The following is a 50,990-nucleotide window of genomic DNA, read 5'->3' as shown; positions in this document are numbered from 1 at the left end:
CCTCATGGCCTGGATCGGCCTTCTTGTAAGTGTCCGTGAAAACGGGGGTGAACCCAAGAGCGAGCCAGCTCTCTTAAGCTGACGACACTCCAGCTTCGCGCTCAAAGAGAGCTAATCTCGTACAGAGCACCCGCGAGTGGTGACGCCAACTTGGGCTCGAGCTATGACTTGGTCGAGCTTCTTACCGTTTTAGTTGAGCTCGCACAATTCAATTCCGAGCTTCTGGAGAGGTCTGTCTCAAAAAACGCCAACATTGAGTCTTTCTCTGTGTCTCAAGAGCACATAGACCAGCTTTCTAACCCAACGATTGAAGGATTCTCGTTCCATGATCGAGAAGATTCGCACCGTCTCGACTACATCCGACGCAAAATGCCAAGACCATACAACCTTGCGCATTTCATGACAGAAGGACAGACCGAGGATTTCATTGGTGCGTGGGATGGTGACGAAGATAGTGGAGAGTCATTCCACAATGGTGGCCCGCCAGACTGGCAAACAATATTTGACATCCCTTAGCTTCCCGTTGCGAAAATCCAACAATTCGTTCAAGCCTACGTTGCTTCGTGGCCGCACTTGCGGTGTAAACTGACGCTACACCGCAACTCGGCCACTGCGCAATGCGGCTTAACTCAGACGCTCTCTTCCGATGAGTGGTCAGGCCTCCATCGAGGCACTGGCAGTCAGCTCATCGCGGCGCCGCGCATTGACGATCGTCAGCAGCTTGCGCATGCAGGCCACCAGCGCGACTTTGGCCAACCTCCCGCGTTCGCGCAGCTGCTGATAATGCGCTTTCATCACCGGACCCCAGCGCACGGCCGATAGCGTGGCCGTGTACAGCGCCACGCGTATGGGCGCGCGACCTGCGCTTGCCATGTGTCTTGCCGCTGTCGCGATTCATCGAGGCCACACCGACCAGTTTGGCGTTCTGCTGCCGGGTCCGCGTGCCAAGCTCGGATGACAGCGCCAGGCTCGTCGCCTGGAAGGTTGGACCCATGCCTTTCGATGACCGCAGCGACGGCATCAGATGCGGGCAGACATGACCACGGCAGAAGGATCGCAACCTGCCACGCCCCTGCTGGCACCGACACGCTTCATCGTCCCGTTCCTCACCCATGCGATGGGTACGCTCGCCGGCGTGCTGGCTGCTTACTGCATCGCCAGCAGCCGCAAAGCGCCGTTCGCGCGGGCAATCGGCGCGCTGTTCCTGTGCAGCGACACCGTGGCTGCCGTCATGATTCCGGCCTCACGTGGTTGGAGGCCTGCGATCTGCTGTTCGCCTACCTGCCGGTGGCATGGCTGGCGGCGTGGATCGGAACGCGGAGGCGGCGCGCGCGTGCGGGCAATGGCGAACGGAGGCGCGTGTGAATGCGCCGCCGGATTCAGACAGCATCGTGCGCCAGTTCGCGCAGCTTGCCCTCATGCAGTTCCAGCACACGGTCCAGTCTCCGCGCCAACCGTCGGTCGTGGGTCACGAGCACCAGACTGGTCTTCTGCGCACGATTGAGATCCAGCATCAGATCGAAAACGGTCGCCGCGGTCTTCTCGTCGAGGTTGCCGGTAGGCTCGTCACCCAGAACGCAGGCCGGCCGGTTGACCAGTGCGCGCGCCACGGCGGCACGCTGGCGCTCGCCGCCGGACAGTTCGCCCGGCTTGTGCGCCAGGCGATGACCGAGTCCCACGGCTTCCAGCAGTGCCCTCGCCTTGCCCGACGCGTCGTTGGCGGCAGCACCGCCCAGCATCACCGGCATCATGACGTTCTCGAGCGCCGTGAACTCCGGCAATAGATGATGGAACTGGTAGACGAAGCCGAGCGCCTTGTTCCGCAACTGGCCGCGCGCGGCATCGGACAACGACGACATCTTCTGCCCTGCCACGTACACCTCGCCCGCCGTCGGCGTATCGAGGCCACCGAGCAGATGCAGCAGCGTGCTCTTGCCCGCGCCGGATGCGCCAACGATGGCGACCGTCTCACCAGGCTGTACGTTGAGTTCAAGCCCGTCGAACACCGGCGTGCGCAGCGAACCCTCGGCGTAGGTCTTGCCAAGCGATTCGGCATGGACGACCGCGGAACGGATGGAATCATTCATAGCGCAGCGCCTCCGCGGGCTGGGTGCGGGCGGCGCGCCAGGCCGGATACAGCGTGGCCAGGAAGCTCATCGTCAGCGCGACGGCGGCGATCATGACCACTTCGCTGCCACTCAGTTCGTAGGGTAGACCGGTGATGTAGTACACATCGGGTGGCAGCAGCGTCACCTTGAAGACTGCTTCGATGGCAGCGAGGATGTATTCCAGGTTGATCGTCAGCAGGATGCCGCCGATCACGCCCAGCACGGTGCCCATCACGCCGATCAGCACGCCCTGCACCATGAACACCTGCATCACGCCGCGCGGAGTCAGGCCCAGCGTACGCAGGATGGCGATGTCGGCCTGCTTGTCGGTGACCAGCATCACCTGCGAGTTCACCAGCGAGAACGCGCCCATCAGGATGATGAAGGACAGCAGGATGCCCATCACCGTCTTCTCCATCTTCAGCGAGTGGTAGAGGTTGGCGTTCTCGCTGGTCCAGTCGCTGATGCGGTACGGCCCCTGCAGACGAAGCGCCAGGTCGCGCGCGACCTCCCAGGACTGGTACATGTCGTGCAGTTTCAGCCGCACGCCGGTCACGCCCTCGCCCATGCGCAGCACGCGTTGCAGGTCGCCCATGTGCACCAGCGCCAGGTTGCGGTCCACGTCGTTGTGGCCGACCGAGAAGATGCCGCTGACGGTGAAGCGCTTGATCTTCGGCATCGCGCCCATCGGCGTGCCCTGGAAGTCGCCAGCGGTCACGACGACGCTGTCGCCGACACCGACACGCAGCCACGCCGCCAGCTCCTGCCCGAGCAGGATGTGGAATTCGCCCGGCTTCAACGAATCCAGCGTGCCGGTCTTCATCTTGTCTCCGATCACCGAGACCTTGGGTTCCTCGCCCGGCAGGATGCCCGTCACCAGCGCGCCCTGCGGGTCGGCGTTGCCGGTCAGCATGGCCTGCACGTGGATGAAGGGCGCCGCGCCTGCGACGCGCGGGTCATCCATGGCGATCCTGGTCGCGTGCGGCCAGTCGTGCATGGCCTCGCCCGCGCCCATCACCGTGGCGTGCGCGGTGGCCTGCAGCAGGCGGTCGCGGATCTCGCGCTGGAACCCGCTCATCACCGACAGCGTGGTGATGAGGATCATCACGCCCAGCGCGATGCCGACGACCGAGGCCAGCGAGATGAAGGAAATGAAACCGTTGCGGCGCTTGGCGCGGAGATAGCGCAGGCCGATGGCGACAGGGATGGGTTTGAACATGGGCCTATGGTGCCCGATCCCTCCGATGCCGCCCAGCTTCCCCGTCGCCCGCAGCAAGCCGGAGTTCACGCCGCTGCGCGGCCGGCAGCGTATCGGGCCACCAGGCCGCGTGGCGCCAGCGGCCACCGGCTCGGTCGCGCCAGCGCAGGAACGCCAGCGATCCCCGCCAGTGCAGGCGCGCGTCCACCATGGGCGCGCCGTCGACCGTCGGCGGGCGCCCATTGCCGGGAAACCAGAAGACCGGGCGGCACCTGCGCCCTTCGCTTCGCGCCTGCCACAGGCCATAGCCGAATGACGCGATGGCGACCGGCCAGGCGAACAGGCGCGGCATTTCGCTGGCCAGCACCGACACGGCGGCCAGCACACCCAACACGATCAGCACAGTCTGCAGCAGGCGCGACGGGCGCCACTCAAGCCGGCAGTTGACGGATCCGTTCGACCAGCGCGGCGAGTTCCGCATCGGGACAGTGCTCGTAGCCCATGAACCAGCGCCAGAGCTTATCGTCCTCGCAATCCAGCAGGCGTAGGAAAACCACGCGTTGTGGCTCGGATTCGGTCGCCCAGCAACGATCGAGATAGCGGCCGAACAGCTGGTCCAGTTCGCGCATGCCGCGCCGGCAGCGCCAGCGGATGCGCTTGAGTTCGGGATCGTCGCTCACGCCGCGGCCAATGCCAGTGCGAGGCGCACCCAGAACGCGATCAACACCAGCGTCGCCAGCGCATAGGCGACGAACCGGGTCATGACGTGGTTCCAGGTGCAATGGACCAGGCTGTGCACGGCGCGCAGACCCACGAAGGCCCAGGCCAGCGCGAGCGATGCGAGATCCGAGACACCGAGCTGTGCCGCCAGCAGCACGCCGGCGTAGAACAGCACCGGCAGCTCGAACAGGTTGCGGAAGTTGTCCGATGCGCGCGTGTCGACCAGCAAACGCACCGAATCGGACACGCTGGCGAGGTCCTGCGCATCGATGCGCTTGCGCGCCATTTCGCCGAGGCGCAGCTGGTACAGCCTGATCCACACGAGGAAGGTCAGGCCAGCCATCGCCACCGCAGGCCAGAGGATCGCCGTGGCGGATGCGTCGCCCATGCGGTCAGGCGCGGCGCGCCATCATCAGCTTCTTGATCTCGGCGATCGCCAGCGCCGGGTTCAGGCCCTTCGGGCAGGTCCGGGCGCAGTTCATGATGGTGTGGCAGCGGTACAGCTTGAACGGATCTTCCAGATCGTCCAGGCGCGCACCGGTGTCCTCGTCGCGCGAGTCGATGATCCAGCGGTAGGCCTGCAACAGGATCGCCGGACCCAGGTAGCGCTCGCCGTTCCACCAGTAGCTCGGGCAGCTGGTCGAACAGCACGCGCACAGGATGCACTCGTACAGGCCGTCCAGCTTCTTGCGGTCTTCCGGCGACTGCAGGCGCTCGCGGTCCGGCGGTGCCGGGGTCTGCGTGCGGATCCACGGCTTGATCGACGCGTACTGCGCGTAGAAGTGGGTCAGGTCCGGTACCAGGTCCTTCACCACGTCCATGTGCGGCAGCGGATAGATCGGCACTTCCGCCTTGGTGCAATCGCCGATGGCCTTGGTGCAGGCCAGCGTATTCGTGCCGTCGATGTTCATCGCGCACGAACCGCAGATGCCCTCGCGGCAGGAACGACGGAACGTCAGCGTGGGATCGATCTCGTTCTTGATCTTGATCAGCGCGTCCAGGACCATCGGACCGCACTTGTCGAGATCGACCTCGTAGGTATCGGTGCGCGGATTGGCGCCGTCGTCCGGGCTCCAGCGGTACACCTTGAAGGTGCGCACGTTCTGGGCGCCCTTCGCGGGGAAGTGCTTGCCCTTGGTGACGCGCGAGTTCTTCGGGAGGGAAAATTCGGCCATGGCTTTAGATCCGTGATTCGTGATGGGTGACTAGTGATTCGACGAAGCTGATCGCGGCACGTGGAGCGCCTGGCGAATCACCCATCACGAATCACCATTCACGGCTTCAATAAACGCGCGGCTTGGGCGGCACCACGTCCACGTCCTTGCTGAGCGTGTACATGTGCACAGGGCGGAAATCGAAGCTGCACGTGCCGTCGTCGGCGACGTTGACCAGCGTGTGCTTCTGCCAGTTGACGTCGTCGCGCTCCGGGAAGTCCTCGTGCGCGTGCGCGCCGCGGCTTTCGTGGCGCTGTTCGGCCGAGTTGATCGTGGCGACCGCGCTGAGCAGCAGGTTGTGCAGTTCGTAGGTCTCGATCAGGTCCGAGTTCCAGATCAGCGAGCGGTCGCTGACCTTGACGTCCTGGAAGCTGGAGAAGATGTCGGCCATCTTGTCGCAGCCTTCCTTCAGCGTCTTGCTGGTACGGAAGACGGCAGCATCGGCCTGCATCGTGCGCTGCATGTTGTCGCGGATCACCGACGTCGGCGTGTCGCCGTTGGCGTTGCGCAGCTTGTCCAGGTGCGACAGCGCCTTGTCGCAGGCATCGCCCGCGAGCGGCTTGTGCGATGCACCGCTCTTGATCGTCTCGGCGCAGCGGTTGGCGACCGCGCGACCGAACACCACCAGGTCGAGCAGCGAGTTGGAACCCAGGCGGTTGGCACCATGCACCGACACGCAGGCGGCTTCGCCGATCGCGTACAGACCCGGCACCACGGCGTCCGGGTTGTCGCCAACCTTGCGCACGACTTCGCCGTGGTAGTTGGTCGGGATGCCGCCCATGTTGTAGTGCACGGTCGGGATGACCGGGATCGGCTGCTTGGTCACGTCCACGCCGGCGAAGATGTGGGCGCTCTCGGCGATGCCGGGCAGCTTCTCGTTGATGACTTCCGGACCCAGGTGGGTCAGGTCGAGCAGGATGTGGTCCTTGTGCTCGCCGACGCCGCGGCCTTCGCGGATCTCGATGGTCATAGAACGGCTGACCACGTCGCGCGAGGCCAGGTCCTTGTAGTGCGGTGCGTAGCGCTCCATGAAGCGCTCGCCGTTGCTGTTGCGCAGGATGCCGCCTTCGCCGCGCACGCCCTCGGTGATCAGGCAGCCCGCGCCGTAGATGCCGGTCGGGTGGAACTGCACGAACTCCATGTCCTGCATCGGCAGGCCGGCCCGCATCACCATGCCGCCGCCGTCGCCGGTACAGGTATGGGCGGAGGTCGCCGAGAAGTACGCGCGGCCGTAGCCACCCGTGGCCAGCACCACGCCGTGGGCGCGGAACAGGTGCAACGTACCGGTGGCCATGTCCAGCGCCAGCACGCCGCGGCAGGCGCCTTCCTCGTCGAAGATCAGGTCCAGCGCGAAATACTCGACCATGAAGCGCGCATCGTGCGCCAGCGACTGCTGGTACAGCGTGTGCAGCATGGCGTGGCCGGTGCGGTCGGCGGCGGCGCAGGTGCGCTGTGCCGGCGGGCCTTCGCCGTACTTGGTCGTCATGCCGCCGAACGGGCGCTGGTAGATCTTGCCCTCCTCGGTGCGGGAGAACGGCACGCCGTAGTGCTCCAGCTCGATGATGGCCGGGATGGCCTCGCGGCACATGTACTCGATGGCGTCCTGGTCGCCCAGCCAGTCCGAACCCTTGATGGTGTCGTAGAAGTGGTAGCGCCAGTCGTCCTCGCCCATGTTGCCGAGCGCGGCGGAAATACCGCCCTGCGCCGCCACGGTGTGCGATCGGGTCGGGAAGACCTTGGTCAGGCAGACGGTCTGCAGGCCCTTGGCCGCAAGACCGAAGGTCGCGCGCAGGCCGGCACCGCCGGCGCCCACCACGACCATGTCGTACTTGTGTTCGGTGATCTTGTAAGCGGACATGGTGCTCAGTTCCCCAATGCGATGCGGGCCACGGCGAAGACGCTGACGAGCGCGCCCAGCACAGCAATGAATTTGACGGTGGTCTGCACCGCAAGGGCGAGCAGCGAGTTGTGCACGTAGTCCTCCAGCACGACCTGCAGGCCGAGCTGGGCGTGCCAGAACATGGCGACCAGGAAGCCGACCAGCAGTATCGCGTTCCACGGCTTGGCGACCGCCGCGGTGGCGGTGACGTAGTCGGCGCCGATCAGGCTGAGCACGAAGACCAGGAACCAGATCGTCAGCGCGACCAGCGCGGTGGCGGTCAGGCGCTGGTGGACGAAGTGTTCGGTGCCCGTCTTCGCCGAACCCAGGCCGCGCGCATTCTTGATGGGAGTACGGAAGTCACTCATGCGCCACCTCCCAGCAGGACGTAGACCCACACCAGCGCCGTGATGACCAGGCTGGCGATCACCGACAGCCAGCTGCTGCGCACGAACGTGGCGATGCGGTAGCCGATGGCGAAATCCTGCACGATGTGGCGGATGCCGTTGCACAGGTGGTAGGCGAAGGCCCAGGTCCAGCCGAACAGGAACAGCTGGCCATACCAGGCGCCCGCGTACGCGGTGAAGCAGTTCCAGGCTTCGGGTCCGATCACCAGCGTCAGCAGGCCCGCAGTGATCAGCAGGGCGCCGGCGGCGAGGACGATGCCGGTGGCACGATGCAGGATGGAGGTCACCATCTGGATCTGCCAACGGTAGACCTGCAGATGGGGGGAAAGCGGACGTTGTGGAGTCGCCATTCGTTGCGCTCGTTGTCTCGGCTGGGCGGTCAGGACCGCGTTGGCTGTTCGCGCACTGCTCAGAAATCGATGCAGCGCCCGTTCTTTTCCCAATCCCCGTACCGCGTGGGCTCAGGCCCGTTGCGGCCACCGATCTCCTTCTGCACGGCCGCATCTCCCGTACCTTCGCCCGGCGTGGGCGGCGAGGTATCGGATGGCTGTGTTCCGGGATCGTGGTCGGGAATCGGGGGAGTTTGACCTATCATGGCGGTCTCGCAACGCACAAAATTTTAATCCCCGCCCCCTTGGCTGACAACCTTTCCCGTACCAGTCCACCGGTTTTCGCCCTGCCAGACCACGCATTGGTCGCGCTGGAAGGCCCGGATGCCGAGGCATTCGCCCACGCCCAGTTCGCCAACGACGTGGCTGCGCTGGCCCCTGGGCAGTGGCAGTGGAATGCGTGGCTGACGCCCAAGGGACGGGTGATTGCGGTGTTCGCGCTCGCCAGGCGAACCACGGATGACCTGTGGCTGGTGCTGCCCGATTATCCCGCCGATGCGTTCGTCGAGAGTCTGCGGCGGTTCGTGTTCAGACGAAAGTTGAAGATCGGAATCCCGGCCGGCATCGCCGTCAATGGTGCGTTTGCGCACCCCGCGCGTGCCCGCGGTGCGCTGCTCGACGACACCGACGGCGTGCTCGAACTGGACGTCGGTGGCGAAGGCGGACCAAGGGCATGGCGCATCGGTCCGTCGGCTGAAGGAGATGCGGCATCGCAGTCGGCATGGCGAGCCGCCGACCTGCGCCATGGCCTCCCCCGGCTGTCCGCTTCGCAGCGCGAACAGTGGACACCGCAGCAACTGGCGCTGGATCGCCTGTCCGCCTACAGCGTCAAGAAAGGCTGCTACCCCGGGCAGGAAATCGTCGCCCGCACGCACTTCCTCGGCAAGGCCAAGCGCTCCCTGCAGTGCTTCCTGGCGGAAGGCATGATTGCCGACGGCATCCCGGTCCGTGAGGGCGAGCGCGATGTCGGCGAAGTCGCCTGCATCGCACCCGCTGGCGCTGGCAGCGTGCTGCTGGCCGTGATGCCGTTGGAGCACGCCGGCACCGGTCTTGTCGCCGATGGCCATCCACTTGAGCGGCAAGCCCTGCTGGATGGCCTGCGTCGCTGAGTCGTTTCCGCGCGGCGATTGATCCACGTCAATGACGCCGTTCCACGGCGACCTAGACTGCCCGCGTACCCGAGCAGGAAGCATGCCCATGCATCATGACGTCATCATCATCGGCGCCGGACCCGCCGGCCTCTGCCTCGCGAAGGCGCTATGCGACCTCGGCCTGAAGGTGGCGCTGGTGGAACGCCAGCCACGCGCGGCGATCGCCGAACCCGCCTTCGATGGGCGCGAGATCGCGCTGACGCATGCGTCGATGCGGCTGCTTGGCGACCTCGGCATCTGGCGGCACCTGCCCGCGGAGGCCTGCTCGCCGTTACGCGCCGCGCGCGTGATGGAGGGCGATTGCCTGCGCGACATGCGCATCGATGCCGAACTGGCCGGCAAGCCGGCGCTGGGCATGCTGGTGCCGAACCACCACATCCGCGAAGCGGCATGGAAAGCCGTGTGTGACCTGCCCGGCCTGGACCTGTTCGACAGCGCGCGGGTCCACACGGTCCGCACGACCGACGACCAGGCCTGCGTCACGCTGGGCGACGGCCTGCGCCTGGAAGCACCGCTCCTGGTCGCGGCCGACAGCCGTTTCTCGGAGACGCGCCGCGCGATGGGCATCGGCGCCGACCAGTACGACTTCGGCAAGAGCATGCTGGTCTGCCGCATGCACCATGAGCAGCCGCACCAGGGGGTTGCCTGGGAATGGTTCGGCCACGGCCAGACACTGGCGCTGTTGCCGCTGCAGGAACACCAGGCTTCCGTGGTCGTCACCCTGCCCGACAGCGCGGCGAAACGTCTCGCGGCACTGGACGTGGATGCATTCGCACGCGAGATGGAGCAGCGTTACGGCCACCGTCTGGGCCACATGCGGCTGGAAAGCAGTCGGCACGTCTATCCGCTGGTGGGCGTGTACGCACGCCGCTTCGTCGGCCGCCGCTTCGCACTGGTGGGCGACGCGGCGGTCGGCATTCATCCGGTCACGGCGCACGGCTTCAACCTGGGACTGGCCAGCGTGGAACGGCTGGCCAACATGGCGCGCGAAGCGCTGCGCACGGGCGGCGACCTGGGATGCGTGGAAGGGCTGGCGCGCTACGAGCGGCGTCATCGTCGCGGTTCACGGCCGCTTTATCTGGCCACGCGCGCGATCGTGGAGTTGTATACGAACGACCGCGCGCCCGCGCGCGTCGTGCGCGAAACCGTGCTGCGCGCAGGCCGCCGGCTCACTCCGTTCCGGCGCGTGCTGGCGCGTACGCTGGCCGACGAACGGCCCCTGGATCGGCATCCGCTGCAGCGCCTGCGCGATGGCCTGGCACTGCTCCGACCGTAGCGTGCGCCACGCGCACGACCACGCCAACCATCGCCCGACCGAATTCGCGCGCGCGGCGCACGCTACGCGCCGAGCCAGGCCTCGAAGCGGTCGAGGAACGACTGCAGCCGCCTGCGCAGGCGCTCGTCGGCGATGGCGCCATCGGCGTCGATCTGGCCTTCGCGGTACTGGATGGCGATCTCGGGCTGCGGCAACACCGCGACATCGACCGCGGCCAGCACGTTGCGCAGGTGCTGCTGGGCCGACACCGTGCCGTGCGCGCCCGGCGATGTGCCGATCACGCCGGCCCGCTTGCCGCCGAACGAATTGCTTCCGCCCGGCCGCGAGCCGACATCGATGGCGTTCTTCAGCACGCCCGGGATGGACCGGTTGTATTCCGGCGTGATGAACAACAGCGCGTCGCAGGCTTCCACCTGTTGCTTGAAACGCAGGCCCGCCGCAGGGAAATCAACGTCGTCGTCCTGGTCGTACAGCGGCAGGTCGGCGATGCCGATCTCTTCGAACACGAAGCGGTCGCCCGCCAACGCCTGCGTGGCGCGTGCGAGCTGCCGGTTGTAGGAGCCGGCACGCAGGCTGCCGACGATGAGGCCGATGCGGGGCGTGGACATGTCCATTCCTCAGCGTGTGGGGACGGCCATCATGCCAGCCGGCCAGCCGCTGCGACGATATCCTCATCGCCCGGCAGCACCAGGAAGGCGGCGCCGGCCAACGGAGTGTAGGTGTCCGCACCGACCACGCGCTGGAACGGTCGCGCACGGTAGCCCGCCTCCGCGATGGCGGTGATGACGCCCTCGCCCACGCCTGCCGCATGGCGGCCTTCGTCGACGACCAGGATGCGCTTGGCCGATGCCGCCTGCCTGGCGATGAACGCCTCGTTGAGCGGCACCAGCCAGCGCAGGTCGACCACGCGCACCTTCCAGCCATGCTGCTTCTCGATGCTGCGCGCCGCACGCAGGCTCATCGGCACGCCGTTGCCGTAGCTGAAAATGACCAGGTCGTCCGCATCCTCGCCGTACACCCGGCCTTCGCCCAGTGGCATCGCCTCGTCCTGCGCGGGATACGGGAACAGCCACTGGCCGTCGCCGGCTTCATGCAGATCCTTGGTCATGTACAGCGCGATGGGTTCCAGGAACACCGTCACGCGCCCGTCCACCTTCGCCAGCGCGGCCAGCGTACGCAGCATGGTGGCCGCATCGTCGCCACGCGACGGGCAGCCCACGACCAGGCCCGGGATGTCGCGCAGCGCAGTGATCGAGTTGTCGTTGTGGAAGTGGCCGCCGAAGCCGCGCTGGTAGCCGAGGCCCGCCATGCGCACCACCATCGGGTTGCGGTACTGGTTGTTGCTGAAGAACTGCAGGCTGGCCGCTTCGCCGCGGATCTGGTCGCAGGCGTTGTGGAAGTACGCCAGGTACTGGATTTCCGGGATCGGCAGCATGCCCAGGTTCGCGTAGCCCTGTGCCAGGCCGAGGATCATGGTCTCGTCGAGCAGCGTATTGAACACGCGCGTGCCCTTGAACGCCTTCTGCAGGCCCTTGGTCACCGTGTACACGCCCCCCTTCTGCGCCACGTCCTCGCCGAACAGCAACGTCTCCGGATACTTGCAGAACAGGTCGTGCAGCGCGTTGTTGATCTGGATCGCCAGATGGCGCGGCGGCAACTTCTCCGGCAGTTTCTCCTCGCTGCCGAACGCCGCGACGCGCTTTTCGTGTGGCGCGGTGCGCACCGCTTCCTTCGCCACGGCGTCGGGCGTGTACGGCGCCAGCGGCGCCATGACATGCTCCAGCGTGGTGATGCGCGGCCGACGGTCGGCATCTTCGGCGGCGGCGAAACAGCGCTTGCGCGTGGTTTCGTACAGGCCCAGCAGTGCGTCCTTCGACATCAGGCCGGACTCGAGCGCGATCGCCGCCGAGCGCAGCAGCGGATCGGTCGCCTCCACCGCACACAGTTCTTCCAGCGGGCGCCATTCGATCTCGAAGTCGGTACCCGCATGACCCATGATGCGCGTGGTGCGCAGGTGCAGGAAGGTCGGGCGGCGCGTGCGCCGGCAGTGCTCGACCGCCGCCTGCACCTGGCCGTAGCCGGTCGCCAGGTCCAGGCCATCGGCATGGAAGTAGTCCAGGTCCTTGCGGTCGCGGAAATTGCGGCCGATCCAGCCTTCCGGCGTCTTCACCGAAATGCCGATGCCGTTGTCTTCGCAGACGAACAGCACCGGCGCCGGCAGCTTCTGGTAAGCCGTCCAGGCCGCGGCATTGAAGGCGGTCTGCGCGGTCGCATGGTTGCTCGACGCGTCCCCGAACGAACAGATCGCGATGCTGTCCTCGGGGATCGGCGACACATGGCCGATGCGGCGTGCCTGCTCGATGGCCACCGCCGTGCCCAGCGCCTTCGGCAGGTGCGAGGCGATCGTCGAGGTCTGCGGCAGCACCCACAGCGGCTTGCTGCCCCACACCTTGTGGCGGCCGCCGCTGGCCGGGTCCTCGGCGCTGGCCGCGAACGACAGCGCGGAGTCCATGATCGGGTCCATGCCGGGCAGCTTGCGGAAGCGCTCGGCCATGAAGCCGCCGGAGCGGTAGTGCAGGAACGCCGGGTCGGTGTGGCGGGTGAGCCGCGCGACCATCGCGTTGCCCTCGTGGCCCGACGAACCGATGGTGTAGAAGACCTTGTTCTGCACGCGCAGCACGCGCGCCATCAGGTCGAGGTGGCGCGAGATCAACTGCGATTCCAGCAGTTCGATGAAGCTGGTCGCGTCCAGCGCGCTGCCGGGCAGGACGGCGTCGCCGGCCGCGGGTTTCGCACCCGCGTGCCCGTTCCACTCCTTCACGAACTCGATGAAGTTCTGGTCACAGATCTCGGCACGGTTGAGGCCCTTCATGCGGGCCGGAATCGGGTTGGCAGTCATGTGTTCGCTCTGGATCGGGAAAACGCCAGGCGTGTCGCGACTTCGTCGCTGACGCCAGGCATGGGGACAAATCCTGGCGTGGCGCGCACGCGCGCCAGCCAGTCGGTGATGCGGGGGTACGTGGACAGGTCGAAGCCGCCGTCTTCCGCGCAATGGGTGTAGGCGAACAGTGCGATGTCGGCCACGCCGTAGGCATCGCCGGTAAACCACGCCGCGTTTCGCAGATGGTTTTCCATCACCGCCAATGCTTGCCCTCCGCGCTCGATCAGCCGCGGCAGGTCGGCGCGGCGCGGGGAATCCACCGGCGTCCAGCCGCGGATGAAGCGCGCCACCGCGATGTACGGCTCGTGGCTGTACTGTTCGAAGAACAGCCAGCTCAACACCTGCGCACGCCGCCAAGGATCGGTGGGCAGGCATTCGCTCCCCTCGGCCAGCCAGCACAGGATGGCATTCGATTCGACGAGGATGCCGCCGTCGGCGCGCTCCAGCATCGGCACCTTGCCGTTGGGATTCTTCGCCAGGTACGCCGGCGTGCGCGTCGCGCCGTTGGCGCTGTCGACTTCGATCCATGTGTAAGGACAACCCAGCTGCTCCAGCAGCAGGCGCACCTTGTGGCAGTTGCCCGATGTGGACATGCCATGGACGGTGACGGCTTCAAACGACATGGCGATCCTCTTGGAACACGGCGATGCGGGCGGCCTTGGCGAGGTCTTTCGGGCGACCGAACAGAGTGAAGATGCGTCGCTGTTCCGCAAAGGTCGGCACGCGGATGGCAAGGCCACCGAACCCGATGCTGGTGTCGTCCAGCACCTGCAGCGGACGCCAGCCCTCCACCGTCATCACCTCCAGGCCGCCCATCACTTCCAGCGGCATCGGCAGGTGCGTGAAGCGCGCGAACGCGGAGCGGAAACGCGCCTCATCCTGCGGGCGGTAAGCGAGATCGGCGTGCGGCGTCCATGCCGCCTGCAACCGGTGCGCGTCGTCGCGACTGCACAGCACATCGATATCCTGCGGCGCGATGTCGGGTGTGCCGGCCAGCGCCATCGCCGCGCTGCCGATGATCCACCAGGGATCGCGGAAGGTCCGCACCAACTCAGGCAAGGCATGTTGCAGGCCTGCATGCAGTGCGGAGGTCTGGCTCACGGATGCGATGCCCTGTCCGCTTGCCACTGCGCGCGCGTCTGGCCCCAGACCTCGACGGGCTTCTCGTGATGCGGTTCGGGCAGCCGGCCCATCCGTTGGTAGGTCGAACCCAGTTTGGCGGCGACGGTTTTCGAGTTGGCGTTGGCCGGGTCGATGGTGTGGATGACCTCGTCCCAGCCCAGACGATCGAACGCCCAGTCGATGCTCGCCGCGGCGGCCTCCGGCGCATAGCCCCGCCCCCAGGCCTCGCGTGCGATGCTCCAGCCCACTTCCGTTCCCGGCCAACCCTCGGGCTGCCAGGGGCCTACGCGCCCTACCCAGCGACCGCTCGCCTTCTCGATCACAGAGAACATGCCGAACCCCTGCAGATGCCAGCTGCCCAGCGTTGCCGCCAGACTGCGCCATGCGGGCGAACGCGCGGAAACGCCGCCGATGTAGCGCGTGGCTTCCTCATCGGCGCCAAACGCCGCCCAGGCTTCGTAATCGTCCCGCCGCGGCAGGCGCAGCAGCAGGCGCGGGGTTTCAAGCTGGAGATCGGAAAGGTCCATCGATACCGCACCATCCCATCGGAATGACCAGACATGAGCGACGACGCTCGACTTCCGCTGCATCCGCTCCCAATTCCGGGAGCGGTCGATGTCAGAACGCGTTGATGCCCGTCAGTTCACGGCCGATCACCAACTGGTGCACGGTTTCCGTGCCTTCGTAGGTGATCACCGACTCCAGGTTCAGCGCGTGGCGGATGGCGGCGTGCTCGGTGGTGATGCCGGCGCCGCCGAGCAGGTCGCGGCACTCGCGCGCGATGTCGATCGCCATGCGACAGTTGTTCCACTTCGCCAGCGAGACCTGCGACGGGGCCATGGTGCCTGCATCCTTCAAACGGCCGAGCTGCAGCGACAGCAACTGCGCCAGGGTGATGCGGCGGGCCATTTCGGCCATCTTGATCTGCGCACTCTGCGTGGCCGCCACGGGCCGGTCGAACAGGATGCGCTCCTTGGTATAGGCCAGCACTTCGTCCAGGCAGGCGATGGCTGCGCCGATCGGTCCCCAGGTGATGCCGTAGCGGGCCTGCGTCAGGCAGCCCAGCGGACCCTTGAGTCCCTTGACGTTCGGCAGGCGGCTGCTGTCTGGCAGGCGCACGTTGTCGAAGAAGAGCGCGCTGGTCACCGACGCACGCAGGCTCATCTTGTGCTTTATCTCCTGCGCGGTGAACCCTGGCGTACCCTTCTCGATGAGGAAACCCTGGATGCCGTCGTCGGTCTGCGCCCACACGATGGCGATGTCGGCGAGGTTGCCGTTGGTGATCCACATCTTGGAGCCGTTGATCACCCAGTCGTCGCCATCGCGACGGGCGTTCGTCTTCATGTTGGCGGGGTCGGAGCCACCGTGCGGCTCGGTCAGGCCGAAACAGCCAATGACCTTGCCCGCGGCCATGTTGGGCAACCAGCGCTCGCGCTGCTCTTCGCTGCCATAGGCATAGATGGGATACATGCACAGCGAGGACTGCACGCTGACGAAGCTGCGGATGCCGCTGTCGCCACGCTCCAGCTCCTGGCAGATCAGGCCGTAGCTGACCGCATTGAGGCCAGCGCAGCCGTACTTCTCGGGCAGCGAGGAACCGAGCAGGCCCAGTTCGGCGATCTCCTGCACCAGTTCCTTCGGGAACCGGCCCTGGTCGAAGGCGTCGCCGATGATGGGACGCACGCGCTCATCGGTAAAGCGGGCCACCGCATCCTGCACGGCGCGCTCCTCCTCGCTCAGCAGGGAACGGACATCGAACAGGTCGTACGGATTCAGGGCCATTGCACTTCAACCGGAGTCGGATATTCACCGCATTGTATGCGGCGGCCCTCGGCATCGGTAAGCGCCAGTCCGCAAAGCAAAGGCCGGCGAAACGCCGGCCTTTGCGGGGTGCCACGTTGAAATGCAGGCCCTTGCAGGGCCGGCGCGTCAGCCCTTGCCGGGGGCGTCGACGCTGGCGGTCTGCGTCACCACCTGGCCGTCGATGACCGGCAGACGGTCACCCGGCTTCTGGTCCAGGCGGATGGTCTTGTCCTGGCCATCGAAACGGTAGGTCACGTCGTAGCCGATCACCTTGTCGGTGGTACCCATCGCGATCCGCGAACCCGGCTTGCTGTCCATCCGCATGGTGCCCGTGGTGCCGTCCGGATTGCGGTAGGTGACGTTGTAGCCGGTCACACGCGAGGACTCGGACGTCGCGTTCTCGGTGTGGCACTGGCGCTCGGTGCGGTTGACGACCCTGCCACCCACATGGCGCTTGTCGACCTGGTTGCCGATGGCGCCGCCTGCCACGGCGCCCGCAACCGTCGCCGCCTTCTTGCCGTTGCCGCCGCCGACCTGGTTGCCGATCAGGCCGCCGATCACCGCACCTGCCACCGTGCCGCCGACGTTCCCGTCGCGCTCGGGCAGGCGCTCCTGCACCACCACGTCCTGGCAGACCTCGCGCGGCGTGCTGGTGTGGGTGGTTTCACGGACGGCCTCCGTGCCGATCACCGTGGCGTACAACTTCTCCGAACTGGTGATCGGATCGGCCTTCACCACCGTGGCGTACTGCAGCGTGCCCGTCGGGATTTCGTTGCCGTTGGCTGCCACGTCATCCGCGACCAGCGTGCCGTCGGCTGCCGTCACCAGGCCGCCCTGCTCCGAAGGACTCTTGTCGCCCCCCTTGAGGAACGCGGCGGTGGCGACGCCACCCACCAGCAGCGCGCCGACGGCGACCAGGATCGTAGTGGTATTGCTCTTCATCGCTGCCTCCAAGTCGGGCTGTCCCCGATTCATCTTGGTCATCATTGCACCATTGCCAAGCTGAACAAAGCACCCGCGAATGCGCATGAAAGCGAACGGAAAATGAACGCTTCCGCGACGCGACGATCATGCTAGCGTGGCGGCGGTTCAAGTCTTCAGAGAGTATCGCCGCCATGGCCAACCCCCTGCTCCTGCCACTGCTCGATTGGGCACGGAAACTGCGCTATCCGACCTTGTTCAAGATCACGGCCTGCCTGTTTCTGGTCACCCTGGTCATCCCCGATCCGTTTCCGTTCGTGGACGAGATCCTGTTCGGCCTCGGCACACTGCTGCTGGCCAACTGGAAGCGGCGCAAGGAACCGGCGCCGTCGATCGAGCCATCCAAGCACTGATGCATGCTGGTCGACAGCCATAGTCATTTCGACGCACCCGAGTTCGACGCCGACCGCGGTGCGGTGCTGGCGCGCGCGCGCGCGGCAGGCGTGACCCGTCAGGTCGTGCCCGCGATCACCGCGTCGTCCTGGCCCAAACTGCGCGAGGTGTGTGCGAGCGGTGCGGGGCTGTTCCCTGCGTATGGCCTGCACCCGATGTATCTCGCCGACCATCGTCCCGCGCATCTTGACGATCTGCACGACTGGATCGATCGCGAGCGGCCCGTGGCGGTCGGCGAATGCGGACTGGACTTCTTCATCGAAGGCCTGGAGCCCGCCGAACAGCAGCGCTATTTCGACGGCCAGCTGAGACTCGCGCGCGCGTTCGACTTGCCATTGATCGTGCACGCCCGACATGCGGTGGACGCGGTGATCGCCTCGGTCAAACGCGTCGGCCAGCTGCGTGGCGTGGTCCACAGCTTTTCCGGCAGCCCGGAGCAGGCACGTCAATTGTGGCAGCTCGGCTTCCTGATCGGACTGGGCGGACCGGTGACCTACGAGCGCGCCAATCGCCTTCGCACACTGGCCCGCACGATGCCGCTCGACTTCCTGCTGCTGGAAACCGACGCACCCGACCAGCCAGATGCCGGCATCCGCGGCCAGCGCAACGAGCCATCACGGCTTCCTGCCGTCCGCGACGTGATCGCCGAACTCCGCGGCGCCTCGCCGGCCGAGATCGCCGTGGCGACGACGCGCAATGCCGAGCGGCTGTTCAAGCTGCCGGCGAACTGACTGCCGTTTTCGCCGGCTTAGCCAGCGCTTCCAGTGCCTTGCCCACCATCGCGAACGCGAATGCGCCGGTGATGTGGGTGGCCGCCCCCAGGCCGACGCCGCAATCCAGCTTCAGCGCAGCATCTGCGCCCAGTTGCGGACGCAGGCCGCAGACGCTGCCATCGGCCTGCGGATACTTGACGTTCTCGAGCGAATAGACCGCCTGCACGCCGAAGTAGCGGTCCTTGTTCTTGGGGAAATTGAACTCGGCACGCAGCTTCTTGCGCACCAGTGCCAGCAATGCGTCGTGCTCGGTGCGCGACAGGTCGCGCAGGCGGATCTGGGTGGGATCGGTGCGGCCGCCAGCCGATCCCGACACCACGATCGGCAGCTTGCGCCGACGACACCAGGCGATCATTTCAACCTTGACGCGGAAGCTGTCGCAGGCATCGAGCACCAGGTCGAAACCGCGGTCCAGCAGTTCAGTGAGGTTGCCCGACGTGAGGAAGTGCGGCACGGCGTCGACATCGATCAGCGGATTGATCGCACGGCAGCGTTCGGCCATGGCCTCGGCCTTGTTGCGTCCGTAGTGGCCGTCCAGCGCGGGCAGCTGGCGATTCGTGTTGGAGACACAGATATCGTCGGCATCGATCAGCGTCAGGTGACCGATGCCGGACCGCGCAAGCGCTTCCACCACCCACGAGCCCACCCCTCCCATCCCCACCACGGCCACGCGCGCGGCTGCGTGGCGCTCCACCGTACCCACGCCGTACAGCCGGTCGATGCCGGCGAACCGGTCCCTGAGTTCTTTCTTCATGTCACCAGTGTAAGCCGTGGCGCAAACCGTGACGGGCGTCGTACCATCACGGCGTCATCCACAAGGAGCCCGCCGCATGGCCAGCCAACCCGAGACCAAGAAACCGTCAGCCGCCTCGCGTTACCTGTTCCTGTTCCTGATCGGCCTGGTGGTGGGCGCGATCTGCACGGTCATGGCGCTGCGTGCCATCCAGGCGCGGCAGGATCGCTTCCCCGACAGCGTCATGCAGGTGATGGCAAAACACGCCGGGCTGCTGGCCGACAAGGTCAAGCAGAACCGCTGCGCCGCCACCGACACCATTCCCCACGTGCGTACGCTGCGCGCGATGGCGAACGACCTCGACATGGCCTTCCCGGGCATCGCGGACGACCAGCGCTTCAGGACCCACACCAGCCAGTTCCGCGCCGATCTCGACGCCGCCCTCAGTGCGCCGCCGACCGACTGCGCCGCCGCCGGCGCGCTGGTCGAAAAGGTGGGTGCGGACTGCAAGGCCTGTCATCAGGATTTCCGCGGATGAGCCATGCTGCGCGACTGAATCGCTGCTGACATCCGGGCCGCGCAAGCGGCCCGATTGTCATCATGTTCACGCGGGGATGTGGAGCATGCGCCGCGAAGGGACCGCACTGCACGACGGACCCACCATCCCCAGGAGACACCCATGAACATGCGTCTGCTCGCCATCGGCCTGACCGCAACCGTCGCTCTCGCCGGCTGCGCCAGCACGTCACCGGGCTACGGTGGCGGCGGATACAACAGTGGCGGCTACAGCAGCGCACCTGCCAGCCGCTACTGCGCCGACTGCGGCATCGTCGAGCGTATCGATGTCGTACCGTCCGGCCGCAGCGCTCCGTCGGCGACCGGCGCCGTGCTGGGTGGTATCGTCGGCGCGGTCGCGGGCCGCCAGATATCCGACCGCACCGGCGGCAGCGAAGGCAACAAGAATGTCTCCACCGTCGCTGGCGCAGTCGCAGGTGCGGCCGCCGGCAACGCGATCCAGAACCGCACCACCGGCGATACCTACAACGTCACCGTCCGCATGGACGACGGGCGCCGCGTGACGATCAGCCAGCATGACCTGGCAGGCGTTCGCGAGAACACCTACGTTCGCATCCAGAACGGACGCGTGGTGATCCGCTGATTGATCGCAGGTTTTCGTCAGCGCAAAGAAAAAGCCCGGCGTCAGCCGGGTTTTTTCGTGGAGCGCGCGCCTGGGCGCGATTCGGCGATTCAACTCAGACCGGCTGCACGGCGTCCGCCTGCAGGCCTTTCTGGCCCTGCACGACGGTGAAGCTGACCTTCTGGCCTTCCTTCAGGCTCTTGAAGCCCTGGGTCTGGATGGCGCGGAAATGCACGAACACGTCTTCACCATTCTCGCGGCTGATGAAGCCGAAGCCCTTGGCATCGTTGAACCATTTCACTGTTCCGGTTTCACGATCAGACATCTACTTGCTCCTTGAAACGGGTGGTGGATACGCCTGCTGGGCGGCTGGTTGCAAGGAGGAAGCGAGGTGCAAGGATGCAGCGGATCATGGATCTACCCCATCAGGCCACGATTCACGGTGACCTTGGCAACGGCAGCGAGCGCACGGTAACCCGGCATTTGGCAAAATGCAAACGCCCGAACGAAAAAGTCAAGCCCCAACAACCCTTTGATTCCTCAGGAGATTTGATTGGACATCCAGATGCTTTATTACGCTTTGGCCGTGGTGCTGATCCTGGTGGGCGTTGCCGGCGTGGTCCTGCCCGCCCTGCCCGGCCTGCCGCTGGTGTTCGCGGGCATGCTGCTGGCGGCGTGGGCGGGCGATTTCCAGCAGATCGGCTGGGTGACGCTGGTGGTGCTGGGCCTGCTGACCGCACTGTCCTTCGCGGCCGACATCTTTTCCACCGCCATCGGTGCGCAGCGCGTGGGTGCCAGCCGCAAGGCGCTCGTCGGCACAGTGATCGGCACGTTCGCCGGCCTGTTCTTCATGCCCATCGGCCTGCTGGCCGGCCCTTTCGTCGGCGCATTGCTGGGCGAACTGTGGCATGGGCGCGAGTTGGGACAGGCCGCCAAGGTCGGCCTCGGCACCTGGCTGGGCATCGTGCTGGGCGTGGTACTGAAGCTTGGCCTGACCTTTGCGATGCTGGGTCTGTTCGTCTTCGCCTGGTTATTCTGACGCGTCGTGCCACTCGGCTGGCAGAATGTCCCTTCCCCCTGCTCGAGCCTCCGCATGATGCATCGCACCCGCCTGTTGCCGTTGGCCATCGGCATCACCCTCCCCTTCGCCAGCCAGGCGCAGGAGGCTCCATCGGCCACGGCCACGGCGCCGGCCGAGGCCTGCTTCCTGCTGGAGAACGATGCAGCCCGGCTGGCGTGCTATGACGACGCCCTTGGCCGCACGGCTGCCGACACCCGCCGCGCCGACGAGAAGGCGCTGGCGGCGAAGGAGGCCGAAGCCCAGGCGCGCGCGAAGGCTCGGGCCGAGGTCCGCGCCGCCGCCGAAGACGCGAAGGCCGAAGACCTGACGCTGAGCGAGCGCACGCGACGCCGCCTGGGTGCCTGGTTCCGCGTCGACGAGGCCGCCGAGGCCGACCTGATCGCCAACGCCGGTCGCGGCTCACTGCTCGACAGCCGCTGGGAACTGGCCAAGGACTCCAAGCTCGGCGTGTTCCAGTTGCGTGCCTATAAACCCATGTACCTGCTGCCGGCGTTCTGGACCAGCCAGGTCAACGAAAGGCCGTCGTCCCCCAACCCCGACAACACCGTCACCGAGGCGCAGGAGCTGCAGGACATCGAGGCGAAGTTCCAGCTCAGCTTCAAGACGAAATTCGCGGAGAACGTGTTCGGGGACAACGGCGACGTCTGGGGCGCCTACACCCAGAGCTCGCGCTGGCAGGTCTACAACGGCGAGGAATCGCGCCCGTTCCGCGAGACCAACTACGAGCCGGAAGTGATGCTGGTGTTCCGCAACAACTACAGCATCGCGGGCTGGAAGGGCCGCATGACCGGCATCGCGCTCAACCACCAGTCCAACGGCCGCAGCGATCCGCTGTCGCGCAGTTGGAACCGCGTCATCGCCACCATCGGCCTGGACCGCGAGAACTGGGCGCTGGTGGTGCGTCCCTGGTATCGCATCCCGGATGGCAACGACGACGACAACCCCGACATCGAGAACTACATCGGCCGCGGCGATGCGATGCTGACCTACGCGCGCAACGGCCATGTCTTCACGGTGCTCGGGCGTCACTCGCTGCGTGGCGGCGACGAATCCCATGGTGCCCTGCAGGTGGACTACGGTTTCCCGATCAACCGCGCCTTCCGCGGCCACGTGCAGGTCTTCCACGGCTATGGCGAAAGCTTGATCGACTACAACCACAAGGCCACCTACGTGGGCGTGGGCATTTCGCTGCTGGACTGGTACTGATGGACGACGTGACGATCTACCACAACCCCGCCTGCGGCACCTCGCGCAACACGCTGGGCCTGATCCGCAACGCGGGCATCGAACCGCACGTGATCGAATACCTGCAGACGCCGCCCGACCGCGCCACGCTGCTGGCGCTGATCCAGGCGATGGCCGTTCCCGTCCGGGACGTCGTCCGCGCGAAGGAATCCATCTACCGCGAACTCGGCCTCGCCGATGCGGACGACGAGGCCCTGATCGACGCCATGCTCGCGCATCCGGTGCTGATCAACCGGCCGATCGTGGTCACCGCGCAGGGGACGAAACTGTGCCGGCCGTCGGAACTCGTGCTGGACATCCTGCCGCGGCCGCAGCGTGGCGCCTTCAACAAGGAAGACGGTGAGCCGGTCGTCGACGCGGCCGGTAATCGCATCGGCTGACGTAAGATTCCGCGCAGGAACCCGTACCCGCCTGCCACGGAAAGCTTCATGTCACGCCAACGCCGCTCGTTCTTCGCCTACTCCTCCGCCCTGCTCGGCGCGCTCAGCCTGATGGCGGTGGCCTGCTTCCATTTCCCGGAGCTGCTGACCAGCAAGGAATTCCGCGCCGCCTACAACGAACAGTTCGCCCGCCATCTGCTGCTGGTGGGACTGGCGGCAGCGTTCGCGATGGGCACCTGGGCCATCCTGCGCGACCGCAACAAGCGGATCGCCATGATCGGCGTGGTCAGTGCCACGCTCGCCGTGCTGCTGGGCGGCACCAACGTGCAGTTCGATGCGATCGGCAAGACGCCGTACTCGCTGGGGCTGGACTGGTTCGTCATCTCGCTGTTCTTCTCGGCACTGGTGTTCGTGCCGCTGGAGCATTACCTGGGCAAGCGCAGGATCTCGCCACTGCGCCCGGGCTGGCGCACCGACGTGTCCTACTTCTTCATGAGCCATATGCTGGTGCAGTTCATCCTGATCCTGGTGACGGCCTCGACCTCGACGATCGCCGGGTTGGCTGCTTTCCCCGCGCTCAAGACCGCCATCCAATCGCTACCGGTGTGGGCGCAGTTCCTGATCGCAGTGTTCGTCGCCGACCTGGCGCAGGCGTTGCTGCACCGCGCGTACCACAACACCCCGTGGCTCTGGCGCTTCCATGCCGTGCACCATTCCAGCCGCGAGATGGACTGGCTGGCCGGTTCGCGCATCCATATCGTCGAGATCGTGCTGACCCGCAGCGCGGTACTGCTGCCGCTGCTGGTGCTGGGCTTCTCGACGCCGACGGTGAATGCGTACGTGATCCTGGTCGGCCTGCAGGCCGTGCTGGCGCATGCCAACCTCGGCATCCGCTTCGGCTGGCTGGAATACCTGCTGGTGCTGCCTCGCTACCACCATTGGCACCACGCGCGGCACAAGGATTATCTGGACGTGAACTACGCCATCCACCTGCCGCTGGTGGACATGCTGATGGGGACGTTCAAACTGCCGCCGAAGCAGGAAGACTGGCCCGAGGAATACGGCGTGATGAAGCTGGAAACGGTGCCGCGCGGCATCGTGCGCCAGCACCTGATGCCGTTCCAGGGCGGGAAGAAGTTCGAGGAGTACGTGGACTGAGCCAACGCGGTGGCCTCTTGTAGGAGCGACGTAAGTCGCGACCGCACGCCAGGACGGTCGGTAGCGTTGGCCCAAGCGATGCCTATCGGCGCACCCCGCTCATGGCAACGGCTTCATGCCATGTCCCGATTCACGGTCGCGACTTACGTCGCTCCTACAAAATGCAGCGCGATCTGCCGCCGAAGCAGGAAGACTGGCCCGATGAATACGGCGTGATGAAGCTGGAAACGGTGCCACGCGGCATCGTGCGCCAGCACCTGATGCCGTTCCAGGGCGGGAAGAAGTTCGAGGAGTACGTGGACTGAGCCAACGCGGTGGCCTCTTGTAGGAGCGACGTAAGTCGCGACCGCACGCCAGGACGGTCAGTAGCGTTGGTCCAAGCGATGTCTATCGGGCACATCCTGCTCGTGGCGGTGGCTTCATGCCATGTCCCGATTCACGGTCGCGACTTACGTCACTCCTACAAAATGCAGCGCGATCACGTCCAGTCCGTCAGCCCCTCGCGGGCATAGACTTCCCTGAAGCTCGGCAGTGCCTTCATGTGCTGTGCGTAGGCCTGCAGCACCGGCCAGGTGTCGGTCGGCGTCGGCATGTTGCGCGACCAGCGCATCAGCATGGTCAGCAGGAAATCGGCCGCGCTGCGCTGTGCGCCGAGCAGGTACGGGCCGTGCGCTTCCAGATGGTCGGCAACTTGGCTCCAGGCCTTTTCCAGCTTCGCGCGTGCGTGATCCTGCGCCGCCTGGCTATTGGCTTCGCCGGCGATCTCGTCCGCATAGAACCATGCCCGGTATGCCGGCATCAGCGTGTTGGCACAGAACAGCATCCAGCGGTAGTACTGCGCGCGTTGGGTGGTCGCCACCGCCGGCGCGAGGTCAGCGCGCGGATGCGTATCGGCGAGATGCATCAGGATCGCCGCCGTCTCGGTGATCACCTGCCCATCCATCACCAGCGTGGGCACCACGCCAGCCGGATTGAGCTTCAGGTAGTCGTCCGACTTCTGGTCGCGCTTGTCGAAGTCCAGCTCATGCAGCTCGTGCGGGACGCCCAGCTCGATCAGCAGCCAGTGGACGACCAGGCTGGCGGTGCTGCGGGAGTAATAGAGGGTTGTCGACATGCCGTGATTCCTGGAATTGAAAGCCCCTCTCCCGCCGGGAGAGAGGTTGGGGGCGCCACCGTAGCGTATCCAACGCGATCTTCAGGAACGAGCCGCAGCGAGTCGTGAGGGCGAATCATCGGCCGATCAACGCAATCTGCTCGCTGTGGCTTGTTCTTCAGCCCGGCTCGGAAACGCCATCGTGGCCCCCCCCTCATCCACCCTACGGGCACCCCGTATCAAGTACGGGGCAGGCTCTTCTCCCGAGGGGAGAAGGGAAAGACGGTTACGCCACCACCACCGGAATCTTGCCGATCCGCGCCTGCCATTCCTTCGGGCCGGTCTGGTGCACCGAGGTGCCCTGCGAATCCACGGCCACGGTCACCGGCATGTCCTGCACGGTGAACTCGTAGATCGCTTCCATCCCCAGGTCGGCGAAGCCGACGACCTTCGCTGCCTTGATCGCCTTCGACACCAGGTAGGCCGCGCCGCCGACCGCCATCAGGTAGGCCGACTGGTGCTTCCTGATCGCCTCGATGGCGGCGGGGCCGCGTTCGGCCTTGCCGACCATGCCCAGCAGACCGGTCTGCGCCAGCACCTGCTCGGTGAACTTGTCCATGCGCGTGGCCGTGGTCGGACCGGCGGGGCCGACGACTTCGTCGCGGACCGGGTCGACCGGGCCGACGTAGTAGATGAAACGACCCTTCAGATCGACCGGCAGCGGCTCGCCCTTGTTGAGCATGTCGACCATGCGCTTGTGCGCGGCGTCGCGACCGGTCAGCAGCTTGCCGTTGAGCAGCAGCACTTCACCGGGCTTCCAACTGGCGACATCGGCCGGCGTCAGCGTGTCGAGGTCGACACGGCGGCCCTTCGACGCGTCGTAGGTCAGCTCCGGCCAGTCTTCCAGCGACGGCGGATCCAGCATCACCGGGCCGCTGCCATCGAGGGTGAAGTGCGCGTGGCGGGTGGCGGCGCAGTTCGGGATCATCGCCACCGGCAAGTTGGCCGCGTGGGTCGGGTAATCCTTGACCTTGATGTCGAGCACCGTGGTCAGGCCGCCCAGGCCCTGCGCACCGATGCCGAGCGCGTTGACCTTCTCGTACAGCTCCAGCCGCAGTTCCTCGGCGCGGTTGCTGGCGCCACGGGCCTGCAGCTCGGTGATGTCGATTGGCTCCATCAGCGATTCCTTCGCCAGCAGCATCGCCTTTTCGGCGGTGCCGCCGATGCCGATGCCGAGCATGCCCGGCGGGCACCAGCCGGCGCCCATCGTCGGCACGGTCTTCAGCACCCAATCGACGATGGAATCGGAGGGATTGAGCATGGCGAACTTCGACTTCGCTTCCGAACCACCGCCCTTGGCGGCGACGATCACGTCGACGGTGCTGCCCGGCACGACCTTGACGTTGACCACGCCCGGCGTGTTGTCCTTCGTGTTGCTGCGCTTGCCGGCCGGATCGGCCAGCACGCTGGCGCGCAGCTTGTTGTCCGGGTGGTTGTAGGCGCGGCGAACGCCCTCGTGGACCATGTCTTCCACGCCCATCGTGGCGTCGTCCCAGCGCACGTCCATGCCGATCTCGAGGAACACGGTGACGATGCCGGTGTCCTGGCAGATCGGGCGATGGCCCTCCGCGCACATGCGCGAATTGATCAGGATCTGCGCGATGGCGTCCTTCGCGGCCGGCGACTCCTCCCGGTCGTACGCGGACGCGAGGCTCTTGATGTAGTCGACGGGATGGTAGTAGCTGATGTACTGCAGACCGTCGGCGATGGACTGGATGAGGTCTTCTTGCTTGATCGAGGTCATGGGACGTAAAGCCGGGGGCTGCCGGTGGGTAGCGGGCGGAAGCGCCCATTTTAGGCCAAAGTGACTCCCTGCCCGGTTGTCACGCCATGTCCCCCTGCCCCGTCTTTGGTCGCATGAACGCCGAAACCGCCTTCGAAACCCACCGTCCTCGCCTGTTCGGCCTGTCCTATCGCCTGCTCGGCAGCCGCAGCGATGCCGAAGACGTCGTGCAGGACACCTGGCTGCGCTGGCAACAGACCGACCGCAGCGGCATCCGCGATGCCGAAGCCTGGCTGGTCACCGCTGCCACGCGGCTGGGTATCGACCGTCTGCGCGCCGCGCGCGTCCAGCGCGAGCGCTACATCGGCCCCTGGCTGCCCGAGCCGAGCGGGATCGACGAATCCCCGTCCCCCGAGCATTCCGCCGAGCTCGCCGAACAGGTATCGCTGGCCTTCCTGGCCGTGCTGGAGCGCCTCGGGCCGGAGGAACGCGCCGCCTTCCTGCTGAAGGAAGCCTTCGACTACGACTATGCGCAGATCGCGCCGCTGCTCGGCCAGAGCGAAGCCAACTGCCGGCAGATGGTCCACCGCGCCCGCGAACGCGTGCAGGCGGGACGGCCGCGCTTCGACGTGGCACCTGAAAACCACCGCCGCCTGCTGGAGCGCTTCATGCAGGCCGCGAGCCGTGGCGACCGGTCCGCCATCGCCGCCCTGCTGCGCGAGGACGCGCAGTTGGTATCCGATGGCGGCGGCAAGGCGGCGGCGGTCATCCGTCCGCTGCTCGGTGCGGCACGCATCGCACGGTTGTTCTGGGCCGCCTACCGTCGGCAGGATCCGGCGATCGCCTGGCGCATGGGAATCGTCAACGGCGAACCGGCGATCCTGCGTTATCGCGATGGCCGGTTGACGGCGGTGATGGTCGCGATCAGCGACGGCGAACAGATCAGCGAGCTGTTCGCCATCGTCAATCCGGACAAGCTGGGTACGGGTGTCACGGCGCAGGACGGGGGTGCGTCCTGGTAGTGAAGGTGGCCATCGCGGCCGCCATGGAGGCACTGCCATGAGCATGAGATTCCATCGCGTCGACTACCCCAAGCACATCCCCGACGCCTTCCGCGGCCTGTACGCCACCAGCACTGCGGTGCACGACGGTGCACTTGGCAAGGAATTCCTGGAGCTGGTTTTCCTGCGCGTTTCGCAGATCAACGGTTGCGCCTACTGCATGGACATGCACGCCGGGGCCTTGCGCAAGGCCGGTGTGGAACCACGCAAGCTGGACACGCTGGCCGGCTGGCGCGACAGCCGCTTCTTCGACGCGCGCGAAGGTGCGGCACTGGCATGGGCGGAGCAACTGACCACCCTGCCCTCCGGTGCACCGGCCGATGCGACATACGAGGCGCTGAAGGAGCACTTCGACGAACGCGGCATCGCCGAACTGACCATGGCGGTGGCCATCATCAACGCGTGGAACCGCCTGGGCGTAGGCATGCAGCCGGTCCTGGCCTGAGCGGACGCTCGCGGGCCCGTCGTGCCGGCGGCACAATGCCGGCATGGATACCCTCGTTCTCATCCTCGACCTGGTCGGCACCTTCGTGTTCGCGCTCAGCGGCGCCACCCTGGGGGTACGCCGCCGCCTCGACCTCTTCGGCGTGCTGGTGCTGTCGTTCGCCGCCGCGACGGCCGGCGGCATCACCCGCGACCTGCTGATCGGCGCCACGCCGCCGGCGGCGCTCAGCGACTGGCGCTATCCGGTGACCTCGCTGGCGGCCGGCATCGTGACGTTCTTCCGCGCGCCGCTGATCGAAAAGCTCCACCACCCCGTGCGCATGTTCGATGCGATGGGCCTGGCGCTGTTCGCCGTGGCCGGCACGCAGAAGGCGCTCGAATTCGGCATCTCGCCGACGATGGCGGCCGCGATGGGCATGCTCACCGGCATCGGCGGCGGCATCGCACGCGACCTGCTGCTCGCCCAGGTGCCGCTGGTGCTGCGCGCGGAACTGTATGCGGTCGCGGCGCTGGCCGGGGCGCTGGTGGTGGCACTGGGCCACTGGCTGTCGCTGCCCGCCCTGCCGTGTGCGCTGGTCGGCGCGGGGCTGTGCTTCGGCCTGCGCATGATGGCCGTCACCTACGGCTGGCACCTGCCGGTCGCCCTGCAGTCCGGTGGCGACGGTGAGCCGCCCGGGCCATTGAAATGAACCGCAGGCGCTGACCTGGCCCGCCGCGCCGGCGATGCGCCGAAGCGTGGCTCGGTGCCGTCGAGTCGAGCCGCTTCCGTGGACCGACGGCGGTAGCATGGCGCCACCTGCGTCCCGACCGACACCATGGCCATCGCCACCTCCCATCCGCTGGCCCTGCCCCGCCAGCATGTTTTCTGGCTGCTGCACCTGACGGGCTGGAGCGCGTACTTCGCGCAGGGCTGCCTGTACGCCGTCGCCCATGGCAAGCCATCCGGCTACTGGGTGGTGCCGGCCACCGCCGCCACCATGGGCGCGCTGGTCACGCTGGGGCTGCGCTTCGTGCTGCGGCGCTACTGGAACCTGCCGCCACGCCGGCTGCTGGCGCTGATGCTCCCGCTGGTGCTGACCAGTTCGGGCGTCATCGATTTCGTCACCCGCGAAGTGCTGGTCGATTTCTGCGAAACCTGCAAACCGACCACGCAACTGGAATTCATCGCCTACTCGCTTGGCTACATCTACGTGCTGCTGGCGTGGGTGGGGGCGTACATGGGCATCAAGTACTACCAGCAGCTGCAGGACGAAACCGCGCGCGCGCTGGCCGCCCGCAGCATGGCCCACCAGGCACAGCTGAAGATGCTGCGCTACCAGTTGAACCCGCACTTCCTGTTCAACACCCTCAACGCCATCTCCACGCTCATCCTGGACCGCGACAACGCCACCGCCAATCGCATGGTGCAGGGTCTGTCGTCGTTCCTGCGCCACTCGCTGGACAACGACCCGATGCAGCGCGTCACGCTGCGGCAGGAGCTGGATGCGCTGACGCTGTACTTGGACATCGAGAAGATCCGCTTCGCCGAGCGCCTGCGCATCGAGACCGGCATCGACGAGGACTGCTGGCGCGCCCTGCTGCCGAGCCTGTTGCTGCAACCGCTGGTGGAGAACGCCATCAAGTACGCGGTCGCCAAACAGGTGGCCGGCGGCCTGCTGAGGATCGAGGCCGAGCGCGACGGCAACCAGTTGGTGCTGCGGGTAACCGACGACGGCCCAGGCTGCAGTGCCCTCGAAGGCGACCAGCTGCCGCCCGGCAAGGGCGTCGGCCTGCGCAACACGCGCGAACGGCTGCACGTACTGTACGGCGAGGCCGGCGGCTTCTCGGTGCGCAATCCCGATCGGGGCATCGAAGTGACGCTGCGGCTGCCGTTCGAAACCTCGCAGACGCTGGGGGGCTGAAGGATGGAGACCAGCGCCATCGCCCCGCTTCGCGCCATCGTGGTCGACGACGAGCCGCTCGCCCGTCGTGGGCTGGAAATCCGCCTGGCGGCACATCCGGACGTCGAGATCGTCGGTCATTACGGCGATGGCGCCGCGGCCATCGCTGGCCTGCGCGCGCATCGCCCGGACCTGATGTTCCTCGATGTGCAGATGCCAGGCATGGACGGCTTCCAGACCCTGCGTGCGATCCCGGCCAGCGAGATGCCGCTGGTCGTGTTCGTCACCGCCTACGACCATTACGCCATCCGCGCCTTCGAGGCCTCGGCGACCGACTACCTGCTCAAACCGGTGGAAGAGTCCCGCCTGGCGCAGGCACTGGTGCGCGTGCGCCAGGCCCGCGCGCAGCGCGAGGCCAGCGGCCATTGCGCACACCTGCTCGGCCTGCTGGGCGAACTCAGCGGCCGACCGCCGCTGGACCTCGATGAAGCGCTCAAGCCCGATGCGCTGGACCTGCTGCGCCGCGAAGAGAAGCTCGCCGTGCGCGACGGCGGCCGCACCGTGCGCGTGGACCTGCACAGCATCCGCTGGATCGACGCCGCCGGCGACTACATGTGCATCCACACCGATGGCGATGCACCGAACGGCACCACCCTGATCCTGCGCGCGACCATGCGCGAGCTGGAGAAGCAGCTCGATCCGCAACGCTTCCCGCGCATCCACCGCTCGACGATCGTCAACGCACGCCGCGTGGTCGAGATGCGCCCGCATACGAACGGCGAGAGCTTCCTGCTGCTCGACTGCGGACAGGAACTGAAACTGTCGCGCAGCCATCGCGACAAGCTGGCGATGCTGCTGTAGGCGTTCGCCTTTCTGTAGGAGCGACGTAAGTCGCGACCGTGCACCCAGAACCCCCATCAAGCCAGACCTCATGCGAGGCGACAATGTCGGCAGGGTGTTGCATGCTCGCTGAGGCACGTGTCATGACGTTCAACTCATGCGGTCGCGACTTACGTCGCTCCTACAACGGAGCTAGACGCGCGTAACGCAGATTCTCAATACTCGGTTCGTCGTAACGTCTTCACCGCTCGCCGCAATCCGAAGCATCGCATGACTTCCGGGCCATAACCGCAATAGAAGACGCGCGCATCGTGCGCACCGCCGACCACCACGCGGACCGCACGATGAAACTCACCGACGCTTCCCTGCGCAATCCGGCCGCTGTCGCGGTGGTCGTGGCGATGGTCTGCGCGTTCGGCCTGATGAGCCTGGGCAAGCTGCCGCTGCAGCTGTTCCCCGACATCGAACGGCCGCAGATGTCCGTCCAGACCGCGTGGCGTGCCGCCTCGCCGCAGGAGATGGAGTCGGAGATCGTCGAGCCCATCGAAGCCGTCATGCAGGGATTGCCGGGGCTGGATGAGATCGCCTCCAACGTCAACGCCGGCAACAGCTTCATCAACCTGACCTTCGCCGTCGGCAGCGACATGGACGCGATGCTGGTGGAAGTGCTGTCCCGGATGAACCGCCTGCAGCCGCTCCCGCGCGATGCGACGCCGCCGGTCGTGCGGGCCGGCGCCGACAACGCCAACAATTCGCTGACGTTCTTCTTCGTCCAGAAACTGCCCGGCACCGCCGGCGACATCCTCGATTACCGGCAGCTGATCGAGGACCGCATCGTGCCGCGCCTGACCTCGGTCGATGGCGTGGCCGGCGTGGAGATCAACGGGAGCGCCGGGGACGAACTGACCATCACCCTCGACCTGGAGCGTGCCGCCGCACTCGGTATCCAGGTGCCCGAGGTCGCCGCCGTCGCGGCGCGCGCCACCGACGTCTCCGGCGGCGTGGTCGAAACCGGCCGTCGCGAATACGTGCTGCGCTTCGCCGGCCGCTATTCGCCCGAAGCGATGAGCGAACTGATCCTCGCCTGGCGCGACGGGCGCCCGGTTCGCCTGGGTGATGTCGCGGTGGTGGAGGTAAAACGGCCTGAGCAGCGCTTCTTCGCCTACCAGAACGGCAATCCGGCGATCGGATTGCGCGTCCTGCGCGAGAGTGGCGCCAACGTACTGGACACGCTGGACGAGGTGAAGCGCGTCGTCGCCGACGTGCGCGAGCATGAACTCAAGCCGCTGGGCCTGGACATCGCGCAGAGTTTCGATGCCTCGGTGTTCATCAACCGCGCGCTCGGCCTGCTGTCCGGCAGCCTGACTGCGGGCGTGCTGCTGGCCATCGGCTGCCTGTGGTGGTTCCTGCGCGATGTGCGCGCCACCGCGCTGATCGCGTGCGCGATCCCCATCTCGCTGCTGGCCACCTTCATCGTGCTGCAACTGACCGGACGCAGCCTCAACGTCATCTCGCTGGCCGGTCTCGCCTTCGCCGTCGGGATGGTGATGGATGCCGCCGTGGTGGTGGCGGAGAACATCGTCCGCCTGCGCGAGCAGGGCTTGCCCGCGTCGCGCGCCGCACTGGAAGGCACGCGCCAGGTCGGCGGTGCGCTGGTGGCGTCCACGCTGACCACGGTGGCGGTGTTCCTGCCGGTGATCTTCATGGACGACGTGGAAGGCCAGCTGTTCGCAGACCTGGCGCTGACCATTTCCATCGCCGTCGGCATCTCGCTGCTGGTCGCGGTCACCGTATTGCCCGCGGCCGCCGGCAGCTGGTTGCGCACGCGCCCCGGCGATGCCACGCAGCACCGCGCCTGGTCGCGCATCAGCGACTGGGCGCTGCGTACCACCGAAGGCCGCAGGCGCCAATGGACGTGGGTCGGTGCGCTGGTGTTCGCGCCGATGCTGATGGCCGCGCTGCTGATGCCGCAGATCGACTACCTGCCGCCGGTGAAGCGGGCCGCCGTGGATGCGTTCTTCAATTTCCCGCCCGGCATGAGTCCTGAACGCGTCAACCGCGAGATCGCACCGGTCATCCTGGCGCGCATGCGGCCGTACATGGACGGCGAGAAGGGGCCGCAGCTGAGCAACTGGTACCTCAACGTGTGGCCCGGTGGCGGTTCGCTGGGCGCGCGCGTGGTGGACCCGGACGACATAGGCGAAATGGAACGCATCGTCCGCGACGAGATCGTCGTCGGCTTCCCGGACACGCGCGCCTTCGCCAGCGAAGGCGAGCTGTTCGGCAGCTTCGGCGGTTCGGCGCGCGCCATCGCCATCCACCTGCAGCATGGCGATGGCGACGCACTGGCGCGGGCCGCCGAAGCCGGGCGCAAGTTGCTGTCCGACCGCTTCGCCGGCGCCAACGTGCAGGCCTGGCCGAATGCGGATGCCGGCACGCCGGAGTTGCGCGTCAGTCCGGATGATCGCCGGCTGGCCGAGGTCGGCTGGCGTCGCCCCGATCTCGGCACGGTGGTGCGTACGCTGGGCGACGGCCAGTGGCTGGGCGAGTACTTCGACGGCGATCGTCGCCTCGCGATCATCCTGCGCAGCAACCGCGGCGACGATGTCGAACGTCTCGGCGCCGCCCCCCTGGCAACGCCACAAGGCGGCGTGCTGAGCCTCGACGACCTGGCGCGGGTGGACACCGTGCTGGCACCGAACCAGCTGCGCCGCATCGACCGCCGCCGCACGGTGACGTTGACGGTCGATCCACCCACGGCGATGTCGCTGGAGGAAGCGCTGGATATCGTCAACGGCGAGATCGTGCCCGCGTTGCGCGATGCACTGCCGCCGGATGCCGCGATCCGCATTTCCGGCAGCGCCGATCGCCTGGGCGAAGTGGTTCGCAGCATGGGGGCGAACTTCGCGCTGGCGCTGGTGGTGTTGTTCATGCTGATGGCGGCGATGTTCAAGTCCCTGCGCGACAGCGCCTTCGTCATGGCCACCTTGCCGATGGCGGTGCTGGGCGGCGTCGCCGGCCTGCGCATGCTGGACATGGTCGCCGGACAGACGCTCGACCTGCTGTCGATGATCGGTTTCATCATGCTGCTGGGCATGGTGATCAACAACGCCATCCTGCTGGTGGCGCAGGCACGCGAAGCGCAGGCTGCCGGCGCATCGCTGGACGACGCACTGAAGCAGGCGCTGGACCAGCGGCTGCGCCCCATCCTGATCGCCGCGCTCACCGGCGTGCTCGGCGCGTTGCCGATGGCGATCAATCCCGGCCCCGGTGCCGTGATCTACCGCGGCCTGGCTGCGGTTTCCGTCGGCGGCGTCGCGCTGAGCCTGCTGTTCACCGTCGTGCTGGTGCCGGCGCTGCTGCGCCTGGCCGGCGAACGCACCGCGCGGCCGTCGGACGACACCATCGCCGCTTCCCTCCCCCACGCCGTTTCCTGATCCCTGCTCCGGAGAATCCCCATGCGTCCCCTCCCCAAACTGCTGCTCGCCATCGCGCTGGCCGGCGTCCTCGCCCTCCCCCTGCTGGAACGGGACGCCGATGCCAGCGCACCCGCCGACAAGCCCGATGCGCCACCCGTGATCGTCAGTGTCGCGCCAGCCGTCAGCACCGCGTTCGCGCCGCGCCACTGGTCGCCCGGCAGCGTCATCAGCCGCCGCGACGCGCGCGTGGCCGGCGAGCAGCATGGACGCGTCATCGAGGTCACCGAGGTGGGGCAGCGGGTGCGCAAGGGCCAGGCACTGGCCGTGCTCGACGACACCGCCTTGCGCCTGCGCGAGCAGGAAGGCCAGGCCGACCTGGCGCGCATCCAGGCGCAGCTGGCGCTGGCCAACCGGCAGGAACAGCGCTATGCGCAACTCGCGGCGCAGCAGAACATCGCCCGTGCGCAGTACGAACAGTTGCGCGCGGACCGCGACGTGCTGGCCCAGGACCGTGCGCGCGTGCTGGCGCAGCTCGCGCAGACACGGCACCAGCGCACGCAGATGGTGGTGCGGGCGCCGTTCGACGGCATCGTCGCCGAGCGCCATACGCAACTCGGCGAATACCTCATCGCCGGCGGATCGGTTGCGCGGCTGGTGGATACCGGCGCGCAGGAGGTGCGCGTGCGTGCGCCGGTCGACCTGGCCCGCCATCTGGCCGCAGGCACCGGTGTGCGCGTGCGCAGCGGCGGCGAGGAACACACCTACCCGGTCAGCGCGCTCGTGCCGGTGGGCGACGACACCTCGCGCCAGCTGGAGCTGCGCATCGCGGTCGCCGGGCTGGACATCCCGGTCGGCACCGCCGTCGACGTGGGCCTGCCCAGCGCCGAAGCCCGCACCGTCGTGGCGGTACCGCGCGACGCGGTGATCCTGCGCCGTGAAGGCGACTTCGTCATGCGCGTGGATACCGCCGGCAAGGCCGAACGCGTGCCGGTGAAGACCGGCGCCGAGGTGGATGGCCTCGTGGAGGTGACCGGCGGCGTCAGCGCCGGCGATCGCCTGATCGTCCGCGGCGGCGAGCGCGTGGAGTCCGGCCAGTCGCTCGACATCCAGCCGCTGGGGCCGGCCATGGCGATGCGCTGACGGAGGCCGACGCGCGCCCTCTTCACTGACGACGACAACGTGAACGGGCACAATCCCGACATGCCGTCACCCTCCCCGCACGCCGCACCCACGCGCACCTCCACGCCCAACCTGCGCGAGCGCTTCGACGCGATGCGCAACCTCGGCCCGTTCCTGCGCCAGATCTGGCAGACCAGCCGCGTGCTGACGCTCGCCAGCCTCGGACTGCGCCTGCTGCGCGCCTTCGTGCCGGTGGTCACGCTGTACATCGCCAAGCTGATCATCGACGAAGCCATCCGGCTGGTCGGGTTGGGCCTGGATTTCGGCTCGCTGGGCGAGGCCTGGCGCAGTGGCCAGCTGGACACGCTGGCGTCGCTGCTGGCGCTGGAATTCGCGCTCGCCATCGGCTCGGACCTGCTGGGCCGCATGGTGAGCTACGCCGACGCGCTGCTGTCGGAGCTGTTCACCAACGCGACCAGCGTGCGGTTGATGGAACACGCGGCCACGCTGGACCTGGAGGACTTCGAAGACCCCGACCTGCAGGACAAGCTGGACCGTGCCCGTCGCCAGACGATGGGCCGCATGAACCTGATGAGCCAGTTGTTCGGCCAGCTGCAGGATGCGATCACCGTGGTCGCCTTCGCCGCCGGCCTGCTGGTCTACGCGCCTTGGCTGATCGCCCTGCTCGCGGTCGCGCTGATTCCCGCCTTCGTCGGCGAGGCGCACTTCAACGCGCTGGGCTATTCGCTCAACTTCCAGTGGACGCCGGAGCGGCGCCAGCTGGAGTACCTGCGGCAGATGGGCGCCAGCGTGGAAACCGCGAAGGAGGTGAAGATCTTCAACCTCCACCGCTTCCTGATCGAACGCTACCGCGGGCTGGCCGAGAAGTTCTTCCTCGCCAACCGTGCGCTGGCGCGCCGGCGCGCGCTATGGGGTACCGTGCTGGCCGCGCTCGGCACGCTCGGCTACTACGTCGCCTACGGCTACATCGCCTGGCGCACGGTGCGCGGCGATTTCAGCATCGGCGACCTGACCTTCCTGGCAGGCAGCTTCCTGCGCCTGCGCCAGTTGCTCGAAGGCCTGCTGATCGGCTTCTCGCAGGTCGCCGGCCAGGCGCTGTACCTGGACGACCTGTTCTCGTTCTTCGAGATCGAAGCGGAGATCACCTCGCCCGCCGATGCCGCGCCAATCCCGCGCCCGATCACGCAGGGCTTCGTATTCGAGAACGTCGGCTTCCGCTATCCCGATGCCGAACGCTGGGCCGTGCGGCACCTCGACTTTCAACTGCAGGCCGGCGAAGTGCTGGCGCTGGTCGGCGAGAACGGCGCCGGCAAGACCACGCTGGTCAAACTGCTCGCGCGCCTCTACGACCCGGACGAAGGCCGCATCCTGCTGGACGGGCGCGACCTGCGCGACTACGACCTCGACGACCTGCGCGCCAACATCGGCGTGATCTTCCAGGACTTCGTGCGCTACCACCTCACCGCCGGCGAGAACATCGGCGTGGGTCGCATCGAGGCGATGGACGACCAGGCGCGCATACGCGCCGCCGCAGCGCGTGCAATGGCCGACGAGGTGATCGAAGGCCTGCCGCGCGGCTACGACCAGCTGGTCGGCCGCCGCTTCAAGAACAGCGTGGACCTGTCCGGCGGGCAGTGGCAGAAGATCGCCATTGCGCGCGCCTACATGCGCGATGCGCAGGTGATGATCCTGGATGAACCGACCGCCGCGCTGGATGCGCGCTCGGAGTTCGAGGTCTTCCAGCGCTTCAAGGAGTTGTCGGACAATCGGACCGCGGTGCTGATCTCGCACCGCTTCTCCAGCGTCCGCATGGCCGACCGCATCCTGGTCCTCGACCAGGGCCGCCTGGAAGCGAGCGGCACGCACGAACAACTGATGGCCGCCGGCGGCCGCTACGCCGAACTGTTCGAACTGCAGGCCGCCGGTTACCGATGATTTTCCCCACAGGAGACACGATGTTGCGCAACCACCACCGACTCGCCACCGCCCTCCTCCTCGCGCTGCCCCTGGCCGCGTGCGATTCCTCCGCCAACGGCGATGCCGCCATGGGCGCCGCCCCGGCCCCCGCGCAGGCCGCACCTGCCAGCCAGCCCACGCAGACCCTGGCGAGCGCGCAGGGACAGATCCGCGTCACCCGCGTGGCGAGTGGCCTGGACCATCCCTGGAGCCTGGCGTTCCTGCCGGATGGCGCCATGCTGGTCACCGAACGCAGCGGCCAGCTGCGTCGCGTGGGCGCAGACGGCGCCGTGTCCGCGCCGATCGCCGGCACACCCAAGGTGTTCGCCACCGGGCAGGGTGGCCTGCTGGATGTCGTGCTGGCGCCGGACTTCGCCAGCAGCCGGCGCATCTACCTGAGCTACGCCGAACCCGGCGACAACGGCACGGCCGGCACGGCCGTCGCCTACGGCACCTTGTCCGGCGATGCGCTGTCGGACGTCCAGGTCATCTACCGCCAGGAACCGAAGCTGGAAGGCCCCAACCATTTCGGTTCGCGCATCGTGTTCGACGACGCAGGCCACCTTTTCATCAGCCAGGGCGAACGCAACCATCGCGCCACCTCGCAGGAACTCGGCAAGCTGCAGGGCAAGCTGGTGCGGCTGAACCTGGACGGCAGCGTGCCGCAGGACAATCCGTTCGTCGGCCGCGCCGACGCACGTCCCGAGATCTACAGCTACGGTCACCGCAACATGCAGGGCATGGCGCGCGATCCCCGCACCGGCAAGCTGTGGCAGAGCGAGCACGGCCCGCGCGGGGGCGACGAGATCAACCTGCCGCAGCCCGGCAAGAACTACGGCTGGCCGATCATCACCTACGGCATCAACTATTCCGGCCAGCCGATCCCGGAAGCGGAAGGCAAGGCGAAGGACGGCATGGAGCAGCCGCATCACGTGTGGGAGAAGTCGCCCGGCGTGTCCGGCATGGCCTTCCTCACCGGCAAGCCCGGCACACCGTGGAACGACAGCCTGTTCCTCGGCTCACTGGCCGAACGCAACCTCATCCGCCTGACCCTGGACGGCGACAGGATCGCCGGTGAAGAGCGCCTGCTCAACGAGATCGGCGAGCGCGTGCGCGATGTGCGGGTAGCGGCCGATGGCGCCGTCTATGTCGTCACCGACGAGGACGACGGCAAGGTCTGGCGCATCGAACCGCCGCAGGTGCCTTGACGATGACGATGCGACGTCTCCTGCTCATCGGCGGCTTGTGCTTCATGTCGCTGGCGCACGCGCAATCGCCCGGCGACTACACCGCTGCCAAGCAGCGTGCAGACATGGACGAGGCGTCGCTTTCCGCCGCCGACGCCAGCGCCATGCACGAGGCGCAGGGCCTTGCACTGGATGCCGCCGCCACCGGTTGCGCCACCCCAACGGCGGATACCTCGCCGTTCGTGGTAGTGGCGGAACTGGATGCCGGCGGCAAGGTGGTGCGCACGTGGCGCGAAGGCAGTACGCCACTGGCGATCTGCGTGCAGAAGCGGATCGCCGCCAGCACACTGTCGGCACCGCCGCGCGCGCCCTTCTTCACGTCGTTCGAACTGAGCTTCAGCCGATGAGCGATATCGCGACCGACATCAACGCACTACTGCGCGCGCGCCTGCCGGATGGCGCGCCGTTGCAGATTCCGCCGCCCTGCCTGCTCGACATGCAGGGCGAGCCGGTCGAGTACGTGGAAGGGCAGTCGCTGGCCATGCGCTTCCCGGTGTTGCCGCGCTACCGGAATCCGATCGGCTACATGCAGGGCGGCTTCATCGTGGCGGCACTGGACAACACGCTGGGGCCGTTCTCGTACCTGATCGCACCGCCGAGCGTGACGACTTCGCTCAACACGCAGTACCTGCGACCGGTGACCCCGGACCTGCCGCACATCACATGCCATGCGCGATTGATGGAACGCACGCGCCATCACCTGTTCCTCGCAGGCGAGGTACGCGATGAGGCGGGCAGCGTACTGGCGATGTGCCAGGCGGTGTGCCAGATCCTGCCGCAGAAGGCAGGCTGATGCTGCTTAGCCCCTCTCCCAACGGGAGAGGGGTTGGGGTGAGGGGCAACGAAGCCGGTCCATGCCGGCTATCGGCGATCTCTCCACACCCGCGATTCACTCGAAACGCACATCATCGATGGATGTACTGCGTGCATCTTTCGAGTGCGGTGCATTGAGCCACGCATGGCGCCGCTCGCCGCGGAGGCCCTACTTTCTTTGCTTATGCAAAGAAAGTAGGCAAAGAAAACACACCCCGGCGGTCCGCCCGCCGCTGCGCGGCGGGTTCGCAGTCCCGGCGGGAATTTTCGTGCAGGGCATCCTGCCCTGTACGAAAACGGCGCACATCCTTGTGCGCCGCCCCGTTTGGGTTTTACCCGCCGCGACTGCCGGACCTCAGGGGACCCAGGAGCCACCCCAGATACATACGACGCCGGCTTTGCTCACGCTTCAGGGGTCCCCATGAGGCACGGCGAGTGGGCCGGGCAAAACCCGAAGGGCGCCGCCATGGATGGCGGCGTTTTCGTATGGCACATGGATGTGCCTTACGAAAATTCCCGGCCTACTCGCGGACCCGGAGCGCGCAGCGCGGAGGGCGTGCCGCCTGGGGCGTGTTTCTTTGGTTCCTTTCTTTGCACGAGCAAAGAAAGGGACGCCCCCGCGGCGAGCGGCACCATATTTCAAAGAGAAAAGCCCAACCCGCAAGGCCATCGAACCAAAGGCCACTGGGGATGTGGTGCCGGCCAGAGCAGACTAAAGAGGCGGACTTCGTTGCCCCTCACCCCAACCCCTCTCCCGATGGGAGAGGGACTCAAGTCGAGGGAGAGGGACTCGGCTCAGCGCAACTCGAACCGATCCGCATCCAGCATCGCCGGGAACCGCTCCCGATGCGCCGCCAACGCCTCCGCCGAGATCGTCGTCGTCACCACGCCCTCGCCCGCAGGCAGTTCCACCAGCGGCTGCCCCAGCATGTCGATCACCGCACTGTCGCCCGAGTAATCGTGGCCGTTGCCGTCCGTGCCGGCACGATTCACCGCCGCCACGTAGCACAGGTTCTCGATCGCCCGCGCCCGCAGCAGCGTCTTCCACGGATACGCCCGCGCCGCCGGCCAGTTGGCGACGAACAGCTGCAGATCGAAATCCAGCTGCCCCGGCCGCTCCACGTCGTAGCGGTTGCGCGCGAACACCGGGAAGCGCAGGTCGTAGCAGACCAGCGGATTGATCCGCCAGCCCTTCCATTCCACCGTCAGCCGTCCGCTGCCCGCCGCATAGCGCTTGTGCTCGTTGGCGTAGCGGAACAGATGGCGCTTGTCGTAGTACTGCAGTTCGCCATCGGGCGTCGCGAACAGCAGGCGGTTGAACACGCCTTCGGCCGTCCGCAACTGCAAACTGCCGGTGACGGCGGCATCGAGTTTCGCTGCCTGTTCGCGGATCCACGCCACGGTGGCGCCGTCCATGCCCTCGGCCTGGTCGATCGCGTCGTTGCTGAAGCCGCTGGTGAAGGTCTCCGGCAGGATCACCAGATCGCTCTGCCCCGCCAGCGACGCGATCAATGCACCGTAGTAGTCGCGGTTGCCGGCCGGGTCGTGCCAGCGCGTCTCGCCCTGCACGAGGGAAATGCGGAGGTCCTGCATGGATTCTTTCTCCAGGCCGCCTTCAGGTGAAGACGATCGCAATGGTTCCGACGTCATCCCAGCGAACGCTGGGATCCATTGGCTTTGCCGGTTTTCAGAGCCTGGAGCAAAAACCAGATGGATTCCGGCTTTCGCCGGAATGACGAATGATTACAGCGCTTTCAACCGCGCGATCGCCGCATCCAGCGTCGCTTCGTTCTTCGCGAAGCACAGCCGCGCCAGGCGCTGCCCGGCCGGTGGCGTCTCGTAGAACGGCGACAGGGGGATCGCGGTGACGCCGTGCTCGATGGTCAGCCACTTCACGAACTCGGCATCCGGCAGGTCGCTGACCGCCGAATAGTCGACCAGTTGGAAGTAGCCGCCCGGCACCGGCAGCGGTGTGAACTTCGTACCCAGCAGCTGTTCGCGGAAGCGGTCGCGCTTTTCCTGGTAGAACGCGCCCAGGTGCTCGTAGTGCCCTGGTTCGTGCCGGATCATCGCGGCGAACGCATGTTGCGCCGGGGCGAACGTGCAGAACACGTTGTACTGGTGCACCTTGCGGAATTCTGCGCTCAGCGCCGGCGGCGCGATGGCGTAGCCGATCTTCCAGCCGGTGCAGTGGTAGGTCTTGCCGAAGCTGGATACCACGAACGCGCGCGCCGCCAGGTCCGGGTAACGCAGGATGGACTCGTGGCGGCGGCCGTCGAACACGATGTGCTCGTACACCTCGTCGGAGATCAGGTAGATGCCGGTGCCTTCCAGCAACGCGGACAGCGCGCGGATGTCGGATTCATCGAACATCGCACCAGACGGGTTGTGCGGGCTGTTGACGATCAGCAGGCGCGTCTTCGGCGTGACCGCCGCGCGCACGCGGTCCCAGTCGACCGCGAACGTCTGCGGATCCAGCGGCACGTGCACGGCGCGCGCGCCGGCCAGTTCGATGGCCGGCTCGTAGCTGTCGTAGGCGGGGTCCAGCACGATGACCTCTTCGCCCGGGCGCACCACCGCATGGATCGCGTTGAACAGCGCCTCGGTGGCGCCGCTGGTCACGGTGATCTCGGTGTCCGGATCCACCTGCCGGCCGTAGCAGCGCAGGACCTTCTCGGCGATGGCTTGGCGCAGCGGCGCCACGCCGGTCATCGGCGCGTACTGGTTGTGGCCGGCGCGCATCGCCGCGTCCAGTTCGTCCACCAGCCGCGATGGCACTGCGAAATCGGGGAAACCCTGCCCCAGGTTGACCGCGCCGTGCTCGGCGGCCAGCTGCGACATCACGGTGAAGATGGTCGTGCCCACCTTGGGCAGCTTGGTCTGGGGCTGGAGCATCCCGGTTCAGGCACTCGATGAGGAGGAAGGCGGAGTGTACGCGCTCGCCATTACGCGCGATGATGCGGCCATGGCCGAACACAGTGTTCCCGCCGACGGCACCGGAACCGGGGATGTCCCCGACGCGGAGCGCGCACGGCTGGCCACCGCCTGGGCCGCCGCGCACTACTTCGTGTCGGTGGGCCGCCAGGAATGGCTGTTCCGCGCAGGCGCGACCGCCGAGGACGTCGAGCGGCAGGTCATGGCCAGCCGCTATCTGTTCATCACGGCATGGAATCCCCCTCCGGGCGACGCACCGCGCCACGTCAATGACGACGCACAGGAGCGCCTGCACGCACGCCTGCACACGCTGGGACTGGCCTTCCATCCCGCGCTGGGCTGCAACAACCAGGGCGGGATGGTGGAACACGGCTGCCTGGTACTGGATGCCACGCAGGCGCAGGCCGACGCGCTGGCATGCGAATTCGGCCAGGGCGGCACCCTGTTCTGGCACGCCGACACGCCGGTGCGGCTGCGGATGATGTGGCCGCGCCCGCCGCAGGCGGACGGCGACCCGCACACGGACTGGGTGGGCTGACGGACCGCGACCGTCTGTCGCAGGCGGCCTGACCGGCCCCTCCGCTTAGAATGGGCGGCTGAGCCTCCAAGACACTCCAGCCTCCCGCCCGGGAACGCCCGATCCGATGACCGACGCCGCTCCCCACCACCCGCCGTTGCTGGCCGCCCGCGCGCTGGCGTTCTCGCGCAACGACGAGCCGGTGTTCGGGCCGCTGGACTTCGCCGTGGACGCGGGCGAAGCGCTGCTGGTGCAGGGCGGCAATGGCGTCGGCAAGACCACGCTGCTGCGCGTGCTGGCGGGCCTGTTACGGGCCGACGCCGGCCAGATCGACATCGACGGCCAGCCCGCCGGCCCCTCACGCCGCGCGCACGCGATGGCCTACCTGGGCCACCTGCCGGCGCTGAAGGCCGACCTGAACACGCTGGAAAATCTCAACTTCCTCTGCGGCCTGCATGGCCGGCGCGCGCGCCAGATGCCGGGCAATGCGCTGGCGATGGTGGGCCTGGCCGGTTACGAGGACGCCCTCGCGCGCCAGCTTTCCGCCGGCCAGAAGAAGCGCCTGTCGCTGGCGCGCCTGTGGCTGTCGCCGTCACCGCTGTGGCTGCTGGACGAGCCCTACGCCAACCTCGACCTGGACGGCATCACCCTGGTGAACCGGATGATTTCCGCGCATCTGCGCGATGGCGGCGCCGCGCTGGTCACCACGCACGGGGCCTATGCCGCACCGCCGGTGCAGACGCGCATGCTGGTGCTGGCGCGGGGAGGCACGGCATGACCCCTGCGGCCGTGGTCCCGTATCCCCCGCACACCGCCCCCTCCCCCGTTAACGGGGGAGGGTTGGGGTGGGGGCGAGACGGCGCACGTCGATGTACCGATGCAGTCCCGCATCGAGTGTCGAGTACACATGAAAGGGGCATGTGGAATTCCCATGCCGTGATCACGGCACATGACTCCGCTTCGCCCCCATCCCAGCCTTCCCCCGCAGGCGGGGGAAGGGGCTGCTTCATGGGGGGCCACGCATGAGCACAGCACCGTCCCTGTTCCAGACCGCGCGTGCCCTGATCACCCGAGATCTGCAACTGCTGTGGCGCCGCCGTGGCGATGCGTTGCAGCCGGCGCTGTTCGCGCTGCTGGTGGTGGTGCTGTTCGCCCTCGGCCTGGGTACCGCGCCGCTGGTGCTGTCGAAGGTCGCGCCTGCGGTGATCTGGGTGGCGGTGCTGCTGGCCGGTCTGCTGTCGCTGGATACGCTGTTCCGCGGCGATGCCGAGGACGGCTCGCTCGAACAATGGATCCTCGCGCCGGTGCCGCTGGCCTGGCTGGTGCTGGTCCGCGTGCTGACGCACTGGGCCACCACCGCCCTGCCGCTGGTACTGGCGACGCCGCTGCTCGGCGAGATGCTGCACCTGCCGCACGCCGAACTGCCGATGCTGCTGGCCACGCTGGCGCTGGGTACGCCGCTGTTGAGCCTGCTGGGCGCGGTGGTCGCGGCGCTGACGGTCGGCATGAGGCGCTCTGGTATCCTTGTGGCCCTGCTGGCGCTGCCGTTGTACGTGCCCGTGCTGGTGTTCGGCGCCGGCGCCGTGGCTGCCAGCGCACAAGGGCTGGATGCCTCCGGCGCCCTCCTCTGGCTGGCCGCCGGCCTGCTGCTCTCGCTGCTGCTGGCGCCGCTGGCCGCCGCCGCGGCGATCCGCATCGCCCTGACCTGAAGACCGACGCCGCCGCATGAATCCTCTCGTCCGCTGGTTCCACCAACTCGGTTCGCCGCCGTACTTCGACCGTTTCGCGGCACGCTGGATACCGTGGTGCTACCTGGCCGCCATCGTGCTGCTCGGGTTCGGGTTGTGGCAGGCGCTGTTCGTGGTGCCGGCCGACTACCAGCAGGGCGACAGCTTCCGCATCCTCTACATCCACGTGCCCAGCGCATGGATGAGCATGTTCGTGTTCGGCCTGATGGCGTTCTACGCGGCCATCGCGCTGGTCTGGCGCATCAAGCTGTGCGAGATCCTGGCGATGGCCTGCGCGCCCACGGGCGCCGCCTTCACCGTCATCACCCTGGCCACCGGCAGCATCTGGGGCAAGCCGATGTGGGGCACCTGGTGGGACTGGGATCCACGCCTGACCACCGAACTGATCCTGCTGTTCCTGTATCTCGGCGTGATGGGCCTGTACGGCGCCATCGACGACCGCCGCAACGCGGCGCGCGCCGCCGGCCTGCTGGCCATCGTCGGCGTGGCGATCCTGCCGGTGATCCGCTATTCCGTGGTGTGGTGGAACTCGCTGCACCAGGGCCAGACCATCCGCGTGTTCGGCGAGTCCAGCATGGACGACAGCATGATCCTGCCGCTGGTGCTGATGGTGGTCGCCACCAAGTTCTGGTTCGCCGGTTCGCTGCTGGCGCGTGCGCGCGCCGACAACCTGCGTCGCGAAGCCGGCAAGGACTGGGTGGCGAAACTCGCCGCCGCGAAGGAGGCCGCGCCGTGAGCTACTTCGAATACGTCATCGGCGCCTACGCCGTGTTCGCCCTGGTGCTGGGCTGGGATTTCCTGGCCCCGCGCCTGCAGGTGCGCCGCGAACTGCGCGCCGCCCGCCAACGCGTGGCGCGCGACGCGCGTCGCAGTGCCGCCCCCGCCGACCTGGAACGCTGATCGATGAACCCCGTACGTCGCCGTCGCCTGCTGTTCGTCCTGCTCGCCGTCGTGGTGGCCGGCCTCGCCACCACGCTGATCGCAATGGCCCTGCAGCGCAACGTGGCCTACCTGTACACCCCGGCCGAAGTGCTGCGCGGCGAAGCCGCCGAATCCCGCTTCCGCCTCGGCGGCATGGTCGAGAAGAACTCGTTCAGGCGCGAGCCCGGCTCGCTGGTCTCGCAGTTCGCCGTCACCGACGGTGATGCGCAGCTGACCGTGCGCTACGACAAGATCCTGCCCGACCTGTTCCGAGAAGGACAGGCCGTCGTCGCGACCGGTTCCATGCAGGATGGCGTGTTCGTCGCCACCGACGTGCTGGCCAAGCACGACGAGGAATACATGCCGAAGGAAGTCGCCGACAAGATGGGCAAGGCGCACCAGAAGCACGATGTGCCGGCGGCGCCTGCGGGGTCGGCGAATTGAGCCTCGCACCTGCCGTCAGTTCCCTTCTCCCCGCGCGCGGGGAGAAGGTGGCCGAAGGCCGGATGAGGGGCGCTTCCCCTTCCGCGGTCGCTGGTTTTGTCGCCCTGCGCTCGCTGCCGCCGTCCGAACCGTCGACGCCCCACGTCTCCGCTCGCCCCTCACCCGCCTTCGGCACCCTCTCCCCGCTGCGCAGGGAGAGGGACTGCGTGCCGCAGATCGAGGGACCGAGACGCTCCGCGCTGCGACTTGCCGAAGCGATCCGTTCCCTTCTCCCCGCCTGCGGGGAGAAGGTGGCCGGAGGCCGGATGAGGGGCGCTTTTGCTTCCGTTCGCACCGCAATTGGATGACTGATGCTCCCTGAACTCGGACAAATCACGCTGATCCTGGCGCTGCTGGTCGCCAGCCTGCAGTCGGTGCTGCCGCTGGCAGGCGCGCAGCGCAACAAGGCCGCCTGGATGGACGTGGCGCGACCCGCCGCGTATGCGCAGCTGTGGCTGGTGATGCTGGCCTTCATCGCGCTGACCGTGGCGTTCGTGCAGCAGGACTTCTCGGTGAAGTACGTCGCCGACAATTCCAACTCGCTGCTGCCGATGGTCTACCGCTATACCGCGGTCTGGGGTTCGCACGAAGGTTCGCTGCTGCTGTGGGCGCTGGTGCTGGCGCTGTGGACCGCCGCTGTCGCGCTGTTTTCGCGCGGCCTGCCGCCGGTGGTGATGGCGCGCGTGCTCGGCGTGATGGGCGTGGTCGCCATCGGCTTCCTCGCCTTCCTGATCTTCACGTCCAATCCCTTCATCCGCCTGCTGCCCTCGCCCGGCGAAGGTCGCGACCTCAACCCGTTGCTGCAGGACCCGGGGATGATCATCCATCCGCCGCTGCTGTACGTGGGCTACGTGGGTTTCGTGGTGCCGTTCGCGTTCGCCATCGCCGCGCTGCTCGACGGCCATGTGGATGCGCGCTGGCTACGCTGGACGCGGCCATGGACGAACGTGGCCTGGGGCTTCCTGACCCTCGGCATCGCGCTTGGCAGCTGGTGGGCGTATTACGAACTGGGCTGGGGCGGCTGGTGGTTCTGGGACCCGGTCGAGAACGCCAGTTTCATGCCGTGGCTGGTTGGCGCCGCGCTGATCCACTCGCAGGCGGTCACCGAGAAGCGCGGTGCGTTCCGCGGCTGGACGCTGCTGCTGGCGATCGCGGCATTCTCGCTGTCGCTGCTCGGCACGTTCCTGGTGCGCTCGGGCGTGATCACCAGCGTGCATGCGTTCGCCGCCGATCCCACCCGTGGCGTGTTCATCCTGATCTTCCTCGGCCTGGTGATCGGCAGCTCGCTGTTGCTCTACGCGCTGCGCGCGCCGCAACTGGCCGACGCCGACGGCGAGAAGCGCTATTCCGCCGCCAGTTCGCGCGAGACGCTGCTGCTGGCCAACAACCTGCTGCTGGCCGCCGCCTGCGCGATGGTGCTGCTGGGCACGCTGTACCCGCTGATCGCCGATGCGCTGGACCTCGGCAAGATCTCCGTCGGCCCGCCGTACTTCAGCCTGCTCTTCATCGTGCTGATGGCGCCGCTGGTGGCGCTGGTGCCGTTCGGTCCACTCGCCAAGTGGCAGCGCGAGAAGCCCGGCAAGCTGGTGGCGATGCTGCTCCCGTGGGCGGGACTGGCGCTGGTGCTGGCCGCCATCGCGTACGTCATGGCGCCGCAGGGCAAGCTGAAGGTCGCCGCCGGCATCCTGGGGGCGGCGTGGGTCGGGCTGGGTACGCTGCGCTTCGTCTGGTCGCGCCTGCGCGCCAATGGCCGCTTCACGCCCGAGATGCTCGGCATGACGCTCGCGCATACCGGCATTGCGGTATTCCTGGTCGGCGCGCTGCTGGTCGAAGGCCTGAACGTGCAGCGCGAACTGGCGGTGAAGCCGGGCCAGACGGTCGAAGTCGGCCGCTGGGGCTTCCACTTCCAGGGTGTCGATGAAACCCAGGGGCCCAACTACCTGTCCGACCGCGGCCACGTGCAGGTGCTGCGCGATGGCGTGCCGGTAGCGTTGCTGCACCCGGAAAAGCGCGCCTATGCCAGCGGCGGCCAGGTGATGACCGAAGCCGGCATCAAGCCCGGCGTGCTGACCGACATCTATGTCGCCATCGGCGAACCGCTAGGCAACGACGCCTGGGCGCTGCGCGTGCACATCAAACCCTTCGTCCGCTGGATCTGGCTCGGTGCCGCGCTGATGGCACTCGGCGGCTTCGTCACCGCCACCGACCGCCGGTTCCGGAACCACAAGAAAACCGAGGCGCGTCCCGCATGAACAACGCTTCCGAACTCCCGCCCTCGCCGCCGCGTTCGCGCGGTGCGATGACGTTCGCGCTGGTCATCATCGGCCTGTTCTTCGTCGGCCTGATGGGCCTGCTGTACTACGGCGTGTCGCAGTCCGACCGCGCCGGCCGCGACGCGCTGCCTTCGCCGCTGATCGGCAAGCCCGCGCCTGCGTTCGACCTGCCCCTGCTGCACGACCCGTCCAGGCGCGTCACCAACGAAAAACTCGCCGGCCAGCCCTACGTGATGAACGTATGGGGCAGCTGGTGCCCGGAATGCCGCGTCGAGCATCCGATCCTCACGAAGTTCGCGCTGACCAAGCGCGTGCGCTTCATCGGCTACAACCTCAAGGACGAACGCGAGGACGCGCTGCGCTGGCTGGAACAGTTCGGCAACCCGTACATGATGGTGGTCGCCGACCTCGAAGGCCGCACCGCGATCGACTGGGGCATCTACGGTGCGCCGGAAACCTTCCTCGTCGACGGCAATGGCGTGATCCGCTGGAAGCATGTCGGCGCGATCGACCAGGCGATCATCGACCACCAGCTGATTCCCGCGCTGGACAAGATCGAAGCCGGCCGATGAGCGCGCTGCCTGTCGCCTCGGCTCTACGCTGCGTGCTCGCGCTGCTGCTGGCGCTCTGCACGCTCACTGCCTTCGCCCAGGCCAGCGATCCCACCCCGCTGCAGTTCCATGATGCGGCCGAAGAGGCTCGCTTCCACACGCTCACCGCCGAACTGCGCTGCGTGATGTGCCAGAACCAGTCGCTGGCCGATTCCAATGCGCAGATCGCGCACGACCTGCGCCGCGAGGTGCTTGACCTGATGCGCCAGGGCAAGAACGACGCGCAGGTGAAGCAGTTCCTGGTCGACCGCTACGGCGAGTTCGTGCTGTACAAGCCCGAGGTCGCGCCCGGCACCTACATCCTCTGGTTCGGCCCGCTGTTCCTGCTGCTCGCCGGCGGCATCTGGGTGGGTCGCATCGTGGCCAGGCGTGCGAAACAGCCGGCCCCCGCCATCGACGACAACGACCAGGAGTGGTGATGACCACCTTCGTGATCCTCGCCATCGTGCTGTCCCTCGCGGTACTGCTGGCAGTGCTGTGGCCGCTGTGGCGCGACGCGCGCGGGCTGGTGCTGGCCGGCGTGGCGACGCTCGGCATCGCCACGTTCGCGCTGTACCGCGCGGTGGGCACGCCTGCCGCGCTGGAACCGCAGGCCACGGCCACCATGCCCGCCACGCTGGACGACGCGGTCGCGCAACTGGAAGCGGAACTGGAGAAGCAGCCGAACGAACCCGAAGGCTGGCGCCTGCTGGGCAAGTCCTACGCCGCCCTGCAGCGCTACGGCGATGCACAGAAAGCGTTCGAGCGCGCGGTGCAACTGCTGCCGACCGACGCCGACCTGCTGGTCGAAGCAGCGCAGGCGCGGCTGTTCAACAACGCGGAGCGCAAGCTCGACGCGGAAGCGATCGCGCTGCTGGACAAGGCCATCGCGATCAATCCCGGCCACCAGCGCGCACTGTGGTTCGTCGGCCTCGCGCAGCGCCAGGAAGGCAAGCACGCGGAAGCGGCGAAGACCTGGGAGCCGCTGCTCGCCAAGGTCGATCCCGCCACCGCCGCCACCCTGCGCACGCAGATCAACGAAGCACGCGCCGAAGCCGGCCTGCCGCCGCTGGCGGAGACGGCGCCCGCGCCGGCCGCCGATGCAGCGCCTGCACTGCTCACGGTGACCGTGGAGCTGGCGCCCGCGCTGAAGGAGAAGCTGGCACCGGGCGACACGTTGTTCGTGTTCGCCCGCCAACTGGGTGGCCCACCGATGCCGGTCGCCGCCAAGCGCCTGCCGGTGTCCGCCTTCCCGGTGACCGTCCCGCTCGGCGACAGCGACAGCCCGATGCCGACGCTGAAGCTCTCGCAGCTGCCGCAGGTGCACCTGGTCGCCCGCATCGCCAAGGGCAATGGCCCGGCCGCACAGTCCGGCGACCTGGAAGCCACCGCCGTCACCGCCGACGTCAAGGCCGGCAACACCTACACGCTGACGATCGATCACGTGGTGCCGTAAAGCGCTTTGCGTCGTTCCCTTCTCCCCGCCTGCGGGGAGAGGCTGCCGAAGGCGGATGAGGGGCGCTCTTCGCGCGGAACCCTTCATGCCTGCTCGCAGACGCGCGTTGACGACTGATCAGTACGTAACGCCTCAGTCTCCGCTCGCCCCTCACCCACCCCCGTATCAAGTACGGGGCAGGCTCTCCAGGCACCCTCTCCCCGCTGCGCAGGGAGAGGGGACGCGAGCAGCACATTGCCGGACTCGGACACGCCGCGCTCCCCCACGCTGATGCTATCTGTTCCCTTCTCCCCGCCTGCGGG

56 protein-coding genes and 1 pseudogene are annotated in these 50,990 nt (G+C 67.2%); 33 read left to right on the top strand and 24 right to left on the bottom strand.

Translation table 11 applies throughout. From position 1 onward, the window contains the following. Positions 1 to 168: 168 nt before the first annotated feature. Positions 169 to 516 (top strand): hypothetical protein, encoded by a 348-nt coding sequence (locus tag V7060_RS08915; protein WP_334178878.1) that lies wholly within the window; start codon positions 169 to 171, stop codon positions 514 to 516. 138 nt (positions 517 to 654) lie between these two features. Here V7060_RS08915 and V7060_RS08910 read toward each other — a convergent pair. The 11 genes and pseudogenes from V7060_RS08910 to V7060_RS08860 form a co-directional block, all read right to left on the bottom strand. Beyond that, positions 655 to 1,012: pseudogene (locus V7060_RS08910) on the bottom strand (transposase); the annotation flags it as partial. A 367-nt stretch (positions 1,013 to 1,379) separates the two neighbouring features. Beyond that, complete coding sequence (gene lolD / locus V7060_RS08905) at positions 1,380 to 2,087, bottom strand: lipoprotein-releasing ABC transporter ATP-binding protein LolD (RefSeq protein WP_334178877.1); 708 nt, start codon at positions 2,085 to 2,087, stop codon at positions 1,380 to 1,382. Further along, a complete protein-coding gene (locus V7060_RS08900; RefSeq protein WP_334178876.1) occupies positions 2,080 to 3,327 on the bottom strand; it encodes a lipoprotein-releasing ABC transporter permease subunit in 1,248 nt (415 codons plus the stop codon). The genes lolD and V7060_RS08900 overlap by 8 nt, the downstream gene beginning before the upstream one ends. Positions 3,328 to 3,331: 4 nt before the next feature. Continuing rightward, the gene (locus V7060_RS08895; RefSeq protein ID WP_334178875.1) at positions 3,332 to 3,787 is read right to left on the bottom strand and encodes a hypothetical protein; all 456 of its coding nucleotides are present in this window, start codon (positions 3,785 to 3,787) and stop codon (positions 3,332 to 3,334) included. Beyond that, complete coding sequence (locus tag V7060_RS08890; RefSeq protein WP_334178874.1) at positions 3,738 to 3,986, bottom strand: succinate dehydrogenase assembly factor 2; 249 nt, start codon at positions 3,984 to 3,986, stop codon at positions 3,738 to 3,740. The genes V7060_RS08895 and V7060_RS08890 overlap by 50 nt, the downstream gene beginning before the upstream one ends. Continuing rightward, positions 3,983 to 4,414 carry an MAPEG family protein gene (locus tag V7060_RS08885; RefSeq protein ID WP_334178873.1) on the bottom strand — a complete coding sequence of 144 codons (432 nt, stop codon included), beginning with the start codon at positions 4,412 to 4,414 and terminating at the stop codon, positions 3,983 to 3,985. The genes V7060_RS08890 and V7060_RS08885 overlap by 4 nt, the downstream gene beginning before the upstream one ends. Positions 4,415 to 4,418: 4 nt before the next feature. Then, entirely contained in the window at positions 4,419 to 5,201 is a 783-nt protein-coding gene (locus V7060_RS08880) for a succinate dehydrogenase iron-sulfur subunit (protein WP_334178872.1), read from the bottom strand. A gap of 106 nt (positions 5,202 to 5,307) precedes the next feature. Beyond that, a complete protein-coding gene (gene sdhA / locus V7060_RS08875; protein WP_334178871.1) occupies positions 5,308 to 7,098 on the bottom strand; it encodes a succinate dehydrogenase flavoprotein subunit in 1,791 nt (596 codons plus the stop codon). Positions 7,099 to 7,103: 5 nt separating this feature from the next. Then, positions 7,104 to 7,487 carry a succinate dehydrogenase, hydrophobic membrane anchor protein gene (sdhD, locus tag V7060_RS08870; protein WP_334178870.1) on the bottom strand — a complete coding sequence of 128 codons (384 nt, stop codon included), beginning with the start codon at positions 7,485 to 7,487 and terminating at the stop codon, positions 7,104 to 7,106. Further along, positions 7,484 to 7,876 carry a succinate dehydrogenase, cytochrome b556 subunit gene (sdhC, locus tag V7060_RS08865; RefSeq protein WP_334178869.1) on the bottom strand — a complete coding sequence of 131 codons (393 nt, stop codon included), beginning with the start codon at positions 7,874 to 7,876 and terminating at the stop codon, positions 7,484 to 7,486. The genes sdhD and sdhC overlap by 4 nt, the downstream gene beginning before the upstream one ends. Positions 7,877 to 7,935: 59 nt before the next feature. Further along, on the bottom strand, positions 7,936 to 8,121 hold the full coding sequence (locus V7060_RS08860; protein WP_334178868.1) for a DUF1674 domain-containing protein: 186 nt from the start codon (positions 8,119 to 8,121) through the stop codon (positions 7,936 to 7,938). Positions 8,122 to 8,160: 39 nt separating this feature from the next. Here V7060_RS08860 and V7060_RS08855 point away from each other — a divergent pair, with 39 nt between their 5' ends. Further along, entirely contained in the window at positions 8,161 to 9,024 is an 864-nt protein-coding gene (locus V7060_RS08855; RefSeq protein WP_334178867.1) for a folate-binding protein, read from the top strand. An 88-nt stretch (positions 9,025 to 9,112) separates the two neighbouring features. Next, the gene (gene ubiM, locus V7060_RS08850) at positions 9,113 to 10,342 is read left to right on the top strand and encodes a 5-demethoxyubiquinol-8 5-hydroxylase UbiM (RefSeq protein WP_334178866.1); all 1,230 of its coding nucleotides are present in this window, start codon (positions 9,113 to 9,115) and stop codon (positions 10,340 to 10,342) included. A 62-nt stretch (positions 10,343 to 10,404) separates the two neighbouring features. On the opposite strand, the gene V7060_RS08845 is transcribed toward ubiM, so the two are convergent. From V7060_RS08845 to V7060_RS08815, 7 genes are all read right to left on the bottom strand, one after another. Continuing rightward, the gene (locus tag V7060_RS08845) at positions 10,405 to 10,950 is read right to left on the bottom strand and encodes an NADPH-dependent FMN reductase (protein WP_334178865.1); all 546 of its coding nucleotides are present in this window, start codon (positions 10,948 to 10,950) and stop codon (positions 10,405 to 10,407) included. Between the two features lie 29 nt (positions 10,951 to 10,979). Continuing rightward, on the bottom strand, positions 10,980 to 13,241 hold the full coding sequence (locus V7060_RS08840; RefSeq protein ID WP_334178864.1) for a thiamine pyrophosphate-dependent enzyme: 2,262 nt from the start codon (positions 13,239 to 13,241) through the stop codon (positions 10,980 to 10,982). Beyond that, positions 13,238 to 13,906: a glutathione S-transferase family protein gene (locus V7060_RS08835; RefSeq protein WP_334178863.1), complete on the bottom strand. Its 669-nt coding sequence runs from the start codon at positions 13,904 to 13,906 to the stop codon at positions 13,238 to 13,240. The genes V7060_RS08840 and V7060_RS08835 overlap by 4 nt, the downstream gene beginning before the upstream one ends. Continuing rightward, positions 13,896 to 14,384, bottom strand: a complete 489-nt coding sequence (locus tag V7060_RS08830) for a hypothetical protein (RefSeq protein WP_334178862.1) — start codon at positions 14,382 to 14,384, stop codon at positions 13,896 to 13,898. The genes V7060_RS08835 and V7060_RS08830 overlap by 11 nt, the downstream gene beginning before the upstream one ends. Further along, the gene (locus tag V7060_RS08825; protein ID WP_334178892.1) at positions 14,381 to 14,932 is read right to left on the bottom strand and encodes a GNAT family N-acetyltransferase; all 552 of its coding nucleotides are present in this window, start codon (positions 14,930 to 14,932) and stop codon (positions 14,381 to 14,383) included. Before V7060_RS08825 ends, V7060_RS08830 begins: the two co-directional genes overlap by 4 nt. A 91-nt stretch (positions 14,933 to 15,023) precedes the next feature. Next, positions 15,024 to 16,187 carry an acyl-CoA dehydrogenase family protein gene (locus tag V7060_RS08820; protein WP_334178861.1) on the bottom strand — a complete coding sequence of 388 codons (1,164 nt, stop codon included), beginning with the start codon at positions 16,185 to 16,187 and terminating at the stop codon, positions 15,024 to 15,026. A gap of 147 nt (positions 16,188 to 16,334) precedes the next feature. After that, the gene (locus tag V7060_RS08815) at positions 16,335 to 17,150 is read right to left on the bottom strand and encodes a glycine zipper 2TM domain-containing protein (protein ID WP_334178860.1); all 816 of its coding nucleotides are present in this window, start codon (positions 17,148 to 17,150) and stop codon (positions 16,335 to 16,337) included. A 173-nt stretch (positions 17,151 to 17,323) separates the two neighbouring features. Between V7060_RS08815 and V7060_RS08810 the strand changes: the two genes are divergently transcribed. Together V7060_RS08810 and V7060_RS08805 are read left to right on the top strand one after the other, a co-directional pair. Next, a complete protein-coding gene (locus tag V7060_RS08810) occupies positions 17,324 to 17,542 on the top strand; it encodes a DUF6116 family protein (protein ID WP_334178859.1) in 219 nt (72 codons plus the stop codon). Positions 17,543 to 17,545: 3 nt separating this feature from the next. Further along, positions 17,546 to 18,313, top strand: coding sequence for a TatD family hydrolase (locus tag V7060_RS08805; protein ID WP_334178858.1), 768 nt, complete (start codon positions 17,546 to 17,548; stop codon positions 18,311 to 18,313). Here V7060_RS08805 and V7060_RS08800 read toward each other — a convergent pair. Further along, the gene (locus tag V7060_RS08800) at positions 18,294 to 19,109 is read right to left on the bottom strand and encodes a tRNA threonylcarbamoyladenosine dehydratase (RefSeq protein WP_334178857.1); all 816 of its coding nucleotides are present in this window, start codon (positions 19,107 to 19,109) and stop codon (positions 18,294 to 18,296) included. The two genes, V7060_RS08805 and V7060_RS08800, sit on opposite strands and share 20 nt — an antisense overlap. A 76-nt stretch (positions 19,110 to 19,185) precedes the next feature. On the opposite strand from V7060_RS08800, the gene V7060_RS08795 reads away from it, so the two are divergent. After that, positions 19,186 to 19,626, top strand: coding sequence for a hypothetical protein (locus tag V7060_RS08795; RefSeq protein WP_334178856.1), 441 nt, complete (start codon positions 19,186 to 19,188; stop codon positions 19,624 to 19,626). A 141-nt stretch (positions 19,627 to 19,767) separates the two neighbouring features. Then, positions 19,768 to 20,247 carry a glycine zipper 2TM domain-containing protein gene (locus tag V7060_RS08790; RefSeq protein WP_334178855.1) on the top strand — a complete coding sequence of 160 codons (480 nt, stop codon included), beginning with the start codon at positions 19,768 to 19,770 and terminating at the stop codon, positions 20,245 to 20,247. A 94-nt stretch (positions 20,248 to 20,341) separates the two neighbouring features. Here V7060_RS08790 and V7060_RS08785 read toward each other — a convergent pair whose 3' ends face one another. Beyond that, the gene (locus tag V7060_RS08785; protein ID WP_055944114.1) at positions 20,342 to 20,551 is read right to left on the bottom strand and encodes a cold-shock protein; all 210 of its coding nucleotides are present in this window, start codon (positions 20,549 to 20,551) and stop codon (positions 20,342 to 20,344) included. A 228-nt stretch (positions 20,552 to 20,779) separates the two neighbouring features. On the opposite strand from V7060_RS08785, the gene V7060_RS08780 reads away from it, so the two are divergent. From V7060_RS08780 to V7060_RS08760, 5 genes are all read left to right on the top strand, one after another. After that, positions 20,780 to 21,265, top strand: coding sequence for a DUF456 domain-containing protein (locus tag V7060_RS08780; protein ID WP_334178854.1), 486 nt, complete (start codon positions 20,780 to 20,782; stop codon positions 21,263 to 21,265). A 57-nt stretch (positions 21,266 to 21,322) separates the two neighbouring features. Continuing rightward, positions 21,323 to 22,513: a phospholipase A gene (locus V7060_RS08775; RefSeq protein ID WP_334178891.1), complete on the top strand. Its 1,191-nt coding sequence runs from the start codon at positions 21,323 to 21,325 to the stop codon at positions 22,511 to 22,513. Beyond that, positions 22,513 to 22,932, top strand: coding sequence for an arsenate reductase (glutaredoxin) (gene arsC, locus V7060_RS08770; RefSeq protein ID WP_334178853.1), 420 nt, complete (start codon positions 22,513 to 22,515; stop codon positions 22,930 to 22,932). The genes V7060_RS08775 and arsC overlap by 1 nt, the downstream gene beginning before the upstream one ends. Before the next feature lie 48 nt (positions 22,933 to 22,980). After that, complete coding sequence (locus tag V7060_RS08765; RefSeq protein WP_334178852.1) at positions 22,981 to 24,090, top strand: sterol desaturase family protein; 1,110 nt, start codon at positions 22,981 to 22,983, stop codon at positions 24,088 to 24,090. 161 nt (positions 24,091 to 24,251) lie between these two features. Continuing rightward, positions 24,252 to 24,395 carry a hypothetical protein gene (locus V7060_RS08760; RefSeq protein WP_334178851.1) on the top strand — a complete coding sequence of 48 codons (144 nt, stop codon included), beginning with the start codon at positions 24,252 to 24,254 and terminating at the stop codon, positions 24,393 to 24,395. Positions 24,396 to 24,568: 173 nt separating this feature from the next. Here V7060_RS08760 and V7060_RS08755 read toward each other — a convergent pair whose 3' ends face one another. Together V7060_RS08755 and V7060_RS08750 are read right to left on the bottom strand one after the other, a co-directional pair. Then, entirely contained in the window at positions 24,569 to 25,204 is a 636-nt protein-coding gene (locus tag V7060_RS08755; protein ID WP_334178850.1) for a glutathione S-transferase family protein, read from the bottom strand. Positions 25,205 to 25,469: 265 nt separating this feature from the next. After that, positions 25,470 to 26,987: a fumarate hydratase gene (locus V7060_RS08750; RefSeq protein ID WP_334178849.1), complete on the bottom strand. Its 1,518-nt coding sequence runs from the start codon at positions 26,985 to 26,987 to the stop codon at positions 25,470 to 25,472. A 113-nt stretch (positions 26,988 to 27,100) separates the two neighbouring features. Here V7060_RS08750 and V7060_RS08745 point away from each other — a divergent pair, with 113 nt between their 5' ends. From V7060_RS08745 to V7060_RS08695, 11 genes are all read left to right on the top strand, one after another. Next, entirely contained in the window at positions 27,101 to 27,988 is an 888-nt protein-coding gene (locus V7060_RS08745) for an RNA polymerase sigma-70 factor (RefSeq protein WP_334178848.1), read from the top strand. Positions 27,989 to 28,031: 43 nt separating this feature from the next. Continuing rightward, a complete protein-coding gene (locus V7060_RS08740) occupies positions 28,032 to 28,472 on the top strand; it encodes a carboxymuconolactone decarboxylase family protein (RefSeq protein WP_334178890.1) in 441 nt (146 codons plus the stop codon). A 43-nt stretch (positions 28,473 to 28,515) separates the two neighbouring features. After that, the gene (locus V7060_RS08735; protein ID WP_334178847.1) at positions 28,516 to 29,160 is read left to right on the top strand and encodes a trimeric intracellular cation channel family protein; all 645 of its coding nucleotides are present in this window, start codon (positions 28,516 to 28,518) and stop codon (positions 29,158 to 29,160) included. Between the two features lie 126 nt (positions 29,161 to 29,286). Then, a complete protein-coding gene (locus V7060_RS08730; protein ID WP_334178846.1) occupies positions 29,287 to 30,372 on the top strand; it encodes a histidine kinase in 1,086 nt (361 codons plus the stop codon). Positions 30,373 to 30,375: 3 nt separating this feature from the next. Next, a complete protein-coding gene (locus V7060_RS08725) occupies positions 30,376 to 31,212 on the top strand; it encodes a LytTR family DNA-binding domain-containing protein (RefSeq protein ID WP_334178845.1) in 837 nt (278 codons plus the stop codon). A gap of 323 nt (positions 31,213 to 31,535) precedes the next feature. Further along, complete coding sequence (locus V7060_RS08720) at positions 31,536 to 34,628, top strand: efflux RND transporter permease subunit (RefSeq protein WP_334178844.1); 3,093 nt, start codon at positions 31,536 to 31,538, stop codon at positions 34,626 to 34,628. A 21-nt stretch (positions 34,629 to 34,649) separates the two neighbouring features. Then, a complete protein-coding gene (locus V7060_RS08715; RefSeq protein WP_334178843.1) occupies positions 34,650 to 35,750 on the top strand; it encodes an efflux RND transporter periplasmic adaptor subunit in 1,101 nt (366 codons plus the stop codon). Positions 35,751 to 35,810: 60 nt separating this feature from the next. Further along, positions 35,811 to 37,685 (top strand): ABC transporter ATP-binding protein, encoded by a 1,875-nt coding sequence (locus V7060_RS08710; RefSeq protein WP_334178842.1) that lies wholly within the window; start codon positions 35,811 to 35,813, stop codon positions 37,683 to 37,685. 20 nt (positions 37,686 to 37,705) lie between these two features. Continuing rightward, positions 37,706 to 38,914: a PQQ-dependent sugar dehydrogenase gene (locus tag V7060_RS08705; protein ID WP_334178841.1), complete on the top strand. Its 1,209-nt coding sequence runs from the start codon at positions 37,706 to 37,708 to the stop codon at positions 38,912 to 38,914. Positions 38,915 to 38,916: 2 nt separating this feature from the next. Next, positions 38,917 to 39,300 carry a hypothetical protein gene (locus tag V7060_RS08700; protein WP_334178840.1) on the top strand — a complete coding sequence of 128 codons (384 nt, stop codon included), beginning with the start codon at positions 38,917 to 38,919 and terminating at the stop codon, positions 39,298 to 39,300. After that, positions 39,297 to 39,746 (top strand): PaaI family thioesterase, encoded by a 450-nt coding sequence (locus V7060_RS08695; protein ID WP_334178839.1) that lies wholly within the window; start codon positions 39,297 to 39,299, stop codon positions 39,744 to 39,746. The genes V7060_RS08700 and V7060_RS08695 overlap by 4 nt, the downstream gene beginning before the upstream one ends. 815 nt (positions 39,747 to 40,561) lie before the next feature. Here the strand turns inward: V7060_RS08695 and V7060_RS08690 are convergent. Further along, entirely contained in the window at positions 40,562 to 41,359 is a 798-nt protein-coding gene (locus V7060_RS08690) for an amidohydrolase (protein WP_334178838.1), read from the bottom strand. A gap of 150 nt (positions 41,360 to 41,509) precedes the next feature. Continuing rightward, positions 41,510 to 42,661: a pyridoxal phosphate-dependent aminotransferase gene (locus V7060_RS08685; RefSeq protein ID WP_334178837.1), complete on the bottom strand. Its 1,152-nt coding sequence runs from the start codon at positions 42,659 to 42,661 to the stop codon at positions 41,510 to 41,512. Positions 42,662 to 42,731: 70 nt separating this feature from the next. On the opposite strand from V7060_RS08685, the gene V7060_RS08680 reads away from it, so the two are divergent. The 10 genes from V7060_RS08680 (at position 42,732) to V7060_RS08635 (ending at position 50,688) form a co-directional block, all read left to right on the top strand. Continuing rightward, positions 42,732 to 43,238, top strand: a complete 507-nt coding sequence (locus V7060_RS08680; RefSeq protein WP_334178836.1) for a DUF3293 domain-containing protein — start codon at positions 42,732 to 42,734, stop codon at positions 43,236 to 43,238. A 106-nt stretch (positions 43,239 to 43,344) separates the two neighbouring features. Further along, positions 43,345 to 43,995, top strand: a complete 651-nt coding sequence (gene ccmA, locus V7060_RS08675; RefSeq protein WP_334178835.1) for a heme ABC exporter ATP-binding protein CcmA — start codon at positions 43,345 to 43,347, stop codon at positions 43,993 to 43,995. Positions 43,996 to 44,239: 244 nt separating this feature from the next. Continuing rightward, positions 44,240 to 44,926: a heme exporter protein CcmB gene (gene ccmB / locus V7060_RS08670; RefSeq protein ID WP_334178834.1), complete on the top strand. Its 687-nt coding sequence runs from the start codon at positions 44,240 to 44,242 to the stop codon at positions 44,924 to 44,926. Between the two features lie 16 nt (positions 44,927 to 44,942). Further along, complete coding sequence (locus tag V7060_RS08665; RefSeq protein WP_334178833.1) at positions 44,943 to 45,701, top strand: heme ABC transporter permease; 759 nt, start codon at positions 44,943 to 44,945, stop codon at positions 45,699 to 45,701. Continuing rightward, entirely contained in the window at positions 45,698 to 45,865 is a 168-nt protein-coding gene (locus V7060_RS08660) for a heme exporter protein CcmD (protein WP_142124188.1), read from the top strand. The genes V7060_RS08665 and V7060_RS08660 overlap by 4 nt, the downstream gene beginning before the upstream one ends. A gap of 3 nt (positions 45,866 to 45,868) precedes the next feature. Continuing rightward, positions 45,869 to 46,330: a cytochrome c maturation protein CcmE gene (gene ccmE / locus V7060_RS08655; protein WP_334178832.1), complete on the top strand. Its 462-nt coding sequence runs from the start codon at positions 45,869 to 45,871 to the stop codon at positions 46,328 to 46,330. 350 nt (positions 46,331 to 46,680) lie between these two features. Beyond that, complete coding sequence (locus V7060_RS08650; RefSeq protein WP_334178831.1) at positions 46,681 to 48,621, top strand: heme lyase CcmF/NrfE family subunit; 1,941 nt, start codon at positions 46,681 to 46,683, stop codon at positions 48,619 to 48,621. Between the two features lie 47 nt (positions 48,622 to 48,668). Further along, entirely contained in the window at positions 48,669 to 49,214 is a 546-nt protein-coding gene (locus V7060_RS08645; protein ID WP_334178889.1) for a DsbE family thiol:disulfide interchange protein, read from the top strand. Further along, positions 49,211 to 49,672 carry a cytochrome c-type biogenesis protein gene (locus V7060_RS08640; protein ID WP_334178830.1) on the top strand — a complete coding sequence of 154 codons (462 nt, stop codon included), beginning with the start codon at positions 49,211 to 49,213 and terminating at the stop codon, positions 49,670 to 49,672. Before V7060_RS08645 ends, V7060_RS08640 begins: the two co-directional genes overlap by 4 nt. Continuing rightward, on the top strand, positions 49,672 to 50,688 hold the full coding sequence (locus V7060_RS08635) for a tetratricopeptide repeat protein (RefSeq protein WP_334178829.1): 1,017 nt from the start codon (positions 49,672 to 49,674) through the stop codon (positions 50,686 to 50,688). Before V7060_RS08640 ends, V7060_RS08635 begins: the two co-directional genes overlap by 1 nt. Positions 50,689 to 50,990 lie beyond the last annotated feature (302 nt).

The sequence above is a fragment of the Pseudoxanthomonas sp. genome (assembly GCF_036845285.1).
GTDB lineage: Bacteria > Pseudomonadota > Gammaproteobacteria > Xanthomonadales > Xanthomonadaceae > Pseudoxanthomonas_A.
This window is presented reverse-complemented; position numbering and strand designations above follow the sequence as displayed.

What these genes read in the sequence shown, in the direction of transcription:
- lolD (WP_334178877.1), bottom strand. Translation starts at nt 2,087, where the DNA reads ATGAATGATTCCATCCGTTCCGCGGTCGTCCATGCCGAATCGCTTGGC.
- V7060_RS08900 (WP_334178876.1), bottom strand. Translation starts at nt 3,327, where the DNA reads ATGTTCAAACCCATCCCTGTCGCCATCGGCCTGCGCTATCTCCGCGCC.
- V7060_RS08895 (WP_334178875.1), bottom strand. Translation starts at nt 3,787, where the DNA reads ATGCGGAACTCGCCGCGCTGGTCGAACGGATCCGTCAACTGCCGGCTT.
- V7060_RS08885 (WP_334178873.1), bottom strand. Translation starts at nt 4,414, where the DNA reads ATGGGCGACGCATCCGCCACGGCGATCCTCTGGCCTGCGGTGGCGATG.
- V7060_RS08880 (WP_334178872.1), bottom strand. Translation starts at nt 5,201, where the DNA reads ATGGCCGAATTTTCCCTCCCGAAGAACTCGCGCGTCACCAAGGGCAAG.
- sdhA (WP_334178871.1), bottom strand. Translation starts at nt 7,098, where the DNA reads ATGTCCGCTTACAAGATCACCGAACACAAGTACGACATGGTCGTGGTG.
- sdhD (WP_334178870.1), bottom strand. Translation starts at nt 7,487, where the DNA reads ATGAGTGACTTCCGTACTCCCATCAAGAATGCGCGCGGCCTGGGTTCG.
- sdhC (WP_334178869.1), bottom strand. Translation starts at nt 7,876, where the DNA reads ATGGCGACTCCACAACGTCCGCTTTCCCCCCATCTGCAGGTCTACCGT.
- V7060_RS08860 (WP_334178868.1), bottom strand. Translation starts at nt 8,121, where the DNA reads ATGATAGGTCAAACTCCCCCGATTCCCGACCACGATCCCGGAACACAG.
- ubiM (WP_334178866.1), top strand. Translation starts at nt 9,113, where the DNA reads ATGCATCATGACGTCATCATCATCGGCGCCGGACCCGCCGGCCTCTGC.
- V7060_RS08845 (WP_334178865.1), bottom strand. Translation starts at nt 10,950, where the DNA reads ATGTCCACGCCCCGCATCGGCCTCATCGTCGGCAGCCTGCGTGCCGGC.
- V7060_RS08840 (WP_334178864.1), bottom strand. Translation starts at nt 13,241, where the DNA reads ATGACTGCCAACCCGATTCCGGCCCGCATGAAGGGCCTCAACCGTGCC.
- V7060_RS08835 (WP_334178863.1), bottom strand. Translation starts at nt 13,906, where the DNA reads ATGTCGTTTGAAGCCGTCACCGTCCATGGCATGTCCACATCGGGCAAC.
- V7060_RS08825 (WP_334178892.1), bottom strand. Translation starts at nt 14,932, where the DNA reads ATGGACCTTTCCGATCTCCAGCTTGAAACCCCGCGCCTGCTGCTGCGC.
- V7060_RS08820 (WP_334178861.1), bottom strand. Translation starts at nt 16,187, where the DNA reads ATGGCCCTGAATCCGTACGACCTGTTCGATGTCCGTTCCCTGCTGAGC.
- V7060_RS08815 (WP_334178860.1), bottom strand. Translation starts at nt 17,150, where the DNA reads ATGAAGAGCAATACCACTACGATCCTGGTCGCCGTCGGCGCGCTGCTG.
- V7060_RS08810 (WP_334178859.1), top strand. Translation starts at nt 17,324, where the DNA reads ATGGCCAACCCCCTGCTCCTGCCACTGCTCGATTGGGCACGGAAACTG.
- V7060_RS08805 (WP_334178858.1), top strand. Translation starts at nt 17,546, where the DNA reads ATGCTGGTCGACAGCCATAGTCATTTCGACGCACCCGAGTTCGACGCC.
- V7060_RS08800 (WP_334178857.1), bottom strand. Translation starts at nt 19,109, where the DNA reads ATGAAGAAAGAACTCAGGGACCGGTTCGCCGGCATCGACCGGCTGTAC.
- V7060_RS08795 (WP_334178856.1), top strand. Translation starts at nt 19,186, where the DNA reads ATGGCCAGCCAACCCGAGACCAAGAAACCGTCAGCCGCCTCGCGTTAC.
- V7060_RS08790 (WP_334178855.1), top strand. Translation starts at nt 19,768, where the DNA reads ATGAACATGCGTCTGCTCGCCATCGGCCTGACCGCAACCGTCGCTCTC.
- V7060_RS08785 (WP_055944114.1), bottom strand. Translation starts at nt 20,551, where the DNA reads ATGTCTGATCGTGAAACCGGAACAGTGAAATGGTTCAACGATGCCAAG.
- V7060_RS08775 (WP_334178891.1), top strand. Translation starts at nt 21,323, where the DNA reads ATGCATCGCACCCGCCTGTTGCCGTTGGCCATCGGCATCACCCTCCCC.
- arsC (WP_334178853.1), top strand. Translation starts at nt 22,513, where the DNA reads ATGGACGACGTGACGATCTACCACAACCCCGCCTGCGGCACCTCGCGC.
- V7060_RS08765 (WP_334178852.1), top strand. Translation starts at nt 22,981, where the DNA reads ATGTCACGCCAACGCCGCTCGTTCTTCGCCTACTCCTCCGCCCTGCTC.
- V7060_RS08760 (WP_334178851.1), top strand. Translation starts at nt 24,252, where the DNA reads ATGCAGCGCGATCTGCCGCCGAAGCAGGAAGACTGGCCCGATGAATAC.
- V7060_RS08755 (WP_334178850.1), bottom strand. Translation starts at nt 25,204, where the DNA reads ATGTCGACAACCCTCTATTACTCCCGCAGCACCGCCAGCCTGGTCGTC.
- V7060_RS08750 (WP_334178849.1), bottom strand. Translation starts at nt 26,987, where the DNA reads ATGACCTCGATCAAGCAAGAAGACCTCATCCAGTCCATCGCCGACGGT.
- V7060_RS08745 (WP_334178848.1), top strand. Translation starts at nt 27,101, where the DNA reads ATGAACGCCGAAACCGCCTTCGAAACCCACCGTCCTCGCCTGTTCGGC.
- V7060_RS08740 (WP_334178890.1), top strand. Translation starts at nt 28,032, where the DNA reads ATGAGATTCCATCGCGTCGACTACCCCAAGCACATCCCCGACGCCTTC.
- V7060_RS08735 (WP_334178847.1), top strand. Translation starts at nt 28,516, where the DNA reads ATGGATACCCTCGTTCTCATCCTCGACCTGGTCGGCACCTTCGTGTTC.
- V7060_RS08730 (WP_334178846.1), top strand. Translation starts at nt 29,287, where the DNA reads ATGGCCATCGCCACCTCCCATCCGCTGGCCCTGCCCCGCCAGCATGTT.
- V7060_RS08725 (WP_334178845.1), top strand. Translation starts at nt 30,376, where the DNA reads ATGGAGACCAGCGCCATCGCCCCGCTTCGCGCCATCGTGGTCGACGAC.
- V7060_RS08720 (WP_334178844.1), top strand. Translation starts at nt 31,536, where the DNA reads ATGAAACTCACCGACGCTTCCCTGCGCAATCCGGCCGCTGTCGCGGTG.
- V7060_RS08715 (WP_334178843.1), top strand. Translation starts at nt 34,650, where the DNA reads ATGCGTCCCCTCCCCAAACTGCTGCTCGCCATCGCGCTGGCCGGCGTC.
- V7060_RS08710 (WP_334178842.1), top strand. Translation starts at nt 35,811, where the DNA reads ATGCCGTCACCCTCCCCGCACGCCGCACCCACGCGCACCTCCACGCCC.
- V7060_RS08705 (WP_334178841.1), top strand. Translation starts at nt 37,706, where the DNA reads ATGTTGCGCAACCACCACCGACTCGCCACCGCCCTCCTCCTCGCGCTG.
- V7060_RS08700 (WP_334178840.1), top strand. Translation starts at nt 38,917, where the DNA reads ATGACGATGCGACGTCTCCTGCTCATCGGCGGCTTGTGCTTCATGTCG.
- V7060_RS08695 (WP_334178839.1), top strand. Translation starts at nt 39,297, where the DNA reads ATGAGCGATATCGCGACCGACATCAACGCACTACTGCGCGCGCGCCTG.
- V7060_RS08690 (WP_334178838.1), bottom strand. Translation starts at nt 41,359, where the DNA reads ATGCAGGACCTCCGCATTTCCCTCGTGCAGGGCGAGACGCGCTGGCAC.
- V7060_RS08685 (WP_334178837.1), bottom strand. Translation starts at nt 42,661, where the DNA reads ATGCTCCAGCCCCAGACCAAGCTGCCCAAGGTGGGCACGACCATCTTC.
- V7060_RS08680 (WP_334178836.1), top strand. Translation starts at nt 42,732, where the DNA reads ATGGCCGAACACAGTGTTCCCGCCGACGGCACCGGAACCGGGGATGTC.
- ccmA (WP_334178835.1), top strand. Translation starts at nt 43,345, where the DNA reads ATGACCGACGCCGCTCCCCACCACCCGCCGTTGCTGGCCGCCCGCGCG.
- ccmB (WP_334178834.1), top strand. Translation starts at nt 44,240, where the DNA reads ATGAGCACAGCACCGTCCCTGTTCCAGACCGCGCGTGCCCTGATCACC.
- V7060_RS08665 (WP_334178833.1), top strand. Translation starts at nt 44,943, where the DNA reads ATGAATCCTCTCGTCCGCTGGTTCCACCAACTCGGTTCGCCGCCGTAC.
- ccmE (WP_334178832.1), top strand. Translation starts at nt 45,869, where the DNA reads ATGAACCCCGTACGTCGCCGTCGCCTGCTGTTCGTCCTGCTCGCCGTC.
- V7060_RS08650 (WP_334178831.1), top strand. Translation starts at nt 46,681, where the DNA reads ATGCTCCCTGAACTCGGACAAATCACGCTGATCCTGGCGCTGCTGGTC.
- V7060_RS08645 (WP_334178889.1), top strand. Translation starts at nt 48,669, where the DNA reads ATGACGTTCGCGCTGGTCATCATCGGCCTGTTCTTCGTCGGCCTGATG.
- V7060_RS08640 (WP_334178830.1), top strand. Translation starts at nt 49,211, where the DNA reads ATGAGCGCGCTGCCTGTCGCCTCGGCTCTACGCTGCGTGCTCGCGCTG.
- V7060_RS08635 (WP_334178829.1), top strand. Translation starts at nt 49,672, where the DNA reads ATGACCACCTTCGTGATCCTCGCCATCGTGCTGTCCCTCGCGGTACTG.